Here is a 57,671-nt window from a genome sequence, read left to right as displayed (position 1 = left end):
GGGCTTGGCGGTTGTCCAGATCGTCGACCACGCGGCTGCGCACCCAGTCCAGACCGACCTTGGCGATCCATTTGTACGACCGGTCGAGGTATTTGGCGTGCTCGCGGTAAAGTTGGACAAAGGCGATGGTGATATCGATCGCCTCTTGTTCGGTGGGGGCTTTGGCCAGCGGTTCGATCTCTTTCAGATCCATGCCGGCCGCCCCGCCAACCCCGATCTCATAGCCGGAATCAACGCAAATGATGCCAACGTCCTTGCAGGTCGCCTCGGCGCAATTGCGCGGACAGCCCGACACGCCCAGCTTGACCTTATGCGGGGTCCACGACCCCCACAGCGCCTGTTCCAGCTTGATGCCAAGGCCGGTGCTGTCCTGGGTGCCAAAGCGGCAATGGTCCGTGCCGACGCAGGTCTTCACCGTTCGCAGCCCTTTGGAATAGGCGTGACCCGACACCATCCCGGCACGATTGAGATCGGCCCAGATCGCGGGCAGATCCTCGCCCCGGACCCCCAGAAGATCGATGCGTTGACCGCCCGTGACCTTGACCGTCGGCACGTTGTATTTGTCAGCGGCATCGGCAATGGCGCGCAACTCGTTCGCGGTGGTGATCCCGCCCCACATCCGGGGCACAACGCTGAACGTGCCGTCCTTCTGAATATTGGCATGCTTGCGTTCGTTGATGAACCGGCTTTGCGGATCATCGCGGTAGTCCAGCGGCCAATCGGCCAGAAGATAGAAGTTCAGCGCTGGGCGGCAGACGTGGCAGCCATCGACGCTGCGCCAGCCCAGTTCCTGCCAGACGGCGGGCATCGACTTCAACTCTTGCGCCTTGATCAGGCGACGCAGATCGTCATGGGTGAGATCGGTACACCCGCAGACCGGCTGCGCCGCCGGAAGGACGAAGTCGTCCCCCAGTGTGACCGCCAGCACCTGCTCGACCAAGCCGGTGCAGGTCCCACACGACGCCGACGCCTTGGTTGTGGCCCGGACAGCGCCAAGATCGGTGGCGCCCCCTTTGATGGCCGTGACAATGGTTCCTTTGCAGATGCCGTTGCAGCCGCAGATCTCTGCGTCAGCCGGTAAGGCTGCAACGGCCTGAAAAGGGTCCAGTGGGGTCCCCCCCTGAAAAGACGGGCCAAAGATCAGCGTATCCCGCATCTGCGACACGTCCTCCGCGTCTTTGATCAGGCCATGGAACCAGTTGCCGTCGGCGGTATCGCCGTACATCACCGCACCGATGATTTTGTTGTCCTTCAGCACCAGCCGCTTGTAGACGCCGCGGGCCGGATCGCGGAACACGATGTCCTCGCGGTCGTCGCCCTCGGCAAAGTCCCCGGCGCTGAACAGATCGCAGCCGGTGACCTTCAGTTTGGTCGACACCTCGCGGGGTTGGAACATCGCCGCATCACCGATCAGGGTCTTGGCCACCACCTTGGCCTGATCATACAGCGGCGCAACCAGACCGAAGACCGCGCCGTTATGTTCAACGCATTCCCCCAGTGCCAAAATGTCGGGGTCCGAGGTCACCATTTGGTCATCGACATGCACGCCTCGACCCGTCGCCAGACCAGAAGCCTTGGCCAGCGCCACATTGGGCCGGATGCCCACCGCCATCACCAGCAGATCGCAGGGCAATTCGGTGCCGTCGTCCAGCAGCAGCGCCCGGACATGGCCATCTTTGCCCAGAATTTCCTTGGAATTGGCCGCGCACTTGACGTGAATGCCGCGGTCCACCAGCGCCTTGCGCAGCAAATACCCTGCGGCGGCGTCCAACTGCCGTTCCATCAGGTGCGGCATGATGTGAACGACGGTGACATCGACGCCGCGCATCTGCATGCCAGCCGCCGCTTCCAGCCCCAACAAGCCGCCGCCAATGACTACGGCTTTTGCGCCGGGCTTGGCCCCAAGGGCGATCATGCGCTCGGTGTCTTCCAGATCGCGGTAGGCAATCACGCCGTCCAGATCATGACCTGGCAGCGGGATCATGAAAGGGGTCGATCCTGTGCCCAGCACCAGCTTGTCATAGGGCACTTCGCCATTGGCCCCGATCACCACTTTGCGGGCGCGGTCAATGCGTTCGACGGCCTCGCCAAAGCAGCAGATCACCCCGTGTTCGGCATAGAAGTCATCGTCATGGGTGACGATTTCGCCATAGGTCTTTTCGCCCGACAGCACCGGCGACAGCATCAGCCGGTTATAGTTGCCACGCGGTTCGCTGTTGAACAGCGTCACTTCCCAGTCGCCGGGGGCGGTGTCGAACAGATGCTCTAAGGCCCGTCCCGACGCCATACCCGCGCCAATCACGACAAGTTTCTGCGTCATCTCATTCCTCCGCTGCATCTGCGCCAAGGCCATTGGCCCGCGCGATCATGGCGCCCGAAAGGGCGGTGGAAACGGCCGGACAGGCCGTCTTTGTTTTGTCATCGGGTGATGGGTTTAATGCCCGGTCCGGCGCCCAAGGGGCGCTGCCGACGGCGCCGTCATGGTCGGGCTGCACCGCCGTGATGGGTTGGGTTAGGATCATGCGGCATCCTCCAGCGACGGGTTGACCTTGGTCTCCGCGTCAGCGTCGGCAGCCTTGGCTGGGTCGCGCCCGTGTTCGTATTCCTCAAGGAAAGACAGCACCTGCGCGCGGTAGCGGTAGTAGTCGGGATGTTCCAACAGCGCCTTGCGGGTGCGGGGACGGGGCAGGTCGACATCGACGATCCGGCCAATGGTGGCTTGCGGGCCGTTGGTCATCATCACCACCCGGTCGGCCAGCAGGATCGCTTCGTCGACGTCATGGGTGACGCAGATCGCGGTCACCTTGGTGCGCGACCAGACCTCCATCAGCACTTCTTGCAATTCCCAGCGGGTCAGGCTGTCCAGCATCCCAAAGGGTTCATCCAGCAACAGCAGCTTGGGGGACAGGGCAAAGGCCCGTGCGATCCCGACCCGCTGCTTCATGCCGTTCGACATGCTGCTGGCGATCTTGTCCATGCCGTCGCCAAGGCCGACCCGCTCGAGGTAATATTCGACCACCTCTTGCCGCTCCGCCTGACTGGCGCGCGGATAGACCTTGTCGACCCCGATCGCCACGTTCTCTTTCGCGGTCAGCCACGGGAAAAGGTTCGGCGACTGAAACACTACGGCGCGTTCCGGATCAGCCCCTTCCACATGGCGACCATCCAGCTTGATCGCGCCTTTTGAGATGTCATTCAAACCGGCGGCCATGGTCAGCACCGTCGACTTGCCGCAGCCCGAGTGGCCGATCAGGCTGATGAATTCGCCCCGGTTCACCTTCAGGTCGAAACCCTCGACTACGGTTAGCGGGCCTTTTGGCGTGGCATAGATTTTGTGCAGTTGGCTGAAATCTAGGAAGCGGTCTTCAATCATGCCCTCTTGCGCCTTGCTTTGCGCGCTGGGCAACCCGTGGATCGGCGTCACCTTGGGCAGGGTACGGGTCTCTTCGATCTTGGCCTCAATGCCGACATCCATCAGGTATTTGGTGATCGCGCCGCGCAGGGTCTTGAACGTCTCGTCGTGGTTCATCTTCATCCGGTCGCGGGGGCGGGGGATGGTCACGTTGAACGCATCGCCTAACGTGCCATCCGGGTTCAGCGGGACGATCCGGTCCGCCATGATCAGGGCCTCGTCCACGTCATTGGTAATTAGAACGACAGTCTTTTTGTCAGTCTCCCAGATGTCGAGAATCTCATCGGCCAGATTGGCGCGCGTCAGGGCGTCAAGGGCGCTGAGCGGCTCGTCCAGCAGCAGCAGTTCCGGCGACATCGCCAAGGCGCGTGCCACCGACACCCGCTGGCGCATCCCGCCCGACAGTTCCGCCGGACGGCGGTGCGCTGCGTGGGGCAGGCCGACCATGGCGATATAGTGATCGGCTTTGGCCAACTTCTCGGCCTTGCTGAGCTTCGGGAACACCGCGTCCACCGCCAGCATCACGTTGCCGCGTACTGTCAGCCACGGCATCAGACTGTAGCTTTGAAAGACCAGCCCGCGTTCGGGGCCGGGGCCGGTGATTGGCGCCCCCTTGAAGGTCAGGCTGCCGCGATCCGGCTGTTCCAGTCCGGCGATCATGTTCATGATCGTGGACTTGCCCGAGCCAGAGAACCCGAGGATGGCCAGAAATTCGCCGTCCTTCACGTCGAGGCTGATGTTTTTCAGGACTTCGGCGCGGTTCAGACCCTGACCATAGCCCTTGGACACGTTCTTGAGCGAAAGAATATCCATGCCGGTCACCGGTTCGCCGAGAAGGTAAAGAGCGATTGCAGCGCGAACATGACCCGGTCCAGCGCGAAGCCGATGATCCCGATGGTCAATACCGCCACGATGATCTTGGCCAGTGATTGCGAGCTGCCATTTTGGAATTCGTCCCAGACGAATTTGCCCAAGCCGGGGTTCTGCGCCAGCATTTCAGCGGCGATCAGCACCATCCAGCCCACACCAAGGCTTAGGCGTAGTCCGGTAAAGATCAGCGGCAGGGACGACGGCAGGACCAGTTTGGTGATCTTCGACCAAGAGCTCATCTTCAGCACTTTCGAGACGTTCACCAGATCCTTGTCGATGCTGGCCACACCCAGCGCGGTGTTGATCAGGGTCGGCCACAGGGAACACAGCGTCACCGTGATCGCCGAGACCAGAAAGGATTTCGAAAACATCCCGTCATTGGTGGCATAGGCGGCTGACACGATCATCGTCACAATCGGCAGCCACGCCAGCGGCGAGACCGGTTTGAAAATCTGCACCAGCGGGTTCATCGCGGCGTTGGCGGTGGGGGACAGGCCGGCAAGAATGCCAAGCGGAATGGCGATGGCGCTGGCGATCAGGAAGCCGAAGAACACGGTTTTGATCGAGGTCCAGATCTGGTCATAATAGCTGGGCGCGCCGGTATAGGCGATGTCCTTGACCTCATCCGCGCGACCTTCGGCAATCAGCTTTTCGTTGCGCTTGTCGATCTGGGCGTTGAACTTGGCTTCGCGTTCGCCCTTGGCAATCGCGTCGGCGTTCAGGTTGACGGCCTCGGTCCAGACCGCCGCCGGTCCGGGGATCGCCCCAAGCGAGGTTTGCACCGTCGGGGCCAGCACCGCCCAGACCGCCAGAAAGGTCACGATTGCCAGTACCGGAACCCCGAGCAGCCGCCAGATGTCTTTCATCTGCGCTTTGGGATTGTCGCCGGCTACGGCTTTCAGAACTGGGGTGATCCAGGCCAGTCCCAACACCTGAAACCAAGCGTCTGCCGTGTTGATGCGGGTGAACAGGCGGGCGCGGCGGGCCTCGCGGTCGGGATCGGTGAGAATGGTTGGGTCAATTGCGGACATAAAGAGGATCCTCGGGGAATGTGTGATGGGGAGGGGACGGGCCGCACTGGGGGGCGCATCCCGCAGCCGGGCTCAGCCCTGAACGTCTTCGCCAACAACCGTCTGGCTGCCCTTCAGCCCGATCGGCAGGCTGTCGAGATAGGCGTTGGGCGCGGTGCCGTCATAGGCGATGCCGTCAATGATATCGTCCGCGGGGGTCGGGGCTTTGTAGCCGTCGCTGTCCCACGGGAAGTCGGCGGCATCGGCCAGATCTTCGTCCACCAGCATCTGGGCTGCGGCCAGATAGATGTCGGGGCGATAGACGTCGCGGGCGACCTCGTCGTACCACGCATCGGTCTGCGGCTCGGCGATCTGGCCCCAGCGGCGCATCTGGGTCAGATACCAGACCGCATCGGAATAGAAGGGATAGGTCGCGTTGTAGCGGAAGAACACATTGAAATCGGGCACGTCGCGGATGTCGCCCTTTTCATATTCAAATGTGCCGGTCATCGAATTGGCGATCACGTCGGCATCCGCTCCGACATATTCTGAGCGAGACAAGATCTTGACGGCTTCGGCCCGGTTAGCATTGTCGTTCTCGTCCAGCCACATGGCGGCACGGATCAGGGCTTTGGTCAGAGCAATCGTCGTGTTGGGATACTGTTCGGCAAACTCGGCGGTGATCCCGAACACCTTCTCAGGATTGTTCTTCCACAGCTCGTAATCGGTGATCACCGGCACGCCGATGCCCTTGGCGACGGCCTGCTGGTTCCACGGCTCGCCGACGCTGTAGCCGTTGATGGTTCCGGCTTCCAAGGTCGAGGGCATCTGCGGCGGCGGCGTGACCGATAGAAACACATCTGCGGTGATCTGGCCGGTAACATTCTCGGGGCTGTAATAGCCGGGGTTGATGCCACCCGCCGCCAGCCAATAGCGCAGCTCGTAATTGTGGGTCGAAACCGGAAACACCATACCCATGTTGAAGGGGCGGCCATTGGCGTTGAACGCGTCGATCACCGGAACCAGCGCTGCGGCGCTGACCGGGTGCTGCGGGCGTCCGTCATCCATGGTCGGGATATTCGGCTTCATCATCTCCCAGACCTCGTTCGACACGGTGATGCCGTTGCCGTTCAGGTCCATTGAAAATGGCGTGACGATATGGGCTTCGGTGCCATAGCCGATGGTCGCGGCCAGCGGCTGACCGGCCAGCATATGCGCGCCGTCCAACTGGCCGTCGATCACGCCGTCCAGCAACACTTTCCAGTTGGCTTGGGCTTCCAGCGTCACAAACAGGCCTTCGTCGAGGAAATAGCCTTGCTCATAGGCAATCGCCAGCGGGGCCATGTCGGTCAGTTTGATGAAGCCGAAGGTCAGTTCGTCTTTTTCGAGGTCCAGCGCCAAGGCAGGCGCGACCATCACTGCAGAAGATGCGAGAGCCGCAAAGAGAACGTTCATGTGGGTGTCCTTGTGAAGGGCCCCGCACGAGATGGGGGTCCTGAAACAGAAAAAACGTCGACGACACAGCCTGCAAAGGTGCAGACGGTCGAGCGACGTTGCTCAAAATACCCGGGTGTATGGGAAGCTCTGTGCGCAGCATCGTTGCTCCGCGATGTCTTTAGCTTGTCTCGGTCATCCCGATTCCGGCAACCTGAAATGCGACCGGCCGGGCAAATTTGCTGCCCTGCAGCAATCGCAGGCTACCTGCTGCCAAAAAAATGATCAGATTTCGGCAGAGGGGCCAAAAATGCGCCCGTCGAAAAACCGATCTGGCGACAGAATCATGGTGCCGGTGATGGCGGGCACCGCCGTTGGCGCCGCCACAGCGCCTTCGATTTTGTCATCTGCGAGGGGAAACTCGGCACCGGTATCACGCAAATGCCTGCGGTAGAGATCGGTGCGAAAGACGTCCCGTGCTGCCGAAATGGCCATGGCCCTATCTGTGCCGGTGCGGGCGGCAAGCTGCCCTCCGATCCAAGCGGCTTGCGATTTCCATGGAAAAGTCGCACCCGGGCCGAAGAAGTCCATGAAGCCCGGCACGTCCTGTTCCAAGCCATCTGACCGGGTCACCAACCGTCCGCTCAAGGCGCGATCGATGATTTCGGCGGACACGCCCAGATAGGCGGGCTGACGCAGGATTTCGGCCGTGGTGATGCGGTTTGATGCGTTGCCCAGCCATCGGCAGGCCCGCCATACGGCGCGCATCAACCGACCGGCCAGCCGCGGTTCCGCATCGGCCCAGCCCTGGCGCACCGCCAGCACTTTTTCCGGGGCGCTGCTGCGGATCGCGCTGGTCGGCAGCAGCAATTCCCCGACGCCGGTATCGACTGCAATGGATCCCCACGGCTCGCCAACGCAAAAGGCGTCGATCTCATGCGCGGCGATGGCGGCGGCCATCAGCGGCGGCGGTACGGTGCGGATATCCAGTGATTGCGTCGCGGGCATCCCCAACGCGGCGAGCCAATAGTGCAGAAGTTCGGCATGCATCGAGAACGGGAACGGCACGCCGATGCGCAGCGGGCGTCCCAGCCCGATCAGGGCGCGGCCCGCCGTCAGGGCATTGCCAAACTCCAGCGGTGCATGCGCGTCCCTCAGTGCATGGGCAACGGCAGTCGAGACCCCGATCACGTTGCCATTGGTCGAGGTCACCGCCAACACGTCGATCCGGCGCGCCATACCGCCCAGCCCCAGCCCCATTGCCACCGGAAGCGGCGCCAGCATATGTGCCGCCTCGATCTGGCCCAGCACCAGCATATCGCGCAGGGTGGACCAACTGGGCGCGCGTCGCAGCGTCAGGGTCAGGCCTTCTTCTTCGGCAAAGCCCAGTTCCTTGGCCACGATCAGCGGGGCTGCATCCACCAAAGGGATGAACCCGGCCCGCAGTTCGGTGTAGCTCATCGCAGCATGCTCGCGGCGGTGATCAATGCCTCGGCGACATCCGCGATGCGACGGCCCTTATCCATGGCGGTCTTGCGTAGCAGGGCATAGGCGTCGTCTTCGGTCATGTTGCGACTGCGGATCAAGATGGCTTTGGCCCGGTCGATGACCTTGCGTTCTTCCAATGCCCGTTTGGTTGCATCCAGTTCGGCCCGAAGCCGATGAAACAAGTGAAACCGGGCGATGGCGGCGTCCAGCACCGGACGGATCCGGTCTGGCTGCAATCCATTGACCACATAGGCCGAGACGCCCGCGTCGACTGCCTGCTGGGTCAGCATGGTCTCGCTCTGGTCCACGAACATGGCAACCGGGCGCTCCAGCGGGCTGGAAGCCATGGTCAGTTCTTCCAATATGTCTCGGCTCGGGTTGGTCAGGTCGATTAAGACCACATCCGGATTGCATGCGGCGATGGATTCGCGCAGCCCGGTGAAGTCGGAGATCACCTGAACATGATAGGATGCCTCTGCCGACAGGGCCTCGACGATCAGTTGCGCGCGCGCGCATTCTTTTTCGATGATGACGATGGACAGGGTGTTCGGCATGGCGCGATGCCGCATCGGTTTCGTGCTGATGTAAATGCGTGGCTGGAATAAGGCGAAAAATCAAATGACGAATTGCCTGCTTTTTGGGCGAAAACCGTGAAGTGCCGGGTTTCTGTGCTGAGAGGAAACGGCAGCGCGGCAGCATGGCCCCCGACCCATCTGACGGCCCGGCGCGCAGCGCTTTCGGACAGGAAACAAGCCCAGAAACCGGGGCAAAGCGGCTCCGCCGATCGGGCGGGCCTTGTCTGGTGGCGGGCGATGTCCTAAGCCGCAACGGAATTTATCCTTCCAGAAGGTCCCCCCGTCATGCGCCTTACCCGTTATTTTCTGCCCGTCCTCAAGGAAACGCCCGCCGAGGCGCAGATTGTCAGCCATCGCCTGATGCTGCGGGCCGGGATGATCAAACAATCCGCCGCCGGGATCTATTCATGGTTGCCGCTTGGCTTCAAAGTTCTCAAGCGGATCGAAACCATCGTCCATGAAGAACAGGAACGCGCCGGTCATATCGCGATGCTGATGCCGACCCTGCAATCGGCGGATCTGTGGCGTGAAAGCGGGCGCTATGACGATTATGGTGACGAGATGCTGCGCATCACCGACCGCCAAAAGCGCGACATGCTGTACGGCCCGACCAACGAAGAACTGATCACCGATATCTTCCGGTCGAACGTCAGCTCTTACAAGGAATTGCCGCTGACGCTGTATCACATTCAGTGGAAATTCCGCGATGAGATGCGGCCCCGCTTTGGGGTAATGCGCGGCCGCGAATTCCTGATGAAGGACGGCTATAACTTCGACCTGACCAAAGAAGCCGCGCTGCACGCCTATAACCGGCATCTGGTCAGCTATCTGCGCAGCTATGAACGGATGGGCCTGCAAGCGATCCCGATGCGTGCCGATAGCGGCCCGATCGGCGGCGATGACACGCATGAATTCCTCGTGCTGGCCGAAACCGGCGAGTCGGAAGTCTTCTACGACAGCACCGTCACCGACCTGACCTTCGGTGATCGTGAGATCGACTATGACGACGTCGCCCAGTGCCAAGGCGTGCTGGAGGAATTCACCTCGCGCTACGCGCGCACCGACGAAACTCATGATGAAGCCCTGTTCAACGAAATCCCGGAAGAGCGGCGGCGCACCGCCCGCGGGATCGAGGTTGGTCAGATCTTCTACTTCGGCACCAAGTATTCCGATGCGATGGGCGCAACGGTCGTGACTGACACGGGTGAAAAGGTGCCGGTGCATATGGGCAGCCATGGCATCGGGGTCAGCCGTCTGGTGGGCGCGATCATCGAAGCCAGCCATGACGACAAAGGCATCATCTGGCCTGAAGGCGTGACGCCATTCCATTGTGGCATCGTCAATCTGAAGCAGGGCGACGCCGAAGCCGATGCCGCCTGCGAAGGTCTATACAACGCGCTGGTCGCCCGTGGTCTTGAGCCACTCTATGATGATCGCAGCGAACGGGCAGGTGCCAAGTTCGCCACCATGGACCTGATCGGGCTGCCATGGCGGATCACGGTCGGACCGCGCGGCCTGAAAAGCGGCGTGGTCGAACTGACCAGCCGGAAATCCGGTGAAAGCATCGAGATGACCCCCGAAGCCGCTGTTGCCCGGGTGGCGGAAATCTACGCCAACATCTAAGCCATCGACCCGCGCCGCCACCCATCGAACCCAAGGGTGGCGGCGCGGGAATGCCGGCCGCTATGGCCGGTGTTTTCGGCCGTGTCAGACATAGCCTTTTGCCCGGTTGGTTGACAGCGGCCGCAACCTGCGACCCCGTCCCGCTTGGGTCAAGCGCCGTCCCACAGTGCATCGCGCGATCATCTGATTTCGACGCGACCATGCAGAAGGGGCAATCGACCATTGACGCCCGGGGGTGGGTGACGGCACATGACGCTCGCCTAGACTTGTCAGGAGCCCTCCGTGAAGCCCCAATCCTCGCGCGCCCCCGCGCCGTTTTCCCGCTTTGAATGGCTGATCGCTTGGCGCTATTTGCGCGCGAAGCGGGCCGAAGGCGGTGTCAGTGTCATGACTTGGATCAGCCTGATCGGTATCGCCTTGGCGGTTTTTGCCCTGATTGCGACGCTGGCGGTGCGGGCCGGGTTTCGGGCCGAGTTCGTGGATACCATCCTTGGGGCCAACGCCCATGCCAGCTATTATTCTGTCACCTATCTGAACGAGGCCGGTCAGGCCGTCAGAACCATTCCCGATTACGAGGAAGTGGCCGCGCGGATCCGGGATGTACCCGGCGTACTGCGTGCCGCGCCTCTGGTGACGGGTGAGGTTCTAAGTTCGGCGATGGGCCGCAATGCTGGCGTGCAGGTCATGGGCATCGCGCAAGAGAACCTGTTGGCCCTGCCGCGCATCGTCGATCCGCAAACCGGCTATGGTGATATTTCGCGCTATGACGACGGCGTCGCGATCGGGTCGGGGGTTGCGCAAATCCTTGGGATTTCGGTGGGCGATCAGATCAAGTTGATTTCGCCGGACGGGGCCAAGACACCCTTCGGCACCTCGCCTCGGGTTGGGGTTTATGAGGTTGTCTATGTCTTCTCGGCGGGGCGCTGGGATATCGACCGGACCCGCATCTATATGCCGTTTACCGCCGCGCAGGACTTTTTCAACCGTGACGGGGTTGCTGATGAAGTCGAGGTTATTTTGGATGACCCCGAACAGATCGACCGGGTGTTGCCCGACCTGTGGCAGGTGGCTGGTCCCAACGGCTTGTTCCAAACCTGGAAGGACACCTCTGGCGCGTTCCTGCGGGCGCTGGATGTCGAGGACAACGTGATGTTCGTGCTGTTGTCGGTGCTGGTGTTGATCGCGGCAATGAACATCGTGTCCGGGCTGATCATGCTGGTCAAGAACAAGCAGGCCGACATTGGCATCTTACGAACGATCGGGCTGACCGAAGGCTCGATCATGCGGATCTTCTTTATTTGCGGCGCGTCGGTCGGGGTGATCGGCACGCTGGCCGGTGTGGTGCTGGGCTGTCTTTTCGCGCTGTGGATCGACCCGATCTTTGCCATGGTGAACAGCCTGTCGGGCGGTGATGTCTGGGATCCGTCGGTCCGGGGCATCTATTACCTGCCTGCACGGTTGAACCCGCGCGACGTTCTGACGGCGGTGGGCCTGTCGTTAACTCTGTCCTGTGTCGTGACAATTTTCCCAGCCCGCCGTGCGGCGCGGCTGAACCCGGTGGAGGCATTGCGTCATGGGTGATCCGGTTCTGGCCCTGAGCGGCATTGGCCGCGTCTATAATCCCGGTCAGCCGGGCGAAGTGCAGGTTCTGCGCGATCTTGATCTGATTTTGGAACCGGGCGAATTGGTGGCGTTGGTGGCACCATCGGGGTCGGGAAAATCCACCCTGCTGCATCTGGCAGGGCTGCTGGATCGGCCCGACACCGGAAGTCTGCGGATTTTGGGGCAAGACGCGGGCGCGCTGAAGGATGGTACCCGGACCCGGCTGCGTCGCTCCAGTATCGGGTTTGTCTATCAGTTCCACCATCTGTTGCCGGAATTCACGGCGCTGGAAAATGTCGTTCTGCCGCAATTGGCGGAAGGGGTGTCCACCGTCGATGCGGCCACGCGGGCGCAGGATTTGTTAACGCAGGTTGGTTTAAGCGCGCGGATGGAACATCGACCGGCGACCCTGTCGGGCGGCGAACAGCAGCGCGTGGCCTTTTGCCGGGCGCTGGCCAATCGACCACGGCTGCTGCTGGCCGACGAGCCGACTGGAAATCTGGACCCGGACACTGCCGAGCAGGTGTTTGACAGCATGCTGGGCCTGACCCGTGATACCGGGCTGGCGGCGCTGGTGGCGACCCATAACCCGGCGCTGGCGGCGCGGATGGATCGTCAACTGCGGCTGGAGCATGGCAGGCTGGTGCCCGCCTGAGCCGGGGAAAACAGCGGTCGGTTTTATGCTTTTAACGCCAGAGAGACGCCGACCGCCAGTGTCGCTGTACCGGCCAAGCGGGTCAGGCTGAGCGGGTGCAGGTGTGACAACGCCTGTGGCGCGGGGAAGGCGGCGTTAACGGGCGGCCTCGGCTGCGGCCCGGATGGCGGCAATGTTGGTGCCGTAAGGGCCGGGGTTTTCCACTGACCCGCCCCGGAAAACGGCAGACCCGGCAACCAAAACATCCGCGCCAGCCGCTGCAACCAGCGGTGCGGTGGTCACATCGACGCCGCCGTCGATTTCGATATGGATCGGGCGGTCGCCGATCATCTCGCGCAGGGTTTTGACCTTTTCGATCTGGGAATGAATAAACTTCTGACCGCCAAAACCGGGATTGACCGTCATCACACAGATCAGATCGACCATATCCAGCAAATGCGTCACCGACGATGCCGGTGTGGCTGGATTCAGCGCCACCCCGGCTTTGGCCCCGGCGGCGCGGATCGCCTGCAAGGTGCGGTGGATGTGCGGCCCGGCCTCGACATGCGCGGTGACAATGTCGGCCCCGGCTTCCACGAACGCGTCGATATAGGAATCTACGGGCGCGATCATCAAATGCACATCCATGATTCCCTTGATATGGGGCCGGATGGCTGCGCAGGTCGCGGGACCGAAGGTGATGTTCGGCACAAAATGGCCGTCCATGACATCCACATGAACCCAGTCGCAGCCTTGGGCCTCAATGGCGGCGCATTCGGCCCCGAAATTGGCGAAATCAGCGGCGAGGATCGACGGGGCGATCTTAATGGACCGGTCAAAAGTCATGGCGCAGGCTCCTGCAAGGGGGACGCATGGGGGGCTCGGCACCGGGTTAGCGCCCCTTCGCGGCAAGGTCCAGCCTCTCGGACGGGCGTGGCATCTGGCATGTTGATGGACTGTCGGTTGCCAGAGCCGCCATTGACCCTTGCAACGGATCAAAGGGGCCAATAAAAGGGCCCGTGATTTTTGACACCCCGCCACGGGGGCTGTTCCCCTGTGGAAATGGACGAATGAGGACACCAGAATGCAGGTCACCGAGACCCTGAACGACGGCCTGAAGCGCGGCTACTCGATCACCGTAACCGCCGCCGAACTGGCCGCGAAAGTGAACGACAAGCTGGCCGAGGCGCAGCCCGGCATCGAAATGAAAGGCTTTCGCAAGGGCAAGGTGCCCATGGCCCTGCTGAAAAAGCAGTTCGGCCCCCGGGTGCTGGGCGAAGCGATGCAGGAAAGCATCGACGGCGCGATGACCAAGCATTTCGAAGAAACCGGCGATCGTCCTGCACTTCAGCCCGACGTCAAAATGACGAATGAGGACTGGAAAGAAGGCGACGATGTCGAAGTGACGCTGTCGTACGAAGCTCTGCCTGATGTGCCGGAAACGGATCTGAAGGCCATTTCGCTGGAACGTCTGGTTGTAAAAGCCGATGACGCGTCGGTCGACGAAGCATTGGCCAGCCTTGCCGAAACCGCCAAAGACTTTGGCGATCGCGACGAAGGTGCGGCTGCGGAAGATGGCGATCAGGTTGTGATCGATTTCTTGGGTAAGGTTGACGACGAAGCCTTCGAGGGCGGCGCTGCCGAAGATTACCCGCTGGTTTTGGGGTCGAACTCGTTCATCCCCGGCTTTGAATCGCAACTGGTTGGCGCCGTCGCAGGCACCGACGTTGAGGTGAAGGTCAGCTTCCCCGAGGATTACCAAGCCAAGAATCTGGCCGGTAAGGACGCGGTCTTTGAGTGCAAGATCAAAGCGGTGAAAGCCCCCAAAGCGGCTGAGCTGAACGATGAGTTGGCCAAGAAATTCGGCGCCGAGGATTTGGCTGCTCTGAAAGGTCAGATCACCGAGCGTCTGGAAGCCGAATACGCCGGTGCCGCCCGCGCTGTTATGAAGCGCAGCCTGTTGGACGCGCTGGACGGTGTCGTCAGCTTCGATCTGCCCCCCAGCTTGGTTGACGCCGAAGCCGGTCAGATCGCGCACCAGCTGTGGCACGAAGAGAACCCGGACGTTCAAGGCCACGATCATCCGGAAATCGAAACCACCGACGAGCACCGCAAACTGGGCGAGCGTCGCGTGCGTCTGGGTCTCTATCTGGCCGATCTTGGTCAGAAGAATGAGATTCAGGTGTCCGATGCCGAGATGACCCAAGCGATCATGGCTCAGGCACGTCAGTACCCGGGACAAGAGCGTCAGTTCTTTGAATTCATTCAAAAGAACCAACAGATGCAGCAGCAGTTGCGTGCGCCGCTGTTCGAAGACAAAGTTGTAGATTACATCTTCGAACTGGCGACCGTGACCGAGAAAGAAATCTCGAAAGACGACCTTCAGAAGGCCGTTGAGGCGCTGGAAGACGAATAAGGTCGATCCGACCTTTAGATTTAGAAAGGGCCGCGCTTGCGCGGCCCTTTTGCGTTGATCGTCAGCCGCCCGAGACCACTTCGGCGACGACAGCAAGGCAATCGCCGGGGGCAATCAGCCCCGGGAAGTGCCGGGCGGCCAGAATCCCGCCGGACCGGGCTGTGACGATGCGCGGGGCGGTGCCGCTGCGATCAGAGGGCCAGATTCGCGCCAAGGGTTCCCCCGTCTTGACCGCGTCGCCCAGATCGACAAGGCATTCGACCAAGCCGCCATATTCGGCCAGATGGTAGCAATCGCCTCGGGTTGTATCGATTTCGATGCTCGGCTCCAGAACCGGTGCTGCATCGGTCAGAATGCCAGCGTAGCGCAGAAAATTCCGGGCGCCTTTCTTGGCATAGCCGGCCGAACGCGCAGTTGCGGTGCCGCCGCCGCCCAATTCCGTCGAGACAAAGATTTTTCCGGCCTCTTCGGCGGTGGTGTCATACATGCCGACGGCGTCAATCTCGCGCAGGGTCATTGCGTAGGGCGCGTTGAAGGCGTGCATGGCGGCGATACAGGCCTCTTGCTGGTTGCCGTCGTCCAACAGATGCGCCGCCGCAAAGGGCACGAAATCCAACGTTTTGCCGCCGGAATGGAAATCCAACACGTAATCTGACATCGGCAGAAGGGTGCGGGTGAAATAATCCGCGATTTTTTGCGTCGGCGTGCCGTCCGGCTTGCCCGGAAAGCTGCGGTTTAGATTGCCGCCATCAAGGGGCGAGGTGCGGCGCGCGGCATGAAATGCCGGGGTGTTCATGAAGGGCACGATGATGACCCGGCCCTCAATGCTGGCAGGGTCCAGATCATGCGCCAGCCCTTGCAAGGCAATGGGGCCCTCATATTCATCGCCATGATTGCCGCCGGTCAACAGGGCCGTCATGCCGATGCCGTTTCGAACCACCGTGATCGGGATCATGATGGACCCCCAGGCAGAGCTGTCGCAGCTATAGGGCAACCGGAGAAATCCGTGGTGAATGCCATCCTGATCGAACGGCACCGTGGCGGTGATTGGGTTCGGAGGCAAAAGCGCGGACATCAGGACTTCACCAACAGTTTGCGCGGCACATTGGCCAGACATTCCGGGGCGCCGTCCTGAATGACGATGCTTTCGGTGATCTCAAAGCCGAAATTGTCCAGCCAGAGGCCGGTCATGAAATGGAAGGTCATGCCGGGTTTCAGAATGGTCCGGTCACCCGCGCGCAGTGAACAGGTGCGTTCGCCCCAGTCGGGCGGATAGGACAGGCCGATGGGATAGCCGGTGCGGTTGTCCTTCACGATGCCGTATTTTTGCAGGACGTTGAAGAAGGCAATGGCGATATCCTCGCAGACATTGCCGGCGCGGGCGGCTTCTAGTCCCGCCTCCATGCCTTCAAGAACCGCCTTTTCGGCGTCGAGGAATTGCTGGGTTGGCTTGCCCAGAAAGACGGTGCGGCTCAGCGGGCAGTGATAGCGCCTGAAGCATCCGGCGATTTCAAAGAACGTGCCTTCGCCGGTCTTCATTTCCTTGTCGTCCCACGTCAAATGCGGCGCGGCGGCGTCGGTTCCCGAGGGCAGCAGCGGCACGATAGCGGGATAGTCCCCACCAAAACCCAACTCCTCATCATAGCGCAGGGCGGCGTCATAGATGTCGGCCACCAGATCGCATTTGCGCATGCCGGGCTCGACCTTTTCCGCGATCCGTTCGTGCATCCGCTCGACGATCCGGGCGGCTTTGCGCATCCGGTCCAATTCAGCAGGAGATTTGACCCCGCGCAGCCAGTTCACCAGCCCGGTGGCATCCACCAATGGATCTGGCAACCCGGCGCTGAGCGCCTGAAACCCCTTGGCCGAGAACCAGTAATTGTCCATCTCGACGCCGATCCGACCCTTGTGCCAGCCGCGCTCGGTCAGCTTGGCGGCCAGATAGTCCATCGGGTGCCGTTCGGTCGATTGCACGAAGAAGTCGGGATATCCGATCAGGTCCGGTTCTTCCATATAGACGGTGCGGAGCGCGCCTTGTGCGTCCTGTTCGCGGCCAAACCAGACCGGGGCGCCGGTGGCACTGACCACCACCGCTTGGTGGACATAGAAGGACCAGCCGTCATAGCCGGTGATCCACGCCATGTTCGACGGATCGCAGGTGATCAAGGTGTCGATCCCGGCTGCCTCCATGGCGATGCGCACCTTGGCTAGGCGACTTTCATATTCGGCATCCGAGAAGCGGAAGGTATCGACAATGGCCATGGTATCAGCTCTCCAATGTGGTCCCGAGACCGTCGCGCAGGGCGCAGGTTCGGGCATGCGTGGCGATGGCAGTGTCCTGAACGCCGGTGCCGGTCAGGTCTGCGATTGTGATTTGGTCGGGTGTGGTTCGTCCCGGCGCCGTTCCGGCAACCACCGCGCCCAGTTCGGCGAAGTCTTGATCGGCGGAGACGACGCCTGCCGCGATGGCGCTGCGCAGTTCGCCCAAAGCCCGGGTCTGGCTGAGGCGGTCGGGCACATAGAGGTCGGCGCGGGTCAGGCAGGCCGGGTCCAGTTCGGACTTGGTGTGCTGGTCCGCGCCCATGGCGGTGACGTGCTGGCCGGGTCGCAGCCAGTCGGCCATTAAGATCGGAGCGGTCGCGGGGGTGGTGGTAACGATGATGTCAGCCCCCTCCATGGCGGTGGCAGGGTCGGGGCAGGCTGTGACCGCGATGCCAAACTCGGCTGTCAGGGATGCCGCCAGAGCCTCTGCCGCGTCGGTCCGGCGGCCCCAGATCGTGGCACTGGCAATCGGGCGCACCAAGCACAGGGCCTGAAGCTGCAAGCGCGCCTGCAGCCCGGTGCCAAAAATCGCAGCCCGGGTAGCATTGGGGCGCGACAGGTGGCGGGCCGCTACGGCACCGGCCGCAGCCGTGCGCACATCGGTCAGGTAACCGTTGTCGAGCAACAATGCCTCGACCTGTCCGGTCCGGGCCGAGAACAGCACCATTAGCCCCGAGGTCGAGGGCAGGCCGATCTTGGGATTGTCGAAAAAACCCGGCGAGATTTTCAGCGCAAAACTGTCCAGCCCGGGAACGTAGGCGGTCTTCACATCGACCTCGCCGTTGAATTCGGCGATCGCCATGGACAAGATCGGCGGCATCACGACTCCGCCGCCCGCCAGCGCCCGAAAGGCATCTTCGACACAGCCGATGGCGGTTCGGTCCAGCGGCACTGCTTGGCGCAAGTCCGCTTCGGTCAGGATGCGGATGCTGGGCATCAGGCGGTGTCCTTGGCGATGTCCACATCTTCGCCCGAGATGATCCGGTGATGCAGCCCCATGTCGATGTTTTGCCCGCTCAGTAAGGCCAGAACCGGTCCGTCCGGTGCCGTGACTTTTCCGGCCAGTATCGCCGCGACCCCGACGGCACCGGAACCTTCGACGATCTGGCGTTCCTGCCAATAGCAGTGGCGGATCCCGGCGGCGATTTCAGCCTCGGTCAACAAGATCACATCGTCGACCAGATCCCGGACCATTTGAAAGGTGAACCGATTGTCCAAGCCGATGCCGCCGCCCAGACTGTCGGCGAGGGTGGGTTCTTCGGTCACGTCGACAGGGTGCCCGGCAGCAAGACTGGCCTGCATTGCCGCGCCCCGTTCCATGCAGACACCGATGACCCGAACCTGCGGCAGACGGGATTTTAAAGCAAGGGCCATGCCCGCGATCAGCCCGCCGCCCGACAATTGCACCAGAACGGTTTTGACGTCAGGCAAAGCGTTGGCGATTTCCAGCCCCAAGGTGCCTTGGCCTGCGATGATGTGCGGATGATCGAATGGCGGGATCATGGTCATGCCGCCCGCGACCCGGCGGTCCACCGCCTTTTGCGCCTCGTCTTGGCTGCGCCCTTCGATCAGAACCTCGGCCCCTTCGGCGCGAATCCCGTCGATCTTGTTTTGTGGCACCAGTTCGGACATGGCGATGACGCAGCGCACGTCCGCATCGGCACAGGCCCGGGCCAGACCGCGCCCGTGATTGCCGGTTGAGACGCCGATCACTCCGGCGGCGCGCTCGGCGGGGCTGAGATGGGCGACGGCGTTGCTCGCGCCGCGAAACTTGAAGCTGCCGGTAATCTGCTGGTGTTCCAGTTTCAGGTGAACCGGAACACCAAGGCGGGTGCTGAGGCTGGGTGAGGCCTCAATCGCGGTGGGGCGGATCAATCCGGTCAGCGTTTGCGCGGCGCGCGCGATATCGGCGGCGGTGATGGGGTTGGTCAGGGCAGACATCAGAGGGCCTCGGTACGGTGATGACGGAACAGTCGGCCCGGCGCAGTGCCGGATGGGGCGAGTCCAGACACCCGAAGCACTTGCCATAAGCCCGCCAGATTGGATGACAGAACTGGCTTGCCCAATTGCGCCTCAAGCGCGTCGATTACGCCCAAGGCGGGCATCGCGGTGCAGGATAGGAACAAGGCCTCGGCGTCGGGGTGATCGGCGGCCAGCGCGGCATCGATGATGGTTTCGGGTGTTAGCCGCGCCATGTCACGGTCATCTTCCAGCCCCAGACAATGCGCCCGCATGACTCGGTGTCCGTTTTGATCGAAAAAGCCGACCATTGGCTCCGTGGTTTCCGGCAAATACGGGGTGAATAGAGCAATAGGGCCGACCCCTAGGGCGGCCATCGCGGCAAGGGCGCCGCTGGTCGGGGTAACCACAGGCACGCCCGGACGCGCGGCACCCACGGCCTCAGAAACAGTGGTATCGCCGATGGCAATGGAGGCCGACGTGCAGGCGTAATAAATCGCGGCCAGCGGCTCGTCTGGGATCAGCAGATTGGCCGCGTCGGTCAGGCGCGGCAGCATCCGGCGCAGGTTGTCGGGTGTGGTCGGATTTTCAAACGCCACCCGCGCTACATGCAGCGCTGCCCGGTCCTGCGGGATCAAGTGGGCGGCATCCCGTTCCGTGGTCAGATCGGTGGCTAGGGCGATCAGCCCCAGACGGGTGACGGCGGACCGGTCGATATAGGCCGGCGGGGTGGTCGACAAAAGCACGTCGCAAGTCTGCGGCATTGGGGTGGTCCGTCATTGATGCCTTTAAAAAGGCAGGGGTGGGGTCATTTGGCGAAAGCCAGATCGCGCAGGAACAGGGCAATTTGCGGGAAGAAGATCAGCGCGACCGAAACCCCGAGCAGCATGACGATAAACGGCGGCGTCCCTCTGATGACCTCTAGGTAAGGTCGTTTGAAGACCGCGATCGCCGTAAATATATCGCAGCCAAAGGGCGGTGTGGCCGAACCGATCGCCACCTGCAAGGTCACAATCGTGCCGACCAGAACCGGGTCCAAGCCGGCGCTTTTGACCACGGGCGCGAAGACCGGAACCAGAACCAAAATTACCACAATCGGATCGACGAACATGCATCCGATGAAAAAGGCGATAGAGATGACGGCCAGCACGCCATAGCGGCCCATCTCGTCAATGCCGATGGAGCCAAGGATGGCCTGCGGGATTTGGGCAAAGGAGATTACCCACGAGAACGCGGCCCCCGCGGCGACAAGGATGAAGACAACCGCAGTAATCAAGCCGGTGGATTTGGCGGTGCTGTAGACATCGCGCAGTGACATTGACCGGAACACCACAACCTCAAGGATCAGGGCATAGAGCACACAGGCGGCCGCGGCCTCGGTCGGTGAAAAGACGCCGCCATAAATGCCACCGATGATGATGACTGGAAAGCCCATGGGCCAGATTGCCTGCTGGACCGCTACCAGCCGTTCGCGCCAGGATGCTTTCGGTTCGGTCGGCACGTTGTTGCGAATCGCGTAAATGACCGAATAGATCGAGAATAGGGTCAGGATCAGCAGGCCGGGACCAATGCCTGCGATGAACAGTTCCGAGATCGATGTGTTCGAGACCACGCCGTAGATGATCATGCCGATGGAGGGCGGGATCAGAAAGGCAATGTCCGATGAATTGACGATCAAGGCCAGAACAAAGCTGTCCTTATAGCCTGCCTTCAACATCCGCGGACGCAGGGGACTGCCCACCGCAACCACGGTCGCTTGGGTGGAGCCTGAGACCGCCCCGAACAAGGTGCAGGCCGTCGCCGCCGAAACTGCAAGCCCGCCTTTGACGTGGCCGATAAACTTCATCACCATATCGATCAGACGGTCGGCAGATTGGCCACGGGTCATGATGTCGGCGGCGAAGATGAACATCGGCACGGCGATCAGCGAGGCGGGCCGAATTCCGGCCATGAACTGCTGAATCATCGTTTCCATCTGCGAGAAGCCGTTCAGCATCGTATAGAAGCCGACGAACGCACCGATGATCAGCGGGATCATCATGGGAAAGCCCAAAAGCAGCAGGATGAACATGATCGAGAAGATGGTCAAAGCCATGAATGTGTCTCCTCAGACCGCGGTGGTGTCGTCGGTGTCGTAGCCCTCAAGCACCGTCGTCGAGATATAAATGTCGGGGGAGGTCAGGTTCTTGATCGCAGTCAGCAGGTACTGCATTCCTGTCATGAAAAATCCGACCGGCACCCAGATCAGCGTCCACCAGACCGGCACTTGCAGGGATGGCAGCACCCGGCCTCGGCTGGCTTGGGTGCCGATATAGGCAATGGCGAAATAACACAGGCCGAACATCACCACGGCGGTGATCAGCGTGATGCAGACCATCATCACTTTTCGCCCTTTGGGCGGTACCGCGTCATAGATCGCGGACATGCGGATATGGCGGCCCTGGCGGGCGGCATAACTGATCCCGGCGAAGGTGATCAGGATGATCAGAATGCGGTTCAGTTCCTCGGAAAAGAATAGACTGTTTTGAAACAAGAAGCGGCCCAAGACATTCGCCACGGTATTCAGGGCCATGAGCAGGACGCCCACGGCCAGCATAACCGATTCAATGCGGGCGATCAGATTGTCGATGACACCCAGCACGCCGGGCAGCGTGGATTGGGGCGCGGGGCTGTCGGGGCTTTCGGTCAAAGGAGGGTCCTAAAGGTCCGAGGAAGGGGGGTGCCCCGGCAAGGCCAACCTGCCGGGAGCGGGACGTGTTACTGCGCTGCAGCGGCCAGATCGGCCTTCATCTGCTCCAGAATCGCTTTGCCGCTGTCACCGGTCATTTCGATGAATTTCGCTTCGACCTCGGCTGCCGCATCCACGAAGCAGCTGCGCTGCTCTTCGGTCAGAACGGTCACTGTCATTTCAGGCTTTGCTTCCATGATCTTGGCCAGTTCGGTTTCGGCCAGACCTTTTTGGTACTCGACGATGAAGTCATAGGCTTCGGTCGACGCGTCCTGAATGACCTTCTGATCCGCCTCGGACAGGCCGTCATAGAAATCCTTGTTGGCCATCACAGCGGTGGTGAAGTTATTGTGGCCCGCATAGGTGATGTGGTCGGTCACTTCGTACATCTTGGTCGAGTACAGGAAGAACGTCGGGTTCTCTTGCCCCTGAATGATGTTGGTCTGCAGACCGCCATAGACCTCGCCCCAAGGCAGCGGAGTTGGCGTGGCACCAAAGGCCTTATAGGATTCAACCAGCAGCGGGTTGGTCATGACCCGGAATTTGACCTGATCCAGATCGGCGCAGGTGGTCACCGGCTCTTTGGTGGTCATCGCGACTTCGCCCTCGGGGAACATGCGCAGCAGTTCAAGGCCTTGCGCGGCGTAGAGGTCTTGGAAGTCTTCGTTGATGGCTTTGCTGTCGCGATAGAAGCGGGCGAGCTGCTCTTGATCGGTCGGCAGCAGGTAGGGCACGAAGAACACCTGCGCTTCGGGGATCAACGAGCCGGTGAAGCCCGGCGACTGGTCAACGAATTGCAGGATGCCAGCCTGTGCCTGTTCCATGATGTCTGCGGACTCGCCCAGTGTCCCAAAGGGGAACAGCTGAAGTTCATGGTCGCTGTTGGCTTCGATGTAATCTTTGAACTTCTGGGCGTATTGACCCTGAACTTCGTCAAGGGATTCCTCAAAGGCATAGCGCCAAGTGTCTGCGGTGGCAGCGCCGCTCGCGGCGATCAGCGCGAGGGTGGCCACGGAATTGGCGAATGTACGCATCTTCATGAAATTTTCCTTTTGGTTTGGCGCGCCGGATCAGGATGATCGGCACAGCCATACGATTTTGGTCCGGAACCCGAGGGGCCTCAGGAATGCCGGAAGACGGCAAAGCCGAGCCGTGATGAATGGTAGCGTTGGAAGATCGTGAAACCAAGTCAATTTTTTTATTGAATCAGGACAATGCGGTTAGAGGTGTTTCCTGCGGGTTTGGCCTGTCTGCCTAAATCTCAAGCACGGCGGGCTCTGCGGGGCTGCGGATTAGTCGGGAAATGACCTTAAGCGCATGTTCCAGATCGGCCTCGGTGCCGCCACCAAGGCAAATTCGAACGGCTGGGGTGCGCAAAGGGCCATTGGTCGTGAAATGCGATCCCCCGGCGACTGCGATGCCGTCATGACGGGCAAGGGCGACGAAATCATGCTCTTCCCACGTGCCGAGCAGCGGCAACCAGACGTGCAATCCATAAGGGTTGGCGGAAAACTCCAACCCCTCCAGCACCCGTGCGGCAATTTGATTGCGCCGTTTCAGCTGCGCACGCTGCCAGTCTAGCAGGTCGCCGGCGGTGCCGTTTTTGATCCAGCGCGAGGCGCTTTCAGCGATGAGCGGGCTGGCCATCCAGTTGGTCACGAGATGCCGATTTCGCACGGCCGAGACTTTGGATGCCGGGGCCACCAGCCACGCCATACGCAGGCCGGGCAACACGCATTTCGACAGTCCGGTAAAATAAAACACCCGTTCCGGGGCCATGGCCGCGAGCGGGGCAAGGCGGGTCGGATCCAGCGGCCCCCACGAGTCGTTTTCCACGATCCAGATATCGTGTTTCCGCGCCACTTCGATGACCTGCTTGCGCCGCTCAAGCCCCATGACGGCGGCGGCAGGGCCGACCCCGGCGGGTTGCACCAATACGGCGGCGACCGGCCCATTTTCACAAGCCCGGTCAATCGCTTGTGGCAGAATTCCTTGCTTGTCCATCGGCAGGCCGCTCAGCTTCAATCCCAGCGCGGAGGTCAGCGACGGCAAGGTGTGGTGGCCCAATTCCTCGGCCAGAATTAGATCGCCCGGTTTGGCGGCTGACATCAGCGCGACGGTCATCGCCGAGGTGTTTCCGTTGGTTGGCAAGACTCGTTCAGAATCCACCACTAGGCCACACTTCTCAAGCCACGACAGCGCGATCCTACGGTGATCTTGCAGCGCTGCATTGGGCCGGAACGAAAACAACGCATCATGCGGCAGGTTGTCGGCAAGGTCGCGAAACAGCCGGGTTGCAGCGTCGGCATGCCGGTCGCCGGTCACGGGCACCAGCAACGAACAATCGATCAAATCTTCGCCGCGATGCGGGCGTTGCCACGGCAATCGCGCATCCGAGGTGCCGGCCATGACAAAACTGCCGCGACCGACGGCGGCGGTGATCACGCCCAGACGCGCCAGTTCTTCGTAAGCGCGACTGACGGTCTGCACGCTGAGGCCAAGATCGAAGGCTAGGGCCCGATGGGTGGGCAGCCGGGTTCCGGCCGGAACTTCACCGGCGTCGATCGCTTGGACCAGCCTCTGAGCGAGGGAATGATAGGCGGGACGAGATAGCTCTTCGCGTTTTGGTGGCCATATTGTCATGATTCAATTATGAGTGGGCGGCAAGGGTTTGACAAGGAATTCTGACCCGGCCTAGGTGAGGGCATGACCATCGAACTGGACAAGCGCGACCTTCAAATCCTTCAGATTCTGTCGGTGGAAGGGCGGATTTCAAAGTCTGAACTGGCCCGCCGGGTCAACCTGTCCAGCTCGCCCTGCTGGGAGCGGTTGAAGCGGCTGGAAAACTCAGGCCTGATCAAGGGCTATCGCGCCGAGGTTGATTTAACGCAAGCCACTGAATTACTGACCGTATTCGTGCAGGTTGAACTGGAATCCCACCTTGCGGCGGCCTTTCAATTGTTTGAGCGGTCCATGGCGCAGTATGACGAAATCATCGCCTGCTGGGCGACGGGTGGCGGCTATGACTATCTGCTGCAAGTGATGACCACCAATATCGGGGCCTATCAAATCCTGATTGATGATCTGCTGGACGCCCGGATCGGGATTAAACGCTACTTTACGTATGTGGTGACAAAGCAGGTCAAGTCTGGCGCACCGCCGTTGGCCAGCTTGCTGGGCGCGCGGGTAGAATGACTGCTGCGGCCCGGTCAAACAGAAGAACTGCCTTGGCAATCGCCCCAGTTCAGCGGAATCGCTGGCAGAAGGTCTGTTATGGTGCGGCCAACGCAATTTTGTCAGACGGGTTTTCTTAATGCCACATGCCGTATCCCAAGTTTCGCATGCCTCGCTCGCGCTCGAGGACCCGCAATTGTTTTGTGACCGGGCGTTCATCAATGGCGCGTGGGTGTCGGGGGGTGAAGAGGCGGTTATCGCGGTCCATGATCCGGCGGATGCGACGCTGCTGGGGCATGTTGCGCGCCTGACCGGCGCAGATAGCCGCGCTGCGGTCGACGCCGCATCGGGCGCGTTCCCGGACTGGGCCGCCGCCTTGCCGCAGGATCGGTCGGCATGCCTGCGGCGCTGGTTCGAGTTGATGATCGCGCATCGCGAAGATCTGGCCCGTATCATGACCCGGGAGCAAGGCAAGCCAATTTCCGAATCCCGCGGAGAGATCGATTACGCCGCCGCTTTTCTGGAATTCTACGCCGAAGAAGCCAAACGCCCCAATATCGAAGGGGTGACGTCGCATCTGGTGGATGCCGAGGTCGAATTGTGGCGCGAGCCGGTTGGCGTGGCCGCCCTGATCACGCCGTGGAACTTCCCCTCGGCGATGATCACGCGCAAGGCCGCGGCTGCGCTGGCCGCAGGTTGCACCGTGGTGGTCCATCCGTCGGCAGAAACGCCGTTTTCTGCGCTGGCCTTGGCAGAACTGAGCGTGCGGGCCGGGATCCCCGCAGGGGTGTTCAACGTGGTGACCGGGATGGCGCCTGAAATCGTGACCCCGTGGCTGGATGATCCTCGGGTACGGGCGCTGTCGTTCACCGGATCGACCGAGGTTGGGCAGTTGCTGTATCGCGGCGCGGCTCAGACCGTGAAGCGACTGGTTCTGGAATTGGGCGGTCACGCGCCGTTCCTCGTCTTCGCGGATTGCGATCTTGATCGGGCGGTGGACGAGGCGATCAAGGCCAAGTTCGCGACTTCGGGTCAGGATTGCCTCGGGGCGAACCGTTTTTTGGTTGAGCGTCCGGTCTATGACGCGTTTTGCGCCAAATTCGCGGAACGCAGCGCCGCCCTGACCCTTGGGCCGGGGATGGAGGATTGCGATCTGGGGCCGCTCATGAACGAAAAAGCCGTGCGCAAGCAGGAGCTGCATGTCGCTGACGCCTTGGCCAAAGGGGCGCGGTGTCTGACCGGGGGCGCACGCGGGGCCATGGGGCCACTGTTCTTTCAACCGACCGTTTTGGCTGATGTGTCCGACGATGCGCTGATCTTCCATGAAGAAACCTTCGGCCCGGTCGCGGCCATTGCCGCGTTCGACACCGAGGAAGAAGCTGTCAGCCGGGCCAACGCCACCGAATACGGCCTTGTCGCCTATCTGCACAGCCAAGACCCGCGCCGAATTTACCGGCTCAGCCGGGCGTTGCAATTCGGCATGGTGGCGGTCAACCGGACCAAGGTCACCGGCGCGCCGATCCCGTTCGGCGGCATGAAACAATCCGGCCTTGGCCGCGAAGGCGCCCGGCAGGGGCTCGAGGCTTTTACCGATATCAAATATGTGTGCCGTGACTGGGGGTAATCCCGGCGGCGCGTTCCACTCACTGCAGACTTCCTCTGAAAGGACCATCAATGCTTACCAATGACCAGCTCAGCTCTTGGGATCGCGAAAATTTCTTCCATCCGTCGACCCATCTGGCGGCCCATGCGCGGGGCGAGACCAGCAGCCGGATCATCAAGGGCGGCGAAGGGGTCTTTATTGAGGACCGTGACGGCAAGCGGTTTTTGGATGCATTTGCCGGGCTGTATTGTGTCAATGTTGGCTATGGCCGTCAGGAAATTGCCGAAGCCATTGCCGATCAAGCCCGTGAGTTGGCCTATTACCACGCCTATGTCGGGCATGGCACCGAAGCATCGATCACCCTGTCGAAGATGGTGATGGACCGGGCGCCTGCGGGCATGTCGAAAGTGTATTTCGGGCTTAGCGGCTCGGACGCCAATGAGACCAACATCAAGCTGATCTGGTATTACAACAACATCCTTGGCCGTCCCGAGAAAAAGAAGATCATCTCACGCTGGCGCGGCTATCATGGCTCGGGTCTGATGACCGGATCGCTGACCGGGCTGGGCGTGTTCCACAAGAAATTCGACCTACCGTTGACGCAAGTCATTCACACCGACGCGCCCTATTATTTCCGCCGCCCGGATCGCACCATGTCCGAGGCGCAGTTCACCGCGCATCTGGTGGCCGAACTGGAAGCCCTGATCGAACGCGAAGGTGCCGACACCATCGCCGCCTTCATTGGCGAGCCGGTGCTGGGAACCGGCGGGCTGGTGCCGCCGCCGGCTGGATATTGGGATGCGGTGCAAGAGGTTCTTGCCAAGCACGACATCCTGCTGGTCGCGGATGAGGTCGTCACCGGCTTTGGTCGGCTTGGCACGATGATGGGGTCAGATCACTACGGGATGCGCCCGGATATCATTACCATCGCCAAAGGCCTGACCTCGGCCTATGCGCCGCTGTCCGGCTCGATCATCGGTGACAAGGTGTGGCAGGTGTTGATGCAGGGCACGGATGAAAACGGCCCGCTGGGACATGGCTGGACCTATTCGGCGCACCCAATCGGGGCCGCGGCGGGCATTGCCAATCTGGAATTGATCGATCGTCTTGGACTGGTGAAGAACGCGGGCGAGGTTGGGTCCTATTTCCGTGCGGCCTTGATCGACCGGATCGGCAATCACCCGATGGTGGGGGATATTCGCGGCGAAGGCATGCTGGCGGCTGTGGAATTTGCCGACAGAGACACCGGAAAACTGTTTGATCCGAACGACAAGGTCGGGGCGCGGGTTGTTGGCGCGCTGTTGGCCGAGGGCGTCATTGCGCGGGCGATGCCAGAAGGCGATATTGCCGGATTTGCGCCGCCGCTGTGCCTGACGACCCAAGAAGCGGATCAGATCGTCGATGCCATGGGCAAAGCGGTGACAGAAACGCTGGGCTAATCCGGTCGTGGAAAGAAAAAATGGCGTTCGGCTCAGTCAGAGCCGAACGCCATTGCGTGCTGCTGCCGCGTGGTGCGGTGGTTATTGCCGTTCGACCGTAACCACTGCGGAATCAAAGGCCAGATAGCCGCGCAGTTGCGCCGCTGCCTCGGTTGGCGATTCAATCGACCAGGCGACATTGTCCAAGACCCGGCTTTTGGTGTCGATGGAGTAGTACTCTGCGGTGCCGAGCCCGGGAAGGTCCCGGCTTTGATCGGTCTTGTCGAAAAATGCCATCGCGACGTCATCTCTGGGAATGTAGATCACATCCGCCGACCCGAGTTGACGCAAAGCCAAAGCGTGTTGGGTTTCGGCGTAGACAGCCCCGGTCACGTAAACGACCCATTTTCCTTCAATTGCGACGATGCTTGTCTCGTTTGTCATATTGTCCATCATTTGATTCAATCTGTCCCTAGCTATGCGTCCAGCATGAAGTGCGTTCCTGTCACCAAGGTGACAGGCTGTGACCTGTGATCGTCAGATCGGCTGGGTGGCTGCAATCAGCCAGTCCCGGGTCGCAGGCGACACCAGCGGCGCAAGGCGGGCGCGGGTCTCAGCGTGGTACGTGTTCAGCCAGACCTGTTCATCGCGGCTTAGAAGTGCGCTGTCAACGAGGCGCAGATCCACAGGTACATAAGTCAAAGTCTCAAAGCACAGCATCGACCGCGCATCGCCGCCGTCAATGGCGGGTGCAGAACCGACGACGATCAAGTTCTCAATCCGAATACCAAATTCTCCGGTGCGATAATAGCCCGGTTCGTTGGACAGGATCATCCCCGGCTTCAAGGCTTCAAGCCCGGCACGCGACAGGCGCTGAGGCCCCTCATGGACAGACAGAAACGCGCCGACGCCGTGGCCGGTACCGTGGTCATAATCCAGTCCGGCCAACCACAGCGGGTAGCGGGCCAGCGCATCCAGATCGCGCCCAGCCAGCCCGTCGGGAAACCGGGCGCGGCTGATCGCGATCATCCCCTGCAGAACCCGGGTAAAACAAGCGCGGTGATCGGGCTCTGGTGTGCCGATGGCGACGGTCCGGGTGATGTCGGTAGTGCCGTCCAAATACTGTCCACCACTGTCGATCAACAGCAACTGACCCGGCTCTATCGTCCGGTTGCTGAGGTCGGTAACGCGGTAATGCACAATCGCGCCGTTCGGACCCGCACCGCAGATGGTGTCGAAACTGATGTCCTGTAATTGATTGCCCGCACGGCGGAAGGTTTCCAGTGCGGTGACCACCTCGGTTTCCGTCAGGGGTGTGCCGCCGTTCAAAACCCGTTGTGCGGCTTGCTGGTCGAGCCAGCTTAGAAATTCGACCATGGCGACGCCGTCCCGCAGATGCGCCGCTTCGGCGCCGGCAATTTCGGCGGCAGTCTTACAGGCTTTTGGCAGGATGCAGGGATCGCGGCCAAAGACCGTGGCAACCTTGGCGGCATCAAGGGCCAGTTTGACCGCCATTGGGGTGCTGTCGCGGTCGATCCGAACAGGCCCGGTCAGCGCGGCCAAGGCGGGCGCGAAGTCGGCAGGGTCGGCGACGGTAACCTCTGGGCCAAGGTGGTCAGAGAGCCCTGCCAGTTTTGCGGGCGAGGCATAGAGCGACACCTGGGCATCGTGGTGCAGGATCGCGAAGGCCTGCATGACGGGCACCCGGGGCAGGTCGGTTCCCCGGATGTTCAGCAACCATGCGATGCTGTCCGGAAGGGTCAGGATCGCCGCGGTCTGTCCCGCATCGCGCAAGCTTTGCGCGAGTGATTGCCGTTTGTCGGCGGCACTGCGCCCGGCGAGGGCTTCGGGATAGGCTTGCGCTTTGCCATCGGGTGGGGCAGGGCGATCCGCCCAGATCGCGTCAACCAGATTGGCGGTTTCAAACAGCGTGATGCCGGTGCCGGTCAGTTCTGTGCGCAGGGCCTCGATCTCGGCCACGGTGTGCAACCACGGATCAAAGCCGATCTTGGCGCCGGGTGCAGCATGGGTTTTCAGCCAATCGGCCAATTTGATCTCGGGCCAGTGGACCGGCGAGAACGCGGTGGCATCGATCTCGCTGCGGACCTGAACCCGGTAGCGCCCGTCAATGAACACCCCGGCACGCTCGGGCAGGATCGCCGCGAACCCGGCCGATCCGCTGAAGCCGGTTAGCCAAGCCAACCGCGCATCATATGCGGCCACATATTCGCCCTGATGGGCATCGGCGCGCGGCACCAGAAATCCGGTCAGTCCGGCATGTGAGATCGCGGCCCTTAGCGCCACCAGACGGGGCGGGCCGTCTTGCGGGCGGGTCGCTGCTTCAAAGCTTTGGAACATTATTTTGCCCTGTTCAGGCCGCCAAAGCGGGCTTTGGCGCGTGGGTCGCTATCAAACAACGAGGCAAGCTGCTCGGTCATCGCCCCGGCCAGTTGCTCCACGTCGGTGATGGTCACGGCGCGACCGTAGTAGCGGGTGACATCATGGCCAATGCCGATGGCGATCAGTTCCACCGCCCGGCGTTTCTCGACCATGGCGATGACATTGCGCAGATGCTTTTCCAGATAGCTGGCAGAGTTGACCGACAGCGTGCTGTCATCAACGGGTGCGCCGTCGGAAATGACCATCAGGATTTTGCGGGCTTCGGGCCGGCCAAGCATCCGGCGATGCGCCCATTCCAAAGCCTCGCCGTCGATGTTTTCCTTCAGCAAGCCTTCCTTCATCATCAGGCCAAGATTGGGCCGACTTCGCCGCCATGGCGCTGCCGCGGACTTATAGATGATGTGGCGCAAATCGTTCAGGCGGCCCGGTTGCTGCGGTCGGCCTTCGGCCAGCCAATCCTCACGCGATTGACCGCCTTTCCAAGCCCGGGTCGTAAAGCCCAGAATTTCCACCTTCACATCGCAACGTTCCAGCGTCCGGGCCAAGACATCGGCGCAGATGGCCGCAATTGAAATTGGACGGCCGCGCATCGACCCGGAATTGTCCAGCAACAGGGTGACGACGGTGTCCCGGAACTCCATGTCCTTCTCAACTTTGAAGCTGAGCGGGGTGGTCGGGTTCGCCACGACCCGGGCCAGCCGCCCAGCATCCAGCGTGCCTTCTTCCAGATCGAACTCCCACGCGCGGTTCTGTTGCGCCTGCAAGCGGCGCTGCAACTTGTTCGCCAAGCGGCTGACAGCGCCTTTTAGGGGTTCAAGCTGCTGATCCAGATAGGCGCGCAGGCGCTCAAGCTCGGCCGGTTCGGCCAGATCCTCGGCCCGGATTTCTTCGTCATGGGCTTGAGTGAAGACGTGATAACTGGGATCGGCATCAGAAATCGGCGGCGGTGGCGGCGGATCCAGCGGGGCCTCGCCATCCGCCAGTTCGCTGTCGTCGGTCATCTCGGAATCGGCCATTTCGTCCATGGTGACCTGCGCCTCGGCGCTGTCCATGCTGTCGTCCTGAGACTGGTCGGGCGCGGCCTCGGCGTCATCGGTGCCTTCGGACTCGTCCGACTGATCGTCTTCGGCGTCAGGGGCGTCTTCGTCATTCTGCGCGTCGTTATCGGGGTCTTCGCTTTCGGCGTCGGGGTCTTCGCCCAACTGATCGCCATAGCCCAGATCTTCGATCATCCGGCGCGACAGTCGGGCAAAAGCTGCCTGATCCGTGAGCGTCCGATCCAGGTCGCTCAGCGTGTCTGCGGCCTGATCCTCGATGAACCCCTGCCACAGCTTCATGACATTGGCGGCCCCTTCGGGCAGGGCGCGGCCGGTGGCCAGATGGCGCAGCAGATACCCCGCAGCCACCGCCAGCGGTGCGTCTTCGGATTTGCTGATGCCCGCATAGCCTTTACGTTCGGCCTCTTGCGCGATTTTGGCGTCAATATTTCCAGCGGTTCCGGGCATGGTCCGGGCACCGACCGCTTCGCAGCGCGCCGTTTCCAACGACTCATAGATGTCGCGGGCCATCTGACCGTCCGGAGTATAGCGGGCATGGGTCGCCGCATCATGATACCGGTGCCGCAAGGCAAAGGCGTCGGCGGTGCCGCGCGCCAAAAGCACTTCGGCTTTGGTCATCCGGCGACTGACCTGCGGCAGGCGCACGGAATCGTCTGTCATGCCCGGCGGGTCCACTGAAAAGGTGACCGTCAGCTCAGGATTGTCGGCAAGCACCCGCGTCGCTTCGGTCAGCGCTTTTTTGAACGGGTCGGACGGGTTCTCGGGATGACTCATGGGGCCTCGGCGATCGCAATGGATGCCGCCAGTTATGGCGGGTTTGCGCGGCGATGACCAGACGGGGGTGCGGCCTTCTAGTGCCAGAACTGCCGGGTTTCGGACAGGTCGGTCCATAAGGCCTTGGCTGTGTGCCACGTGTGTTCGGCCTGAACGGTCCGGCTGCCAAGGATCAAGCCTGCGGCACGCTGGGCATCGGGGTTGTCGGCGCCGGGGGCGTCGGGGCCGGTCAGCATGGCTTCCGCCATCGCCAGATCGTTCAGACTGCCAAAAATATCTTGTAGGGCCGCCATGCGTTTGACAAAGGACGCCACCCGCTTGCCGGGGTATAGCGGCTGCATGAATTCGACGGCATAGCGTAGGCTTTTCAGGCGTTTGCGCAGGTCGTGCCGGGCTTCGATGTCGAGGGTTTCAATGCCGCGCGCCCGTTTGCGGGTCTTGGCCCAAAGCCTGTCCAGCGCCCGTGCGGACAGCGTGTCGACCGGTTCCGCCAAACGCCCGGTCTGCGCATAATCGCCGGCAACCAGCCAGCCGCGGGTTTCGATAAACCGGGCCAGACCCAGCACAAAGCTCTGCACCCGAATACCGTCAAGCTCCTGCCGCAGCGCATGACGGTTGGTGTCCTGACAAGCGCGCAGCCGTTCGGCCAGAACGTCAAAGCCTTTTTCATTCGGGAAATTCGCTATCTCGGGGGCCAAAAGATCATCGATGACCACGTCGAGATCGCGCTGGGTGCCGACGACTTTGGCCAGCCAGCGGGCTTCGTGATTGAGCCGATTAGCCTCGGCGCCGCCGATGGTTGGCGCGAACACGCCAAACGCGCTGCGCAACCGGCGCAGGCCAATCCGCAGTTGATGCGGGCCTTCGGGGCGGTCCGTGTCCCGGGTTACATCCAGATTGACTGTGATCTGGTCAAAACATTCGCGCAGAATGTCCCGGGCGGCCAGTTCTGCCGAGAGAGCGGGCCGGAGCGGGACCTTTTTAGCCTTTCGCGGACTGATCGGCGGCTCAATGACGCCGTCTTTCATCAGCATGAACCCGCGTGCGGCCTTGGAATGGCGCGAAAAACGCAAGCCGCCCTCGGGAAACATGTCCTGCGCCAGATCGAACAGCGTGCCGATATCGCCGCTCATCAGTTCCAATTCCAGTTCGCACAGCGGTTCAGAGCGTTCGCCCGCGACGATCTTGCCGCTGTCCAAGGCCACCTCAACGTTGGCCCCATTGGCCCGGGTCAGAACCGTGCTGATGCGCTTCATTCGGGTCTCAAACACGGCCGCCAGATCCGCATCGCCGATGGTGGCCAAGACATGCGCGCGCAGGTCATGGTCAGGGATGGCGTCCAGTGCCAGACGACCGCCGGGGGCGTTGCATTCTGCTTCCTGCACCGTTTGAACGCCGCCATTGCCCGAACGACCGGCCTTGGCGGTCTGAACCCAGCGCCGACCATCCTGGCGCAGCCGCAAGGCGATGCCTGCGCCTTTCAGGGCCAGATCTGGGGTGTCGTAATAAATGCTCCGCAAGGACCGAGCCGTCGGCAGAGCCTCCAATCCGGCCAGATCGCGAACAAGGCTGCGCAGGCGGCGCAGTTCCCTGTCGTCAATCAGCAGCTTCAGCTCGATCTCGGTCATTGGTCCGTCACATCCTAATTTCGGAGCATTGGAAGCCGTGCGCGTCGGATATGGCGTGATCCACGCGGTGGCCCGACGCGACGCGGCAGAGGCATTATCCGAGGCTCATGCTGGCGGCGCTTTCGGGCAATTCCTGATCGAAGCAGCGCTGATAAAACTCGGCCACGGTCTGCCGCTCTAGCTCGTCGCATTTGTTCAGGAACGACAAGCGGAACGCATAGCCGACATCGCGGAAAATTTCGGCGTTCTGAGCCCATGTGATGACGGTCCGGGGACTCATCAACGTAGATAGCTCACCGTTCATAAAGGCGGTGCGGGTCAGGTCAGCCACTGTGACCATATGGCCAAGGGTCTTGCGGCCACTCTCGGTATTGTAATGCGGGCATTTCGCCAGAACGATGGCACATTCCGCATCGTGGCTAAGATAATTCAGGGTCGCGACCAGCGACCAGCGGTCCATTTGGCCTTGGTTGATCTGCTGGGTGCCGTGATAAAGACCGGTGGTGTCGCCAAGGCCGACCGTGTTGGCGGTGGCGAAAATCCGGAAATAGGGGTTCGGCGTGATCACTTTGTTCTGGTCGAGAAGCGTCAGCTTGCCGTCGGTTTCCAACACGCGCTGAATGACAAACATGACGTCGGCGCGGCCTGCATCATATTCGTCAAAGACGATCGCGGTGGGGGTGCGCAATGCCCACGGCAGGATCCCCTCCTGAAACTCGGTAACTTGCATGCCGTCTTTCAACTTGATGGCATCCTTGCCGATCAGGTCGATACGACTGATGTGACTGTCGAGGTTGACCCGGACCGTGGGCCAGTTCAGGCGTGCGGCCACCTGTTCGATATGGGTCGATTTTCCGGTGCCGTGATAACCTTGGATCATGACCCGGCGGTTATATGCGAAGCCTGCCAAAATGGCCAAGGTGGTGTCCGGGTCGAACTTATAAGTCGGATCAATGTCTGGCACGCGATCACTGGACTCGGCGAAGGCTTTGACCTTCATCGGTGTGTCGAAGCCAAAAACCTCGCGAACGGAAATTTCCTCAGTCGGTTTCGTGTTCACATCCATGCCGTCCGCCATTGCTATTTTGCTGCCTCAGTCAAGCTTGGTGGTGCAACATATTGGGCAGGAGGGCAAGAGGGGGCCGCGCATGACGGCTGTTACTGGCCGGCCGCGCGCGCTGCTGCAATGGCCGTGCCTGCGGCCCAACCGCTGGACCATGCCCATTGAAAATTATACCCGCCCAGCCAGCCGGTCACATCGACCACCTCGCCGATGAAATAAAGCCCGGGAACCGCGTTCGCCTCCATCGTGCGGGACGATAGGGCGGCGGTGTCGACCCCGCCCAACGTGACCTCGGCCTTGCGGTAACCTTCGGTGCCGCTGGGCACTAAGCGCCATTGGGTGATCTGCTCGACCAGAGTGGCAAGGCGAGCGTCGGACAAGTCGGCAAGACGGCCGGTGACGCCGGACAAGGCCCCCATTTGACTTGCCAGTCGCTTGGGCAGGATCTCGGCCAAAGCGGTGCCAACATCGCGGCGTCCGGCTTTGGCGCGGGCAGCGCGCAGTTCGGCCATCAGGTCGATCTCGGGGCGAAGGGTGACGGTGATTTCGTCCTGTTCCCGCCAATAGCTGGAAATCTGCAGGATCGCCGGTCCCGAGAGACCGCGATGGGTGAACAACAAGGCTTCGTCGAACGCGGTCCCGTTGCAGGCGATGCGGGCGTCACAGGCGACCCCTGCCAGATCCGCGAAACTGTCGCTGAATGTCAGCGGCACGAGGCCCGGGCGGGTGTCGGTGACTGGCAGGCCGAAATCCTGAGCGACCTCATAGCCGCGACCACTGGCACCGATCTTGGGGATGGATTTGCCGCCGCAGGCCACCACGACCCGATCCGCCGACACGTGAAATTCCTGCCCGGCGCGGCTTAGGGTTGCGACAAAGCCGTCGCCTTCCCGCTCCAGCAATTCAAGGCGCGTGTTCAGCCACATCTCCGCGCCGGCACTGTCCATCTCTGCGATCAGCAGGTCGATGATGTCTTGGGCAGAATGGTCACAAAACAATTGCCCCAAGGTTTTTTCATGCCACGCGATCCCATGCCGGTCGACCAATGCGATGAAGTCCCACTGGGTATAGCGGCTGAGGGCGGATTTGGCGAAATGCGGGTTGGATGAGATGAAATTCCCATGGCCTGCATTCAGGTTGGTAAAATTGCAGCGCCCGCCGCCGGAAATGCGGATTTTCTCGCCCGGTGTGCGGGAGTGCTCGATGACGACAGCGCCCGGCCCGCAATGGGCCGCGCACATCATTCCTGCGGCACCTGCTCCGATAATCAGAACCGGAACGTGATCAACCTTTTCAGACATTTAACCCTGCAAGCCTTGGTTGCGCGGGGGGCACAAGGCCTGCCGCGCGGTGGTGTCAGTCCCGGAAGGACCGGCTTTCCTTGATTTGATCCCACGCCCAGACCACTTCTTGCAGGCGCTCTTCGTCACTGCGGTCTCCGCCATTCATGTCGGGGTGTAACACCTTGATGAGGCTCTTGTATTGCTTGCGAATTTCGATTTTTGTCCAATGGTCCTTGGCTTCCAAAATCTCCAAAGCCTTGCGCTCGGTCGGCGGCAGCCGCCGGGTGCCGGTGATCGACTTTCCGGGGTTCTTGGTCGCGTTTTCGCCCAGCACCTGATGCGGGTCTTCGACGCCCAGACGGGCCCAAGCGCGTTGTTCGTCAGATTTCTTACCGAACGGCTTGGTCTCACGTCCCCAGACGCGATCTTTGTCAATTTGCGCGTCCATTTCGTCTTCGGTGGACCCGTTGAAGAAATTCCACTTCAAATTGTATTCGCGCACGTGATCTTTGCAAAACCACAGATAATCATCCAGCGAATCCGGGGATCTGGGCGCGCGATATTGGCCTGTCAGGTCGCAGCCGGGATGTTCACACGCCCGCTGTGAGGTCTCAAACGCCCCAGACATGCCCCGCTTTCCGCGCGTCTTCTTCTTCTTAGCGGATGATATCGACATATCGAATCCGAAGGGATCATCTCTGGACATGGGCACTACCTTTCCGACTCGTTCCTTTGGGCATTCCAACCCAAGGCGGGGCAGTCTAACCTTTCTGAGCGGAAGAAAAAGAGGGAAGCAGATAAAAATGACAGTTGCGCAGCAGATTCACGGTCGCCTTGAGGCCGAGTTTCACCCGTATCGCCTTGAAGTCTTTGACGAAAGTGAAGATCATCGCGGCCATTCCGGCTATCAAGATGGTGGCGAGAGTCATTTTCGTGTGTTGATCTCTGCGCCGATCTTTGCCGAGATGTCCCGGCTGGATCGCCACAGAGCCGTTCATCGGGCGATCGGCCCTGATCTGGTGGGACGCATTCACGCCCTAGCGTTAGAGATCGCGGGCTAGCTTCGATCTTCTAAAAGGCGCAGGGCTTCGCGGGTGGCTTGATCTTCTGAGATGTCGATGGCCCGGCGGAACACCAGCATGGTGCGAAAGACATTGCGCGTGCCGGTCAGTCCGGCGCGCTCTTCGGATGGCAGCGTCTCAGCGCGAAGAAACTCCCAGCCGTCCTGAGCTTGCGTATTCAACACCTCCGACAGGGTGTCGGCAAAGCGGTCCTCGGCGGTGCCGCCGCCCTTGATTTTCCGCGCCCGAGCCGGGGCAGGAAGAACCTTATAGGTGATTGTGGTCATAGAGGCCCCCCGAGACTTGCCTCGCCTTTGTATGGTCGGGGCGTTTGGCATGGAAAGAGGGATACCGCATTTCCAGCTTTGCCGTAGGGCAACAGTCGCTCTCGTGCAACAGGGCGGCGCCGTCGCCCGCCGATCCGTTAACCAAATCAAAGGAAATGGGAACAATTTTCAACGGTTTTGCCGTATTTATGGCGGGGGACGGAGCCGGTTCTGGGTGGTGGCCCGTCTGAGTTTTGGTCGTCAAAAGGTGTTGAAAATGTTCAAGGTTGTGCTGTGTTCCATTCTGCTCGCGCTTGCCGCCTGTTCGTCTACCGCGCTGCGTCCGCCGACGATGGCGGCGAGCGATGACACCCAGTTGCACGCCATGGACCTGATCGACAGCAGCCGGGAATTTGAAGCGGCGGTGGTGGGGCAACGTCTGAAAGGCAGCGGCGTGGATGTCACCGTCGCGCCCGATGGCATTCTGGTGGGGCGGGCTTTGGGGCGACCATTTGTGGGCGGCTGGGTCTATCGCAAGGGGGTGCTGTGCACCTCTTTAACCGAGCCGAACCTGAAAGTGGCTGCGGACCGCAAATGCTTCCGCGCAGCGGTGCATGGCCGTGAGGTCTTTTTGGTGCCGCTCGGATAGGCCGCAAAGGATCATCCCTTTATCTCAGGGATTGAGCAACGTCGCGACCGGACCGCGGCGTCATGGCGGGGCAGATGCCCCGCCATGAGTTTTAATTTCGGTTCATCCGGTTCTCGATCAATTCGTCGACGACCGCGGGCTCTGACAAGGTCGATGTGTCCCCCAAGGCGCCGAAATCGTCCTCGGCAATCTTGCGCAGGATGCGGCGCATGATTTTGCCCGACCGGGTTTTGGGTAGTCCGGGCGACCATTGGATCAGGTCGGGGCTGGCAATGGGGCCGATTTCGTTCCGAACCCAATCCCGCAGTTCTTTGCGCAACTCTTCGGTCGGCTCAATGTCGTTCATCAAGGTGACGTAGCAGTAGATGCCTTGCCCTTTGATGTCGTGCGGATAGCCGACAACCGCAGCCTCGGCGACCTTTGGGTGGGCGACAAGCGCGGATTCGACCTCGGCTGTGCCCATCCGGTGGCCTGACACGTTGATCACGTCATCGACGCGCCCGGTGATCCAGTAATAGCCGTCCGCATCGCGGCGACAGCCATCGCCGGCAAAATAGTGCCCTTTGTAATCCGAGAAATAAGTTTTCCCGAACCGGTCATGGTCGCCATAAATGGTGCGCATCTGGCCGGGCCAACTGTCCTTGATGCACAGCACGCCTTCGCAGGCTGTCTCGGTGATTTCGGCCCCGGTCTGCGGGTCCAAGACCACCGGTTGAACCCCGAAGAAGGGCAGGGTGGCCGAGCCGGGCTTGGTTGCAAAAGCGCCGGGGAGCGGGGTCAGCATGTGCCCCCCGGTTTCGGTCTGCCACCAGGTGTCGACAATCGGGCACCGGCCCTTGCCGACATGTTCGTTATACCAGTTCCACGCCTCGGGATTGATCGGCTCGCCAACCGTGCCCAGCAACCTGAGTGAGCTGAGATCGCACTTGTCGACGAATTCGGCGCCTTTGCCCATCAAGGCCCGGATTGCGGTGGGGGCCGTGTAGAACTGGGTTACCTTGTGCTTGTCGCAGACCTGCCAGAACCGGCTGGCATCGGGATAGGTCGGGACGCCTTCGAACATCACCGTGGTGGCCCCATTCGCCAGTGGACCGTAGATAATATAACTATGGCCGGTGACCCAGCCGACATCGGCGGTGCACCAGAAAATGTCGCCCTCGTGATAGTCGAAGACATATTCGTGGGTCATGGCCGCATAGACCAAATAGCCGCCGGTACTGTGGACCACGCCCTTCGGCTGACCGGTGGAGCCAGAGGTATACAGGATGAACAGCGGGTCTTCGGCGTTCATCTCGGCGGGCGTGAAGCTGTCCTTTGCAGTCTCGCGCAGCGCATTGTAATCGAAATCGCGACCGTCCACCCAAGTGGTCTGACCGCCGGTGCGTTTCACGACCAGCATCCGCACATCGTCACTGGTGTGCAGTAGGGCGGCATCGGCGTTGGATTTCAGCGCTGTCGCGCGTCCGCCACGGGGGGCATGGTCGGCCGTGATCAAAAGCTTTGCGCCCGCGCCGTTGATCCGGGCGGACAGGGCGTCTGGCGAAAATCCGGCGAAAACAATGGAATGAACCGCGCCAATCCGGGCGCAGGCCAGCATCGCATAGGCCGCCTCTGGCAGCATCGGCAAATAGAGGACGACCCGGTCGCCGCGGCGGACACCCAGATCGCTCAGGATATTGGCCATCTTACAGACTTCGGTGTGCAGCATCTTATAGGTGATGTGCTGGGCTGGCTCGTCGGGATTGTCCGGCTCAAAGATGATCGCCGTTTGATCGCCGCGCGTGGCAAGATGGCGATCAACGCAATTGACCGAGGCATTCAAAGTGCCGTCTTCGAACCACTTGATCTCAAGCGCATCGAGATCAAAATTGGTGTTCTTGACCTTGGTATAAGGGGTGATCCAGTCGAGCCGCTTTCCGTGCTCGCCCCAGAACCCATCCGGGTCGGAAATCGATCGCGCGTACATACTGGTGTAAGTGTCGGCGTCGATATGGGCGTTGGCGACGAAGTCGTCGCTTGGCGGATAAGTTTTGTCGTCGTGACTATGACCGGTCATGGCAGTTCTCCCTATCTTTGCGTTCTGCTGTGATGCCGCGAAGCCGCAGTTTGACGCATCCTCGCGGACACCTTACCACTTTCGGAAACGCTGTGAATAAGCGTCGGTAATCGAACGGTTTTTTTGTAAAAATATTTTCTGCTGCGCGGATGGGTCAGAAAAGCTGTGTTATGTGCCTGTTTCTGGCGCAGGGGCGTCTGCCCGCGAAGCCGTTGGCGGGCCTCCTCAATTTGCTGTCGCGGCCTGACCAAGTCGCCGGGCATAACGCCCAGCCGAACCGGCCTGTTGGCTAGTCGTGGTGATGAATGCGTCCAAATCGTCCGCCGTGGAACAGCAGTGGTTCGCCCGGTGCCAAGGTTGTGTGCAAGACTTTGGACACCAAAATCTTATGATCACCGCCATCATGAACCGCCACGGTTTCGCAATCAAAGCGACAGAGCGCGCCGTGCAGTAAGGGGACATTTGTTTCGCCTTCGGACCAGTCCAGCCCCTCAAAGCGGTGCCCGGATTTGGCAAAATGGCGGGCCGTGTCCGATTGGTGTGCGCCCAAAACATGGATTGCCGAATGGGTTGCGTCGCAAAAAATCCGGGCCCGATCCGATCCGACATCCACGGACCACAGGACCAGCGGCGGATCAAGCGAGACGCTTGCAAAACTGTTGGCCGTGATCCCACAGGGGCCGTCTGGGCCGCGCGTCGTGACAATGGTGACGCCGGTGCCGAAGGTGCCCAAGGCGTCCCGGAACAGGCGTCGTGTGTCGGGTCCGGGTTTGAAACTGGTCATGGCTGCGCCTTTGGCTCCGACGGGGTCAGGGAACCTCTCGCCCCAGCGCGAGAGAATAGAGGTCAAACCACGTCTCGCGGTCGAGGGATACCTGACATGCCTCGCCAATTCGTGCAATCCGGTCAAGGTTATTGGTGCCCAAAACCGGCAGGATCTGTGCTGGATGCGCCAACAGCCACGCGATGGCGACGGCGGAGGCCGCAACCCCTTGCGCGGCGGCGATTTGGCTTAGGCGCTGGGATAGCAGCCCGTGATCGGGGCTGAACAATGCGCCGCCAGCCAAGGGCGACCATGCCATGGGCGGTATCCGACGCTCGTGCAGAAATGCAATCTCGCCATTGCGAAAGGGCGAACTGGCCAGCAGGCTGATTTCGATCTGGTTGGTGATCAGCGGATTGGACATCCGCGATTGCAGCAGTTGCCAGTCATGTGGCGCAAAATTCGACGCGCCCACATGGCGGACTTTGTCGGATGTGACCAACGCGTCCAAGGCCGCGCCGGTGTCGTCGGGGTCAAGAAATGGATCGGGTCGGTGGATCAGCAGCACGTCGATTTGCTCAATCGCCATATCGGTCAAAGAACTCTCGACCGAGGCCATGATATGACGGCGTGAGGTGTCATAGTGCTTGATCCGGGTGGCGGCGTGGCGACCTGCGGCCGCCTTGATGCCGCATTTGGTCACGATCTGCATCTGATCGCGCAGGTGTGGCGCGGCTTTCAAGGCCCGGCCTAAAATGGCCTCGGCGGTATAACCACCATAGATATCGGCCTGATCGAAGCTGGTGATGCCTTGGCTGAGGCACGCCTCAATCTTGGCCTGAACATGGTCCGGGCTGGTGTCGGGGTCATCGGCCAGACGCCACATGCCATAGACAAGACGGGACAGATCCAACCCGGGGGCGAGGGTCACGCGCGGGATCATCGGCGGGGTCCCACTGCCAACGGCGTTGCGGGCGGCGTGGCGGGCACGCGACCATAGACATGCGGCAACGAACAGGTTTTCAGATGCGGCAACACGCGGGCACCGAAGCTTTGGCATTCGTCCAGATGCGGATAGCCGGAGAAGATGAACGATCGCAGACCCATTTTCTGATAGGCCTCGATCTCGGTGAGGACCTGATCGGTGGAGCCGACAATGGCCGCGCCGCAGCCCGAACGTGCGCGCCCGATCCCGGTCCAGAGGTGCGGCTCAACATAGCCAAACTGATCGGCCAGTTCCCGCGCTCGGGCCTGATGGGATACCCCCAAGGACCCGCTGTCTTGGGCGCGGTCACGGATCAGCTTGCCATAGTCATCGTCCAGCTTGGAGGTCAGATGCTCAGCATACTCGCGGGCTTCGGCTTCGGTGTCGCGCACGATCACATGCACCCGCAAGCCGTAATCTAAGGTCCGGCCATAGCGGGCGGCGACGCTGTGCACGGCTTTCATCCGCTCAGCCAACTGGGCCTTGGGCTCTGGCCACATCAGATAGACATCGCAATGCTGGCCGCACAATTCCAGTGCCGCCGGGGAATAGCCGCCGAAATACAGCAGCGGCCCGCCGATTTGGTAGGGGCGGGCAGGGTCGGTCGGGACGTTCTCGAACTGGTAGATGTCGCCGTGATAGTCAATCCGGTCCCGGGTCCATGCCTGTTTCAGGATTTCCACGACCTCGCGCGAGCGTTGATAGCGGTGGGCGCTGTCGGCGACCTCGCCGGGGAAATCTGATGAGATGATATTCGCGGTCAGGCGACCTTCCAGCATGTGATCCAGCGTGGCCAAGGTTCGGGCCAGCATGATCGGCTGCATCTCGCCGCAGCGCACCGCGGCCAGCATGTTGATCCGGTCGGTGAGGACCGCACCGCCCGCCACGAAGCTTAGTGTGTCTTGCCCGACCTGATAGGACGATGGACACAGGATGTTCCGAAATCCCTGCGCTTCGGCCTCTTGCAGGATCGCGGAACAATGCGCCCAACTGGACCGCAACGCGCCGTCCGGCACCCCCAGATAGGCAAAGTCATCGGAACATAGGGCCGCGAACCAAGACACTTCCAAAGCGTCCAGATCCGCAGAGGTTACAGGGACAACAGACATGTCAGACCTCCCGCAAGATGATCCTTGCCTAGCAGGTCGCTTTCAATGCATCAATAGTGGATCAATTTGTTCAGGACCTGCGATGCTGGCTGATCCGACCGCCCTTCCGAAATACCTACAGGTCAGCGAATTTCTGATCCGGGAGGTCACGGCTGGCCGCTATGCACCGGGCGTTCGCCTGCCGCCGGAGCGGCAGCTTGCGGCGCAGTTGGGCATGGCGGTGGGCACCCTGCGTAAGGCGTTGAAGCAATTACAGATGCAGGGCGTGATCCGGGCGGTGCAAGGATCGGGGAATTATGTCGAAGTCGGGGCGCTTGGTCCGGCAATCTACGCCCTGTTTCCTTTGGAGCGGCGAGAGGGGGGCGGGCTTCCCCGGGCGCGGGTGATCGGGCTGGATCATTGCGCCAAGCCCGACGGGCTGCCAGCCTTTGGGGACGGACCCACGGCCTATCGCATTCGCAGAATTCGCTGCCTTGATCAGACGCCGGTCGCGGCAGAAGAAATCTGGCTCGATGCCGGGCTGGCCCCGGATTTGCGGCTCTCGGATCTGTCCGAGTCATTGTATTTCTTTTACCGCACCCGGTTGAACCTATGGATTTCGGCGGTGGAAGATCGAATTTCGCTGGGCGAAATGCCGGGCTGGGCCGCTGAAACCGGGATGACCGGCGGCGCGGCCTGCGGACATTTCGAACGCCAAAGCCGGACCGCAGATGGCAGTTGTCCGGAAATCTCTCAGACGTGGTTTAATCCCAAACGCGCGCAATACGTCGCGCGCAACCGGTAAAGAGGTCGGAATGCGCAGGGCGAGATACGGGCTGATTGGCAGTGGCATGATGGGCCAAGAGCATCTTCGTAACATCGCCTTGCTGAACGGGGCCGAGGTGGCCGCGATCTATGAGCCGGACACGGCGATGCAGGCGATGGCTTTGGCGCTGGTGCCCGGGGCGACACCCGAAGGGTCGTTGACGGCGCTGTTGGCGCGGGATGATCTGGATGGACTGGTGATTGCCAGTCCGAATGATTGTCATTTGGCGCAGTTGGAACAGATCGCGGCGGGGCGTCCCCTGCCGGTACTGGTGGAAAAGCCGCTCTTCACCGATCCGGCCGACCGACCCCGGATCGTGCGGCTGGCCCGGACCTATGCCGCGCCGATTTGGGTGGCGATGGAATACCGCTATATGCCGCCCGTGGCCGCCGTGATTGCAGAGGCCGAGGCGGCGACGGGCGGGGTCCGTATGCTCAGCATTCGCGAACACCGGTTTCCGTTCCTGCACAAGGTCGGCCATTGGAACCGCCATAACAGCCGCACTGGTGGGACGTTGGTCGAGAAATGCTGTCATTTCTTTGACCTGATGCGCTTGATCGTCGGTGCGGAACCGGTGCGGGTGATGGCCTCGGGCAGTCAGGCGGTGAACCATCTGGATGAAACGTTGCGCGATGGTCCCCCCGACATTTGGGACAACGCCTTTGTCATTGTCGATTTTGCCAACGGCGTGCGGGCAATGTTGGATCTGTGCATGTTTGCCGAAGGCAGCGAGTTTCAGGAAGAGATTTCCGTCGTCGGGCCATTGGGCAAGATTGAAGCCAAAGTGCCCGGGCCGCTGCGGTTTTGGCCCGGTGATCCGGCGCAGGCCCCGCTGCCTTTGGTGATCCGCAGTCCGCGCTTTCCGAAGGCACCAATCGTCCGCCAGGTGCCGGTGGACCCGGCGCTATTGGCCGCTGGGGATCACAACGGCGCGACCTTTTATCAGCATCAGCGGTTTCTGGATGTGGTTCGCGGCAACAGCCAGCCCGAGGTTGGGCTTTTGGATGGGCTGATGGCCGTGGTCATGGGGCAGGCGGCGCAGGTCTCGGCGCAAGAAGGTCGCGCAGTGAGCATCGATGCCGATGCGGTGATGGCTTAACCTGGGCAGGGCCAGTTGGCCCGGTCGGCCCAAGCGTCGGACACGAGGCTATCAAAGGCTTGCTGAGTGCGATTGCCCACGGCCAGCGTTCGTCCCACCACCAGAGCAGGTGTCCCGGCAATGCCGAACGCGTCGGCTAACCCGAGGCTTTCGGCGATGCGGGTTTCGACGGTCGGCGCGGTCAGGTCTGCCAACATCTGCGGCGCATCAAGGCCCAACCCATCGGCCAACGCCGTCAGATAGGCTGCGTCAGGTTGAAATCGGGTCCGGTGCAGGCGCGCGCGCAGGGCCGCCTCGGCCCCTTGTCGTTTTGCCGCGCCAATCGCCCGGGCCCCAGCCAAGGATGAGGGGCCAAGCAGCGGCAGGTCATGCCATGTGACGGCGACCTGATCCGGCGACAGGCCTGCGAGCCAGTTTTCCATTTCTCGACAATACGGGCAATTGATGTCGGTGAAGAACGCAACCGGCACGGCGCCGGGGCGCAGTGGCGTTTGGAACAGGGCGGTGCAAACATCCTGCGGCTGGCGCGCCAAAATTCGGTCGGCGTTGGGATCGATCAGCCCGGCGAACGGATCAAAGCCGCCTGAAATCGGGCCCGCGTCGAGAACGAGGAACCCCGGCAAGGTCGGATGTGGCTGCGCCCGTGGGGCCGGTTTCAGGCGGCTCCAGATCTGGGGCAGGCCGACGATGAAGGCCGCGCCCGCCGCCAGTGCAAGCACGCCGCGGCGATTGCGCTTGGGGGGATGTGGGTCGGTCATGGCTGTGCCGTGTCCGAGTTGCGCATCACGACGCCTGCCGTGCCGACATGGCGATCTTTGACTTCAGGATTGGGGTCAAAATGAAGGCTGTGGTTCATGCGGGATCGTCCCTTTGGCGCTACTGCGGTGCCGGTGTGATCTGGATCTGTTGGCGCAAAGCGCCGGTGTTGCGGTCGAAAATCAGGATCTGGGCACTCTGGGTGACCACCGCGTACCAGTCCGGCCCATAGGTGACGGCGGTTGCGGTCTGCCCCTCTGGCAGGGTGATCTCGGTCGGCAGCGGCACCGGCTCGGCCCCTGAGAGGCGTAGCACCAGCAGGACGACGATGGTGGCGATCCCGATGATCATGGTCGCGGTCAGCCCGGTGATCAGACGGCGCAAAAACCGCAGGTTCGCGGGCTCTTGAATTGAGTGCTGATTGTCGATCATGAAAGGTCGCTCGCGGTTCGAGAATGACGGGCGGGCCCGGATGGTCCTTGAACGTTGGGCATAGGGCACGGGCGCGACAATGGAAAGTGGCTTGGCCGCCGCCGTGAGCCCGGTTTCGATGGGAAGTGGATGACAAGCCCGGGCAGGAGGCGTAGACGAAGCCGAACCGCCCTTGCCGAGCATAGATATGTCTACGACCCGCCATCTGACCGTTACCATCGCTGCCGATCCGCCCAACCGCCTTGATAAAGCGTTGGCGCGGGATGTGTCTGCCGCCGAAGACCTCAGCCGGTCTCGGCTGATGCGGCTGATTGCCGATGGGTCGGTGCGCCGTGATGGGCAAGTTCTGGATAGCCCAAAGGCGCGGGTGTCTGAGGGCGATGTGCTGGAACTGACGGTCACAACCGGTGATGAGACCGATTTGGTGGCTGAGGATATTCCCCTGTCAGTGGTCTTTGAGGACGCGGATCTGATCGTCGTCGATAAGCCGGTTGGCATGGTGGTGCATCCGGCGCCGGGATCGCCTTCGGGCACTCTGGTGAATGCATTGATGGCCCATTGTGGCGACAGCCTGTCGGGGATTGGCGGCGAACGTCGCCCGGGCATCGTTCACCGGATCGACAAAGACACGTCCGGACTGCTGGTGGTGGCGAAAACTGATAAGGCGCATCACGGTCTGGCGGCGCAGTTCGAGGCGCATACCGTGACCCGTCACTACCGGGCCGTGGTGCATGGGGTGCCAGATGCGGGCGATCCCCGCTTGCGCGGCTTGCGTGGGGTAGGGTTTGAGCCGGGCAATATCCTGCGGATCGCCACCTTGCTGGGGCGTCATCCGGCAGACCGGCAAAAGCAGGCGGTACAAGTTTCAAAGGGCCGTCGCGCCGTGACCCGTGCCCGAGTGGTGGAAGCCTTTGGCGATCCTGAAGGGGTGGCGTTGATCGATTGCTGGCTGGAAACCGGGCGCACCCATCAGATCCGGGTGCATATGGCCCATGCCGGACACGGGCTGATCGGGGATCAGACCTATGGCGGACGGCGGCGGATGTCAGCCAAAGCCTTTTCCCCGGCGGCCATGGCCGCGGTTGACGCATTTCCCCGGCAAGCCCTGCACGCGGCCTCACTGGGGTTTATCCATCCGGTGACCGGGGTTCGTCACGACTTCGACGCCCCTCTGCCGCCTGATATGGAACAATTGATCCTTTCCTTGCGTTAACGGGGCAGTCTCACTCTTCCGTTACCGCGGGGGAATGACGTGTTCGTCAGCGCACAGTAACATTCCTTGTCGCGACGGGAATGGCGGCATACGTCGTATAAAAAGGAAAGAACGGACAGAAGGACAGATCATGGCCAATTTCGCGAACCTGCCAGCGCCATCCCCGGAACAGGGACTGAACCGTTATCTCCAAGAGATTCGCCGGTTCCCGATGCTTGAGCCGGAAGAAGAATACATGCTGGCCAAGCGCTGGGTGGAAGATCAGGATACCGAGGCGGCGCATAAGATGGTAACATCGCACCTGCGTTTGGCGGCAAAACTGGCCATGGGCTATCGCGGTTACGGATTGCCGCAGGCCGAAGTGGTGTCTGAGGCCAATGTTGGTCTGATGCAGGCGGTCAAGCGCTTCGATCCCGAAAAGGGCTTCCGTCTGGCCACCTATGCTATGTGGTGGATCCGTGCCAGCATTCAAGAATACATCCTGCGCTCGTGGTCGCTGGTGAAGCTTGGCACCACCTCGGCGCAGAAAAAGCTGTTCTTTAACCTTCGCAAGGCGAAAAACCGGATTGGTGCGTTGGAAGAGGGCGATCTGCGCCCCGAAAACGTCGCCCGGATCGCCAATGATCTGAACGTCACCGAGGATGAGGTCATCTCGATGAACCGTCGCCTGTCGGGCGGCGATGCCTCGTTGAATGCGATGGTTGGGTCTGATGATGACAGCGCGACTCAGTGGCAGGATTGGTTGGAGGACGAGGGCGCCGATCAGGCTGGCAATTACGAGGAAGCCGACGAATTAAGTGTGCGCCGCGAACTTCTTGCCGAAGCAATGGATGTTTTGAACGAGCGCGAGAAAGACATTCTGCTGCAACGACGCCTTCAGGATCGACCAATCACGCTTGAAGATCTGTCAACGCAATACGAGGTCAGCCGGGAACGCATCCGCCAGATTGAAGTCCGGGCATTTGAAAAACTGCAAAAGCGGATGCGCGATCTGGCCGCGGAAAAAGGCCTGATTGGCACAATCTAACGCCTATCCAATGCACGCAAGGTCGCCCGGCGCCCCTGCGTGCGTGCCTTGCGGAATTCGTGATCAGTGATAGACCTTTGACCTCATGCACAGGTCCGGTTCGTTGTCCCGGACGCAGCACAAGAGGTGGGTTATGGATCACGTGAATTGGGGTATCTTAGGGGCGTCTAATTTCGCTCGGAACCACATGGGTCCGGCGCTGCACGCGGCACCGGGCGGGCAACTGGTCGCGCTGGCGACGTCTTCGCCAGACAAGGCCGCTCCGTTTCGCCAGATCGCGCCTGAGATGCGGGTTCATGACAGCTACGATGCACTGCTGGCCGATCCGGCAATCGACGCGGTCTATATTCCCTTGCCCAACACAATGCATGTGCCATGGACCCAAAAGGCGTTGGCCCATGGTAAGCATGTCCTGACCGAAAAACCGGTGGCGATGACAGCCCCCGAAATTGACACGCTGATCGCGGCACGGGACGCGGCGAACAAGTTGGCCGCCGAAGCCTTCATGATCGTCTTTCACCCCCAATGGCAGCGTGTGCGGGACCTGATTTCCGGCGGTGCGATCGGTCCGATGATCCATGTCGACGGCGTCTTCAGCTTTATGAACCGGGACGCTGGCAATATCCGCAATCAGGCGGCGATGGGCGGCGGGGCGCTGCGCGATATTGGTGTCTATGTGCTGGGTGCGACCCGGTTCGTTACCGGGCAAGAGCCGTCTGATATCTCGGCGCGCATTCGCTGGGATGCTGGCTGCGACGTGGTAACCGAAATCGGCGGCATGTTCGGACGCGCGAGTTATCGTGCGCTGATCTCGACCCGAATGCATCCCCGTCAGGACATGAATTTCCACGGCGAAGACGGTGTGATCAAGCTGACCGCCCCGTTCAACCCCCAAAGCTTTGGTGAGGCCCGAGTCGAATTGCATCAGGCCGGACAGACGGTCGTGACCGAACGGTTTCCCATGGCGCGGCACTATGAGTTGCAGGTTGCCGCATTCAACGCATCGGTGCTGACCGGGGCATCCTATGCGTGCCCGCTTGAGTTCTCAAAAGGGACCCAAGTGGCAATCGACCGGGTGTTGGAGGTTCAGGTCCCGATGGAGTGATCCGGCGCCATCGGCGTTCGGGACAATGCCGATCCTAGATCAACCATGCAAATGGGACGATGGGCATATGGTTGGCTGGGGTGGGCCGAAACCTTCGATCCCTATCCTTATATCTCGTTTAATCTTGCGCTGCCGCGAATCGCGGCGGTGCAGTCCTTGCTGATCGTGATGAGCCAGCACCGTCAGGATGACACAGTTCGCCTGCGTACAAAAAGTGACTGCGGCATCAAGTTGAAGGCCGAACGGGAGAGTCGACAAGTGCATGGGAAGTCGGACGACCCTTTGCTATGGCAATGGGTGCGCCTATCGGAGATGCCGCAGCGAAAAATGGACATTTTGGAAGTTCTGGGCCGTGACCAAGACCGTTGATCCGCGTGACGAACCGCACCGCAGCTTGGTGCAGCGGCTGACCCAGCCCCGGGTTCTGGGGCCGCTGGCGGCGCTGGCCTTGGCCGCGCTATCGGCTTTTGTGATCCATTCCATTACCGGGCGGGTGCATCTGGATGATATTCGGCACGCCGTTGAAACGATGCCGCACCGGTTGATGTGGCTCTGTGCCGGTCTGACCCTGATCAGCTACGCGGGCATGGCCTTTTATGACGTCGTGGCGTCGCGGCGGGTTGCACCGGGACGGGTGCCGACGCGGGTGGCGATGTTTGCCGGGGCAACTGCGTTTGCCGTGTCCAACACCATGGGGTTTCACGTTCTGGTCGGGGGGCCTGTTCGCTATCGAATCTACGCCGCATTTGGGTTGGATGTGTCGGACGTGGGAAAGATTGTCGGATTGGCGTTTTCGTCGCTCTATTTGTCGATTGCCCTCATTGTGGGCATGACGCTGGTGATGGATCCGCATGGGGTGCCGCTCCTGAATCAGGTGTTGCCCTATGCTAATCGCGCAGTCGGGATTATCCTTCTGGTGGGTCTTGTCGGGGTTTTGGCATGGCTCTGGCGGTCAAATCGGTCGATGACGCTGGGCAAGTGGCACTTGCCGCTGCCCACTGGGCGGGCGGCGCTGGTGCTGCTGGTGGTCGGGGTGATCGACATTACCGCCGCTGCGGGATCGCTCTATGTCTTGATGCCGCACCATATTCTGCCAAGTTTTCCCGTCTTCGTGACCCTGTATCTGGCGGCGGTTATGATCGGAAGTGCCAGTCACGTCCCCGGTGGGCTTGGCGTGTTAGAGGCGACCGTGCTGCTGGGGTTGGGGGCGGGGACACAGCCCGAAGCCCTTGCCGCGCTGGTGATTTACCGGCTGATTTATTACTTCGTGCCGTTGGTAATTGCCGCAGGCGCGCTGGCCGCGTTCGAAGGCATCCGGGCGCAGGACCCGATCTTGCGGTTCTCTCGCACGACCGTGCGGCGGCTCAATCCGGTGGCGGCGCCGGTTCTGGCCGGGCTCGTCTTTGTGGGCGGGTTGGTGCTGATGCTCAGCGGCAGCCTGCCCAGCGAGGGCAGCCGGATGGACGCGCTTCGCGACGTGGTGCCCTTGCCCTTTTCCGAGGCCTCACATCTTCTGGCCAGTCTGACCGGTTTGTTCTTGTTGATATTGGCGCGGGGCCTGCTGAAACGGATCGCTTTGGCGCGGATCACCGCGACGGTCCTGTTGGTCAGCGGCGCTGCGTTTTCCATGCTTCGAGGCGCGCATTGGGAGGCGGCGCTGTTGCTGTCCGGCATCGCGGTTCTGCTGATCGTGTTTCGCGGTGCCTTTCATCGCAAGGGGGATTGGCGTGATTTCCGGCCCAGCCCCAGTTGGCTGGCCCTGCTGGCGATGGTCCTGATCAGTCTGACCCTGATCGGGATCATCGCGTTCCGCAATGTGGATTACCGGGCCGATCTGTGGTGGCGCTTTGCGTGGTCGGGCGATGCGCCGCGATTCTTGCGCGCGACCATGGGGCTGGCGGTTGTCATCGCAGCGATTGCGGCTGATTCCTTGTTGAATAGACCGGTGCAGACGCGAAAGGGCGCTGATGCCATTCCCCAATCCGTCCGGGATATTTTGACCTCATGGCCCAACACCCAAGCGCAGATCGCGCTGCTGGGCGACAAGCGGTTTTTAGTGGATGAGGCAGGCACAGCGTTTCTGATGTACGCCGTTTCGGGGCGCAGTTGGGTATCGCTTGGCGATCCTGTCGGCGCCCCCGAGGCGGGTCGGGAACTGGTCTGGAAACTGGCCGAGATGGCTGATCGTGCCGGGGGGCGGCCGGTCTTTTACGCCGTGACTTCGGCGAATTTCCCGCTGTATCTGGATCTTGGTCTGGCCTTGCTGAAAACCGGCGAACTGGCGCGCGTTCGGCTGGCCGATTTTACGCTTGAGGGCAAGGCCCGCCACGATCTGCGCTATGGGGTGCACCGGGCCGAGCGGGATGGTTTGCTGTTCGAAGTGATCCCCAAAGCCGATGTCCCGGCGGTTCTGCCCGAGTTGAAGCTGGTGTCGGATCGATGGCTGGCAGAGAAATCGGGGCAGGAAAAAGGCTTTTCTCTGGGCCGGTTTGATCCGCGTTATATTGCCGAGTTTGATTGCGCGGTGATGCGCAAGGACGGCGCGATTGTTGCCTTTGCCAACTTGTTGCGCGGGCCGGTGGGCACGGAGATGTCGGTGGACCTGATGCGCTATTTGCCGGGTGTGTCGAACGTGCTGATGGATGCGCTGTTTGCCCGGATCATGCTTGAGGCCAAAGCGCAGGGCTATATGTGGTTCTCGCTTGGGGCGGCGCCGCTGTCGGGTCTTGCCGATCATCCGCTGGCCTCGACTTGGAACCGGTTTGGCACCTTCATCTACCGTCGCGGCGATGAGTTCTATAATTTCGACGGTCTGCGGGCCTTTAAGGAAAAATTCGGTCCCGTCTGGACCCCGCAATATCTGGCAGCGCCGGGGGGGATGCAGGTTCCGCGGGCCTTGGTGGATGTCGCCAGTCTGATTTCAGGCGGTGCGGTGAATTTGCTGAAACACTGAGCGGGCCCATTCCGAAGGGTCGCAGCGGGGCCAGACGACCCCGCTGCGCTGTGTTTAGCTGTGCGCCGAACTGGGGTTCGGCGCGGCCTTTGGTTCGACTTTCAGTGGCAGAATGCGCCGGATTAAAGTGTAGAACAGCGGAACGAACAACACCCCAAGAAGCGTCGCGGACAGGGTGCCGCCCAGAACCGACGCGCCGATCGCGTTGCGGCCTGCCGCCCCCGCCCCGGTGCTGAGGACCAGCGGGGTCACCCCAAGCGAGAACGCCATAGAGGTCATCATGATCGGACGGAACCGTTGGCGCGCGGCCTCGCTCACAGCGGTGAACAGTTCGATCCCGTCCTCTTGCCGTGCCCGGGCGAATTCCACGATCAGGATTGCATTTTTCCCGGTCAGACCGATGGTGGTCAACAGGCCAACCTGAAAGAACACGTCGTTGGAAAATCCGCCGAAATAGGCCCCAAGCAGGGCCCCAAGCGCACCCAGCGGCATCGCCAGCATTACGGCCACCGGGATGACCCAGCTTTCGTAAAGCGCGGCGAGGCTGAGGAACACCACCGCCAGCGACAGCGCATAAAGCAAGGGGGCCTGTCCGCCGGTTTCACGTTCTTCCAGCGATAGTCCGGTCCATGACAGATCGAAGCCCTGCGGCAGTTGACCGGCTAGACGTTCCATCTCGAGCATTGCTTCGCCGGTGGTTATTCCGGCGGCGGGCTGGCCCTGAAGCTGCATCGCGGGCACGCCGTTATACCGATACAGGCCCTGCGGTCCGAACCGCCACGTGCCTTCCGCAAAGTTCGAAAACGGCACCAAACCGCCCGTCGCGTTGGTGACACGCCAGCGTTCAATGTCTTCCGGGTTGCGGCGCGACTCGGCATCGCCCTGAACATAGACTTTCTTGATCCGCCCACGATCGAGGTAATCGTTGACATAGCTGCCCGCCCAAGCGGTGGTCAGCAATGCCGAGACATCCTGCGGATTGACGCCCATCGCCCCGGCCTTGCGCCAATCAATGTCGAGGGAAAATTGCGCCGAATCTTCCAACCCGTTGGGCCGCAACGAGCCGATCACCGGGCTTTGCGCCGCCATGCCCAGCATCTGGTTGCGGGCTGCCAGCAATTCCTCATGGGTTTGGCCGCCACGGGCTTGCAGGTAGACGTCAAAGCCTGAAACGTTGCCAAGTTCGATCACCGCGGGCGGCACGATCGGGAACACCAGCGCATCGCGGATCTGGCTGAGGGCGCCAAAGGCCCGACCTGCGGTGGCTTGTACGGATTGATCTGGGCGCAGACGCTCTTCCCAGTCCTTCATCCGTACAAAGCCGAGGCCGACGTTCTGACCGGCCCCCGCAAAGCTGAAGCCGACGACAGTAAACAGCGAGTCGACGTTTTCGGATTCGGCCTCCAGGAAATGGGTCTCGATCTGCTTCATGACCTCAAGCGTCCGCTCGGCGGTGGCTCCTGACGGGCCTTGCACGAAGACGAACATGATGCCCTGATCCTCATCCGGCAGAAAGCCGGTGGGGGTCTGGATGAACATCCATGCCATCGCCCCGGCAAGACAAAGATAGATCAAGCCGATCCGTAAGGGGCGGCGAATGATGTAATCGACAGAATTGCCGTAGCCGCCGGTCAGCTTGTCAAAGCCGCGCTGGAACTGGTTTCCCAGATACTTCAGCGGCGCGAACAGTTGCCCGAACAACCGGAAAATGCCGCGCGATGGCGTGTGGTCGCGGGGATGCTTCAACATCGTTGCGCACAGGGCAGGGGTTAAGGTCAGGGCGACGACGACTGACAGGGCCATGGCCGAAACAATGGTGATGGCGAACTGGCGATAGATCACACCGGTGGAGCCGCCGAAGAACGCCATCGGCACGAACACCGCCGACAGCACCAACGCGATCCCGATCAATGCGCCGGTGATTTGGCCCATGGATTTTCGGGTGGCTTCGCGCGGGCTTAAGCCCTCTTCATGCATGATCCGTTCAACGTTTTCGACCACGACGATGGCGTCATCCACCAGCAACCCGATGGCCAGAACCAGCGCCAGCATGGTGAGAGAGTTGATGCTGAAGCCGAACGCCTGCAACACCCCGAAGGTGCCCAGAAGCACAACTGGTACCGCCAATGTCGGGATCAGGGTGGCGCGGAAATTGCCGAGGAACAGCAGCATCACCAGAAAGACGAGGCCAATGGCTTCGAACAGGGTATGGACCACTTGCTCGATTGAGATGCGCACGAAGGGGGTGGTGTCGAACGGGATAGTATAGACGACCCCCGGCGGAAAGAACGCCTCTAGTTCGGCCATGCGGGCCTTGACCAGTTCGGCGGTATCAAGGGCATTCGCCCCCGCAGCCAGACGCACTGCCAGACCGGTTGCCGGTTGGCCGTTGAATCGCGAGATCGCGGCATAATTTTCGGCGCCAACCTCGACCCGGGCAACATCGCGCAACAGAACCAAGCCGCCGTCGGTTTCCGAGCGCAGGACAATCTGTTCAAAATCGCTGGGCGTGCGCAGCAGGGACTGGGCGGTAATGGTCGCGTTCAATTGCTGGCCGTCAACAGCGGGCAACGAGCCGAACTGTCCGGCCGAGATTTGCGCGTTTTGCGCCGACACCGCGCTGACCACATTTGATGGGGCCAATTCGTAGGCGGCCAGTTTCGATGGGTCCAGCCAGATGCGCATGGCATAGGGCGCGCCGAAGACCTGAACGCCGCCGACCCCTTCGATCCTACTGATCTCATCCACGACGTTCGAGTTGAGGAAGTCCGACAGATCGACCTGCTCAAGCGCGCCATCTTCGGAAATCAGGCCAATGACCATCAGGAACCCGGCCGAGCCCTTGGTCACCTGAACCCCCTGTCGTTGCACGGCCTCTGGCAACAGGGCCGAGGCTTGGGACAGTTTGTTCTGGACCTGCACCTGCGCGATATCGGGGTCGGTTCCGGTCTCGAAGGTCAAGGAAATCGCGGCGCTGCCAGATGCCGTTGACGACGACGACATATAGCGCAGACCGTCCAGCCCGGTCAGTTGTTGTTCCAGCACTTGCGTGACGGTGGATTCCACCGTTTCCGCCGATGCGCCGGGATATGTTGCTGCCACCGAGACAGAGGGGGGGGCAATCTGGGGGTATTGAGCGATCGGCAGGGTAAAGACCGCAAGCGCGCCTATCCCCATGATCAGAATTGCAATCACCCAAGCGAAGACCGGGCGGTCGATGAAATAGCGCGCCATGGTGCGATCCTTTCCGGGTCAGCCAGCGTCGGCTGGTGCGGCGGCGGGCTGAGCCGAACCGCGTTCTTCCGGGGCGACAGTCGCACCCGGCGCGGTCTTTTGCAGACCTTCGACGATCAGCCGATCTCCTGCCGACAGGCCGGAGCGGACGATCCAGTCGGACCCACGGGCTTGCAGGACCTCCAGATCGCGTTGCTCGACCACATTCTCGGCATTGACGACCATCGCCACGGGCAGGCCGCGCCGGTCATAAGACACGCCTTCTTGAGGGGCGAGGACCACATTCTCGGCAACGCCTTGCGGCAAGTCGACCTGGACATACATGCCAGGAAGCAACAGCTTGTCGGGATTGGGGAATTCCAGCCGCAAGGTGACAACGCCGGTTTGTTCGTTCACGTTGGTCTCTGCGACGGTCAGCAGGCCGTGATGATCATAGAGCGTGCCGTCGGCCAAAGTCAGCACCACCTCTGGCGCGGCATTGGCCAGACGGTTGGTCATCAAGCCCCGGCGCCAGTCCAATATCTCGGCGGCGGATTGCGTGACGTCGACATACACCGGATCGATCTTGCGGATCACCGCCAGCGGCTGGGCCTGTCCACTGGTGACCAGCGTGCCTTGGGTGGTCAGGGTGCGGCCGATATAGCCCGACAGTGGCGCGCGCACCGTGGTGCGATCAAGGTTGATTTCCGCGGTCTGCAATTGGGCCTGTGCCAATTGCAGGGCGGCGGCGGCACTGTCCCGTTGGCCAATCGCAGTCTCGTAATTCTGTTCGCTGGCGATTTTGCGTGAGATGAGTTCTTCAAGCCGCTTGGAATCGTTCGTGGCTGTCCGCAGTTGCGCTTCGGCTTGGGTGACCTGCGCACGTGCCGCCGCAACACTTGCCTGATAGGTGGCCGCGTCGATGGTATAGAGCGGATCCCCCAAGGCGACTTCATCGCCTTCATGGAAGGTCCGTTCGACGATGATGCCATCAACCTGTGGCCGGACCTCGGCAATGCCGGATGCAACAACCCTGCCGGGCAGGGTGGCGGTCAAGGTCGCGTCGGTTGCCGACAATGTCACCACGGTGACCGCGGCGGGCGGGCGTTCCCCGCCCCCCGGCGCTTGGGCAACCAACGGCGAGGCCATCAGAAGGGTGACAAACAATGCTGCCGCAACCCGGATCGGTGCGCGATCTCTGTTCGAGTGGTGCTTGGTTCTCATCTTATTTTCCCGGGGCGGGCCGCCCAATTTGGAATGCCTGCGTCGCGCGAGCGATCCCAATTTCTATTTCCCGTTGAGAGTCTGCGCTTTGTCCAAATGGACGCAAGCGCGTTATTCCCGACGGAACTATGCCTTTCACGGGCCACGATCAAGCGTGGCAAAGCGACCGGGATTGAGACTGCGTGCGGATGGCGTCCGCAGGGCAACGGTCGGAACCGCCATATTTGGTGGGCAGGTGTCGTCTCGGGCACGGCAACTTGTGCCCATCCGGCCCCATTGGATCGGGGCGGCAACGGCACAGCATTTCAGGCGGGTTCAAGGCCTCACGCGGGCCGACCGAAAAGACATATAAGAGGCGCTGTTGCGCAAAACTGAAACGGGCCGCATTCCCCCTTTCCCCAGACACACTTATCCTACGGATTTCGTGACGGGTATTCCGAGGGCCGTGAACCGGTTCAGCACGGCCGCTCGGATCTGAACC

General features: G+C 61.3%; 49 protein-coding genes (1 of these 49 running past the window's edge). 16 read left to right on the top strand and 33 right to left on the bottom strand.

The genetic code is table 11. The features are described from left to right. The 7 genes from nirB to BV911_RS00215 form a co-directional block, all read right to left on the bottom strand. Positions 1-2,320, bottom strand: the 5' portion of a protein-coding gene (gene nirB, locus BV911_RS00245) for a nitrite reductase large subunit NirB (RefSeq protein ID WP_086051579.1). It extends 122 nt beyond the left edge of the window; the window shows 2,320 of its 2,442 coding nt (coding positions 1-2,320); it begins with the start codon at positions 2,318-2,320; its stop codon lies beyond the left edge, outside the window. Between the two features lies 1 nt (position 2,321). Continuing rightward, positions 2,322-2,522 carry a hypothetical protein gene (locus BV911_RS00240; protein ID WP_086051578.1) on the bottom strand — a complete coding sequence of 67 codons (201 nt, stop codon included), beginning with the start codon at positions 2,520-2,522 and terminating at the stop codon, positions 2,322-2,324. Beyond that, complete coding sequence (locus BV911_RS00235; protein ID WP_086051577.1) at positions 2,519-4,225, bottom strand: ABC transporter ATP-binding protein; 1,707 nt, start codon at positions 4,223-4,225, stop codon at positions 2,519-2,521. Before BV911_RS00235 ends, BV911_RS00240 begins: the two co-directional genes overlap by 4 nt. Before the next feature lie 5 nt (positions 4,226-4,230). Next, a complete protein-coding gene (locus BV911_RS00230; protein WP_086051576.1) occupies positions 4,231-5,313 on the bottom strand; it encodes an ABC transporter permease in 1,083 nt (360 codons plus the stop codon). A 72-nt stretch (positions 5,314-5,385) separates the two neighbouring features. Next, a complete protein-coding gene (locus BV911_RS00225; protein ID WP_086051575.1) occupies positions 5,386-6,747 on the bottom strand; it encodes a CmpA/NrtA family ABC transporter substrate-binding protein in 1,362 nt (453 codons plus the stop codon). A 264-nt stretch (positions 6,748-7,011) separates the two neighbouring features. Beyond that, positions 7,012-8,187 (bottom strand): CmpA/NrtA family ABC transporter substrate-binding protein, encoded by a 1,176-nt coding sequence (locus BV911_RS00220; RefSeq protein ID WP_086051574.1) that lies wholly within the window; start codon positions 8,185-8,187, stop codon positions 7,012-7,014. Next, positions 8,184-8,768 (bottom strand): ANTAR domain-containing response regulator, encoded by a 585-nt coding sequence (locus BV911_RS00215; protein ID WP_086051993.1) that lies wholly within the window; start codon positions 8,766-8,768, stop codon positions 8,184-8,186. Before BV911_RS00215 ends, BV911_RS00220 begins: the two co-directional genes overlap by 4 nt. Positions 8,769-9,074: 306 nt before the next feature. Between BV911_RS00215 and proS the strand changes: the two genes are divergently transcribed. From proS to BV911_RS00200, 3 genes are all read left to right on the top strand, one after another. Further along, positions 9,075-10,412 carry a proline--tRNA ligase gene (proS, locus tag BV911_RS00210; RefSeq protein ID WP_086051573.1) on the top strand — a complete coding sequence of 446 codons (1,338 nt, stop codon included), beginning with the start codon at positions 9,075-9,077 and terminating at the stop codon, positions 10,410-10,412. A 282-nt stretch (positions 10,413-10,694) separates the two neighbouring features. After that, a complete protein-coding gene (locus BV911_RS00205) occupies positions 10,695-11,993 on the top strand; it encodes a lipoprotein-releasing ABC transporter permease subunit (RefSeq protein ID WP_086051572.1) in 1,299 nt (432 codons plus the stop codon). After that, a complete protein-coding gene (locus BV911_RS00200) occupies positions 11,986-12,669 on the top strand; it encodes an ABC transporter ATP-binding protein (RefSeq protein WP_086051571.1) in 684 nt (227 codons plus the stop codon). The genes BV911_RS00205 and BV911_RS00200 overlap by 8 nt, the downstream gene beginning before the upstream one ends. A gap of 135 nt (positions 12,670-12,804) precedes the next feature. On the opposite strand, the gene rpe is transcribed toward BV911_RS00200, so the two are convergent. Then, complete coding sequence (gene rpe / locus BV911_RS00195) at positions 12,805-13,494, bottom strand: ribulose-phosphate 3-epimerase (RefSeq protein WP_086051570.1); 690 nt, start codon at positions 13,492-13,494, stop codon at positions 12,805-12,807. Between the two features lie 238 nt (positions 13,495-13,732). Between rpe and tig the strand changes: the two genes are divergently transcribed. Next, positions 13,733-15,064, top strand: coding sequence for a trigger factor (gene tig / locus BV911_RS00190; RefSeq protein WP_086051569.1), 1,332 nt, complete (start codon positions 13,733-13,735; stop codon positions 15,062-15,064). A 61-nt stretch (positions 15,065-15,125) separates the two neighbouring features. On the opposite strand, the gene doeB is transcribed toward tig, so the two are convergent. From doeB to BV911_RS00145, 9 genes are all read right to left on the bottom strand, one after another. Further along, positions 15,126-16,139 (bottom strand): N(2)-acetyl-L-2,4-diaminobutanoate deacetylase DoeB, encoded by a 1,014-nt coding sequence (gene doeB, locus BV911_RS00185; RefSeq protein ID WP_371587675.1) that lies wholly within the window; start codon positions 16,137-16,139, stop codon positions 15,126-15,128. Beyond that, entirely contained in the window at positions 16,139-17,326 is a 1,188-nt protein-coding gene (gene doeA / locus BV911_RS00180; RefSeq protein ID WP_086051568.1) for an ectoine hydrolase DoeA, read from the bottom strand. Before doeA ends, doeB begins: the two co-directional genes overlap by 1 nt. Before the next feature lie 4 nt (positions 17,327-17,330). Next, entirely contained in the window at positions 17,331-18,323 is a 993-nt protein-coding gene (eutC, locus tag BV911_RS00175; protein ID WP_086051567.1) for an ectoine utilization protein EutC, read from the bottom strand. Then, a complete protein-coding gene (gene eutB, locus BV911_RS00170; protein WP_371587766.1) occupies positions 18,323-19,318 on the bottom strand; it encodes a hydroxyectoine utilization dehydratase EutB in 996 nt (331 codons plus the stop codon). The genes eutC and eutB overlap by 1 nt, the downstream gene beginning before the upstream one ends. Positions 19,319-19,326: 8 nt before the next feature. Next, positions 19,327-20,109 (bottom strand): aspartate/glutamate racemase family protein, encoded by a 783-nt coding sequence (locus tag BV911_RS00165; RefSeq protein ID WP_086051565.1) that lies wholly within the window; start codon positions 20,107-20,109, stop codon positions 19,327-19,329. A gap of 44 nt (positions 20,110-20,153) precedes the next feature. Then, positions 20,154-21,440: a TRAP transporter large permease gene (locus BV911_RS00160; protein WP_086051564.1), complete on the bottom strand. Its 1,287-nt coding sequence runs from the start codon at positions 21,438-21,440 to the stop codon at positions 20,154-20,156. 12 nt (positions 21,441-21,452) lie between these two features. After that, on the bottom strand, positions 21,453-22,034 hold the full coding sequence (locus BV911_RS00155; RefSeq protein ID WP_240512085.1) for a TRAP transporter small permease: 582 nt from the start codon (positions 22,032-22,034) through the stop codon (positions 21,453-21,455). 68 nt (positions 22,035-22,102) lie between these two features. Further along, a complete protein-coding gene (dctP, locus tag BV911_RS00150) occupies positions 22,103-23,113 on the bottom strand; it encodes a TRAP transporter substrate-binding protein DctP (protein ID WP_086051563.1) in 1,011 nt (336 codons plus the stop codon). Positions 23,114-23,327: 214 nt separating this feature from the next. Further along, positions 23,328-24,716, bottom strand: a complete 1,389-nt coding sequence (locus BV911_RS00145; RefSeq protein ID WP_205963779.1) for a PLP-dependent aminotransferase family protein — start codon at positions 24,714-24,716, stop codon at positions 23,328-23,330. 69 nt (positions 24,717-24,785) lie between these two features. On the opposite strand from BV911_RS00145, the gene BV911_RS00140 reads away from it, so the two are divergent. The 3 genes from BV911_RS00140 (at position 24,786) to BV911_RS00130 (ending at position 28,289) form a co-directional block, all read left to right on the top strand. Next, the gene (locus BV911_RS00140) at positions 24,786-25,268 is read left to right on the top strand and encodes an Lrp/AsnC family transcriptional regulator (protein ID WP_086051989.1); all 483 of its coding nucleotides are present in this window, start codon (positions 24,786-24,788) and stop codon (positions 25,266-25,268) included. Between the two features lie 118 nt (positions 25,269-25,386). Further along, positions 25,387-26,871, top strand: a complete 1,485-nt coding sequence (locus tag BV911_RS00135; RefSeq protein WP_086051562.1) for an NAD-dependent succinate-semialdehyde dehydrogenase — start codon at positions 25,387-25,389, stop codon at positions 26,869-26,871. A 50-nt stretch (positions 26,872-26,921) separates the two neighbouring features. After that, positions 26,922-28,289 (top strand): aspartate aminotransferase family protein, encoded by a 1,368-nt coding sequence (locus tag BV911_RS00130; RefSeq protein ID WP_086051561.1) that lies wholly within the window; start codon positions 26,922-26,924, stop codon positions 28,287-28,289. A gap of 81 nt (positions 28,290-28,370) precedes the next feature. On the opposite strand, the gene BV911_RS00125 is transcribed toward BV911_RS00130, so the two are convergent. The 7 genes from BV911_RS00125 to BV911_RS00095 all read right to left on the bottom strand — a co-directional run bounded on the left by BV911_RS00125 (position 28,371) and on the right by BV911_RS00095 (position 37,180). Then, positions 28,371-28,712: a DUF427 domain-containing protein gene (locus BV911_RS00125; protein ID WP_086051988.1), complete on the bottom strand. Its 342-nt coding sequence runs from the start codon at positions 28,710-28,712 to the stop codon at positions 28,371-28,373. 93 nt (positions 28,713-28,805) lie between these two features. Beyond that, positions 28,806-30,626 (bottom strand): aminopeptidase P family protein, encoded by a 1,821-nt coding sequence (locus BV911_RS00120; RefSeq protein WP_086051560.1) that lies wholly within the window; start codon positions 30,624-30,626, stop codon positions 28,806-28,808. Next, entirely contained in the window at positions 30,626-32,500 is a 1,875-nt protein-coding gene (cobT, locus tag BV911_RS00115) for a cobaltochelatase subunit CobT (protein ID WP_086051559.1), read from the bottom strand. The genes BV911_RS00120 and cobT overlap by 1 nt, the downstream gene beginning before the upstream one ends. Before the next feature lie 77 nt (positions 32,501-32,577). After that, on the bottom strand, positions 32,578-34,128 hold the full coding sequence (locus BV911_RS00110) for a CYTH and CHAD domain-containing protein (RefSeq protein WP_086051558.1): 1,551 nt from the start codon (positions 34,126-34,128) through the stop codon (positions 32,578-32,580). A 94-nt stretch (positions 34,129-34,222) separates the two neighbouring features. Beyond that, positions 34,223-35,206 (bottom strand): cobaltochelatase subunit CobS, encoded by a 984-nt coding sequence (gene cobS, locus BV911_RS00105; protein ID WP_086051557.1) that lies wholly within the window; start codon positions 35,204-35,206, stop codon positions 34,223-34,225. 80 nt (positions 35,207-35,286) lie between these two features. Further along, positions 35,287-36,492 carry an NAD(P)/FAD-dependent oxidoreductase gene (locus tag BV911_RS00100; RefSeq protein WP_086051556.1) on the bottom strand — a complete coding sequence of 402 codons (1,206 nt, stop codon included), beginning with the start codon at positions 36,490-36,492 and terminating at the stop codon, positions 35,287-35,289. Positions 36,493-36,547: 55 nt separating this feature from the next. Then, on the bottom strand, positions 36,548-37,180 hold the full coding sequence (locus tag BV911_RS00095; protein ID WP_086051555.1) for a DnaJ domain-containing protein: 633 nt from the start codon (positions 37,178-37,180) through the stop codon (positions 36,548-36,550). 97 nt (positions 37,181-37,277) lie between these two features. Between BV911_RS00095 and BV911_RS00090 the strand changes: the two genes are divergently transcribed. Beyond that, the gene (locus BV911_RS00090; RefSeq protein WP_086051554.1) at positions 37,278-37,535 is read left to right on the top strand and encodes a BolA family transcriptional regulator; all 258 of its coding nucleotides are present in this window, start codon (positions 37,278-37,280) and stop codon (positions 37,533-37,535) included. On the opposite strand, the gene BV911_RS00085 is transcribed toward BV911_RS00090, so the two are convergent. Further along, positions 37,532-37,822, bottom strand: a complete 291-nt coding sequence (locus tag BV911_RS00085; protein WP_086051553.1) for a hypothetical protein — start codon at positions 37,820-37,822, stop codon at positions 37,532-37,534. The genes BV911_RS00090 and BV911_RS00085 overlap by 4 nt on opposite strands. Before the next feature lie 256 nt (positions 37,823-38,078). Here BV911_RS00085 and BV911_RS00080 point away from each other — a divergent pair, with 256 nt between their 5' ends. Further along, on the top strand, positions 38,079-38,450 hold the full coding sequence (locus tag BV911_RS00080; RefSeq protein WP_139840007.1) for a hypothetical protein: 372 nt from the start codon (positions 38,079-38,081) through the stop codon (positions 38,448-38,450). A gap of 91 nt (positions 38,451-38,541) precedes the next feature. Here BV911_RS00080 and acs read toward each other — a convergent pair whose 3' ends face one another. The 4 genes from acs to BV911_RS00060 form a co-directional block, all read right to left on the bottom strand. After that, positions 38,542-40,506 carry an acetate--CoA ligase gene (gene acs, locus BV911_RS00075; protein WP_086051551.1) on the bottom strand — a complete coding sequence of 655 codons (1,965 nt, stop codon included), beginning with the start codon at positions 40,504-40,506 and terminating at the stop codon, positions 38,542-38,544. A gap of 289 nt (positions 40,507-40,795) precedes the next feature. Further along, on the bottom strand, positions 40,796-41,290 hold the full coding sequence (locus BV911_RS00070) for a flavin reductase family protein (protein ID WP_086051550.1): 495 nt from the start codon (positions 41,288-41,290) through the stop codon (positions 40,796-40,798). 25 nt (positions 41,291-41,315) lie between these two features. Continuing rightward, positions 41,316-42,209 carry an aldo/keto reductase family oxidoreductase gene (locus tag BV911_RS00065; RefSeq protein ID WP_086051987.1) on the bottom strand — a complete coding sequence of 298 codons (894 nt, stop codon included), beginning with the start codon at positions 42,207-42,209 and terminating at the stop codon, positions 41,316-41,318. Beyond that, positions 42,209-43,363, bottom strand: coding sequence for an LLM class flavin-dependent oxidoreductase (locus tag BV911_RS00060; RefSeq protein ID WP_086051549.1), 1,155 nt, complete (start codon positions 43,361-43,363; stop codon positions 42,209-42,211). Before BV911_RS00060 ends, BV911_RS00065 begins: the two co-directional genes overlap by 1 nt. Positions 43,364-43,445: 82 nt before the next feature. Here BV911_RS00060 and BV911_RS00055 point away from each other — a divergent pair, with 82 nt between their 5' ends. Both BV911_RS00055 and BV911_RS00050 read left to right on the top strand, forming a co-directional pair. Then, entirely contained in the window at positions 43,446-44,147 is a 702-nt protein-coding gene (locus tag BV911_RS00055; protein WP_086051548.1) for a GntR family transcriptional regulator, read from the top strand. A gap of 10 nt (positions 44,148-44,157) precedes the next feature. Beyond that, entirely contained in the window at positions 44,158-45,267 is a 1,110-nt protein-coding gene (locus BV911_RS00050; protein WP_086051547.1) for a Gfo/Idh/MocA family protein, read from the top strand. Here BV911_RS00050 and BV911_RS00045 read toward each other — a convergent pair. Together BV911_RS00045 and BV911_RS00040 are read right to left on the bottom strand one after the other, a co-directional pair. Continuing rightward, positions 45,264-46,025 (bottom strand): DsbA family protein, encoded by a 762-nt coding sequence (locus BV911_RS00045; protein WP_086051546.1) that lies wholly within the window; start codon positions 46,023-46,025, stop codon positions 45,264-45,266. The genes BV911_RS00050 and BV911_RS00045 overlap by 4 nt on opposite strands. A 118-nt stretch (positions 46,026-46,143) precedes the next feature. Beyond that, positions 46,144-46,455 carry a DUF6476 family protein gene (locus tag BV911_RS00040; RefSeq protein WP_086051986.1) on the bottom strand — a complete coding sequence of 104 codons (312 nt, stop codon included), beginning with the start codon at positions 46,453-46,455 and terminating at the stop codon, positions 46,144-46,146. Between the two features lie 187 nt (positions 46,456-46,642). On the opposite strand from BV911_RS00040, the gene BV911_RS00035 reads away from it, so the two are divergent. The 5 genes from BV911_RS00035 to mprF all read left to right on the top strand — a co-directional run bounded on the left by BV911_RS00035 (position 46,643) and on the right by mprF (position 52,753). Next, positions 46,643-47,668, top strand: coding sequence for a pseudouridine synthase (locus tag BV911_RS00035; protein ID WP_086051545.1), 1,026 nt, complete (start codon positions 46,643-46,645; stop codon positions 47,666-47,668). A gap of 130 nt (positions 47,669-47,798) precedes the next feature. Beyond that, positions 47,799-48,695, top strand: a complete 897-nt coding sequence (gene rpoH / locus BV911_RS00030; RefSeq protein ID WP_086051544.1) for an RNA polymerase sigma factor RpoH — start codon at positions 47,799-47,801, stop codon at positions 48,693-48,695. A 133-nt stretch (positions 48,696-48,828) separates the two neighbouring features. Continuing rightward, the gene (locus tag BV911_RS00025) at positions 48,829-49,800 is read left to right on the top strand and encodes a Gfo/Idh/MocA family protein (RefSeq protein WP_086051543.1); all 972 of its coding nucleotides are present in this window, start codon (positions 48,829-48,831) and stop codon (positions 49,798-49,800) included. A gap of 45 nt (positions 49,801-49,845) precedes the next feature. Continuing rightward, positions 49,846-50,169, top strand: coding sequence for a DUF1003 domain-containing protein (locus tag BV911_RS00020; protein ID WP_086051542.1), 324 nt, complete (start codon positions 49,846-49,848; stop codon positions 50,167-50,169). After that, complete coding sequence (mprF, locus tag BV911_RS00015) at positions 50,153-52,753, top strand: bifunctional lysylphosphatidylglycerol flippase/synthetase MprF (protein WP_168183941.1); 2,601 nt, start codon at positions 50,153-50,155, stop codon at positions 52,751-52,753. Before BV911_RS00020 ends, mprF begins: the two co-directional genes overlap by 17 nt. A gap of 54 nt (positions 52,754-52,807) precedes the next feature. Here mprF and BV911_RS00010 read toward each other — a convergent pair whose 3' ends face one another. Continuing rightward, positions 52,808-55,987 carry an efflux RND transporter permease subunit gene (locus BV911_RS00010; protein WP_086051540.1) on the bottom strand — a complete coding sequence of 1,060 codons (3,180 nt, stop codon included), beginning with the start codon at positions 55,985-55,987 and terminating at the stop codon, positions 52,808-52,810. Positions 55,988-56,005: 18 nt separating this feature from the next. Continuing rightward, entirely contained in the window at positions 56,006-57,190 is a 1,185-nt protein-coding gene (locus tag BV911_RS00005; RefSeq protein ID WP_371587666.1) for an efflux RND transporter periplasmic adaptor subunit, read from the bottom strand. Positions 57,191-57,671: the final 481 nt, after the last annotated feature.

The sequence above is a fragment of the Pseudoruegeria sp. SK021 genome (assembly GCF_002119405.1).
In the GTDB taxonomy this organism is placed as follows: Bacteria; Pseudomonadota; Alphaproteobacteria; order Rhodobacterales; family Rhodobacteraceae; genus Meridianimarinicoccus.
Note: the sequence above shows the minus strand (reverse complement) of the source record. Positions and strands in the feature narration are given on the sequence as shown.

What these genes read in the sequence shown, in the direction of transcription:
- BV911_RS00240 (WP_086051578.1), bottom strand. Translation starts at nt 2,522, where the DNA reads ATGATCCTAACCCAACCCATCACGGCGGTGCAGCCCGACCATGACGGC.
- BV911_RS00235 (WP_086051577.1), bottom strand. Translation starts at nt 4,225, where the DNA reads ATGGATATTCTTTCGCTCAAGAACGTGTCCAAGGGCTATGGTCAGGGT.
- BV911_RS00230 (WP_086051576.1), bottom strand. Translation starts at nt 5,313, where the DNA reads ATGTCCGCAATTGACCCAACCATTCTCACCGATCCCGACCGCGAGGCC.
- BV911_RS00225 (WP_086051575.1), bottom strand. Translation starts at nt 6,747, where the DNA reads ATGAACGTTCTCTTTGCGGCTCTCGCATCTTCTGCAGTGATGGTCGCG.
- BV911_RS00220 (WP_086051574.1), bottom strand. Translation starts at nt 8,187, where the DNA reads ATGAGCTACACCGAACTGCGGGCCGGGTTCATCCCTTTGGTGGATGCA.
- BV911_RS00215 (WP_086051993.1), bottom strand. Translation starts at nt 8,768, where the DNA reads ATGCCGAACACCCTGTCCATCGTCATCATCGAAAAAGAATGCGCGCGC.
- proS (WP_086051573.1), top strand. Translation starts at nt 9,075, where the DNA reads ATGCGCCTTACCCGTTATTTTCTGCCCGTCCTCAAGGAAACGCCCGCC.
- BV911_RS00200 (WP_086051571.1), top strand. Translation starts at nt 11,986, where the DNA reads ATGGGTGATCCGGTTCTGGCCCTGAGCGGCATTGGCCGCGTCTATAAT.
- rpe (WP_086051570.1), bottom strand. Translation starts at nt 13,494, where the DNA reads ATGACTTTTGACCGGTCCATTAAGATCGCCCCGTCGATCCTCGCCGCT.
- tig (WP_086051569.1), top strand. Translation starts at nt 13,733, where the DNA reads ATGCAGGTCACCGAGACCCTGAACGACGGCCTGAAGCGCGGCTACTCG.
- doeB (WP_371587675.1), bottom strand. Translation starts at nt 16,139, where the DNA reads ATGTCCGCGCTTTTGCCTCCGAACCCAATCACCGCCACGGTGCCGTTC.
- doeA (WP_086051568.1), bottom strand. Translation starts at nt 17,326, where the DNA reads ATGGCCATTGTCGATACCTTCCGCTTCTCGGATGCCGAATATGAAAGT.
- eutC (WP_086051567.1), bottom strand. Translation starts at nt 18,323, where the DNA reads ATGCCCAGCATCCGCATCCTGACCGAAGCGGACTTGCGCCAAGCAGTG.
- BV911_RS00165 (WP_086051565.1), bottom strand. Translation starts at nt 20,109, where the DNA reads ATGCCGCAGACTTGCGACGTGCTTTTGTCGACCACCCCGCCGGCCTAT.
- BV911_RS00160 (WP_086051564.1), bottom strand. Translation starts at nt 21,440, where the DNA reads ATGGCTTTGACCATCTTCTCGATCATGTTCATCCTGCTGCTTTTGGGC.
- dctP (WP_086051563.1), bottom strand. Translation starts at nt 23,113, where the DNA reads ATGAAGATGCGTACATTCGCCAATTCCGTGGCCACCCTCGCGCTGATC.
- BV911_RS00145 (WP_205963779.1), bottom strand. Translation starts at nt 24,716, where the DNA reads ATGACAATATGGCCACCAAAACGCGAAGAGCTATCTCGTCCCGCCTAT.
- BV911_RS00135 (WP_086051562.1), top strand. Translation starts at nt 25,387, where the DNA reads ATGCCACATGCCGTATCCCAAGTTTCGCATGCCTCGCTCGCGCTCGAG.
- BV911_RS00130 (WP_086051561.1), top strand. Translation starts at nt 26,922, where the DNA reads ATGCTTACCAATGACCAGCTCAGCTCTTGGGATCGCGAAAATTTCTTC.
- BV911_RS00125 (WP_086051988.1), bottom strand. Translation starts at nt 28,712, where the DNA reads ATGACAAACGAGACAAGCATCGTCGCAATTGAAGGAAAATGGGTCGTT.
- BV911_RS00120 (WP_086051560.1), bottom strand. Translation starts at nt 30,626, where the DNA reads ATGTTCCAAAGCTTTGAAGCAGCGACCCGCCCGCAAGACGGCCCGCCC.
- cobT (WP_086051559.1), bottom strand. Translation starts at nt 32,500, where the DNA reads ATGAGTCATCCCGAGAACCCGTCCGACCCGTTCAAAAAAGCGCTGACC.
- BV911_RS00110 (WP_086051558.1), bottom strand. Translation starts at nt 34,128, where the DNA reads ATGACCGAGATCGAGCTGAAGCTGCTGATTGACGACAGGGAACTGCGC.
- cobS (WP_086051557.1), bottom strand. Translation starts at nt 35,206, where the DNA reads ATGGCGGACGGCATGGATGTGAACACGAAACCGACTGAGGAAATTTCC.
- BV911_RS00100 (WP_086051556.1), bottom strand. Translation starts at nt 36,492, where the DNA reads ATGTCTGAAAAGGTTGATCACGTTCCGGTTCTGATTATCGGAGCAGGT.
- BV911_RS00095 (WP_086051555.1), bottom strand. Translation starts at nt 37,180, where the DNA reads ATGTCCAGAGATGATCCCTTCGGATTCGATATGTCGATATCATCCGCT.
- BV911_RS00090 (WP_086051554.1), top strand. Translation starts at nt 37,278, where the DNA reads ATGACAGTTGCGCAGCAGATTCACGGTCGCCTTGAGGCCGAGTTTCAC.
- BV911_RS00085 (WP_086051553.1), bottom strand. Translation starts at nt 37,822, where the DNA reads ATGACCACAATCACCTATAAGGTTCTTCCTGCCCCGGCTCGGGCGCGG.
- BV911_RS00080 (WP_139840007.1), top strand. Translation starts at nt 38,079, where the DNA reads ATGTTCAAGGTTGTGCTGTGTTCCATTCTGCTCGCGCTTGCCGCCTGT.
- acs (WP_086051551.1), bottom strand. Translation starts at nt 40,506, where the DNA reads ATGACCGGTCATAGTCACGACGACAAAACTTATCCGCCAAGCGACGAC.
- BV911_RS00070 (WP_086051550.1), bottom strand. Translation starts at nt 41,290, where the DNA reads ATGACCAGTTTCAAACCCGGACCCGACACACGACGCCTGTTCCGGGAC.
- BV911_RS00060 (WP_086051549.1), bottom strand. Translation starts at nt 43,363, where the DNA reads ATGTCTGTTGTCCCTGTAACCTCTGCGGATCTGGACGCTTTGGAAGTG.
- BV911_RS00055 (WP_086051548.1), top strand. Translation starts at nt 43,446, where the DNA reads ATGCTGGCTGATCCGACCGCCCTTCCGAAATACCTACAGGTCAGCGAA.
- BV911_RS00050 (WP_086051547.1), top strand. Translation starts at nt 44,158, where the DNA reads ATGCGCAGGGCGAGATACGGGCTGATTGGCAGTGGCATGATGGGCCAA.
- BV911_RS00045 (WP_086051546.1), bottom strand. Translation starts at nt 46,025, where the DNA reads ATGACCGACCCACATCCCCCCAAGCGCAATCGCCGCGGCGTGCTTGCA.
- BV911_RS00040 (WP_086051986.1), bottom strand. Translation starts at nt 46,455, where the DNA reads ATGATCGACAATCAGCACTCAATTCAAGAGCCCGCGAACCTGCGGTTT.
- BV911_RS00035 (WP_086051545.1), top strand. Translation starts at nt 46,643, where the DNA reads ATGTCTACGACCCGCCATCTGACCGTTACCATCGCTGCCGATCCGCCC.
- rpoH (WP_086051544.1), top strand. Translation starts at nt 47,799, where the DNA reads ATGGCCAATTTCGCGAACCTGCCAGCGCCATCCCCGGAACAGGGACTG.
- BV911_RS00025 (WP_086051543.1), top strand. Translation starts at nt 48,829, where the DNA reads ATGGATCACGTGAATTGGGGTATCTTAGGGGCGTCTAATTTCGCTCGG.
- BV911_RS00020 (WP_086051542.1), top strand. Translation starts at nt 49,846, where the DNA reads ATGCAAATGGGACGATGGGCATATGGTTGGCTGGGGTGGGCCGAAACC.
- BV911_RS00010 (WP_086051540.1), bottom strand. Translation starts at nt 55,987, where the DNA reads ATGGCGCGCTATTTCATCGACCGCCCGGTCTTCGCTTGGGTGATTGCA.
- BV911_RS00005 (WP_371587666.1), bottom strand. Translation starts at nt 57,190, where the DNA reads ATGAGAACCAAGCACCACTCGAACAGAGATCGCGCACCGATCCGGGTT.